We start from the raw sequence: 51,797 nt of genomic DNA, 5'->3' as shown, positions 1-51,797 counted from the left end.
GCACAGGAGAACATGAGCAGAGTGTAAAAATTACACATGTCCCCTTTTCTCCTCACCTCCCCACCTCCCCAGAACCATCAGAATATTTAATCAATCGATTCAGCATTTGTTTGATTAATAAAAACTATTAAATGAGACTAATTTGTTAGTAAAATTTGAAAAAGTAATATTTACAGATTAGTGCGATCGCACAAGCATAAACTCCTCATGGCTAAAGTGGTTTTGGTAAACCCCGAGATTCCCCCCAATACAGGCAATATTGCCCGAACTTGTGCCGCTACAGGCACAGAACTGCATTTAGTCGGGCCTTTGGGGTTTGAAATTAGCGATCGTTACCTGAAAAGAGCAGGTTTAGATTACTGGCCTTTTGTAAAATTACACAATCACCAGTCTTGGTCAGAATTTCTTGCTCTACATCAACAACTTGGTGGAAGATTAATTGGATTCAGTACTTCGGGAAAATGCAGCTATCTGAAACTTCAATTTCAAATTGATGACTGGCTATTGTTCGGTAGCGAAACCAAAGGACTACCACCAGACATACTGGCAATCTGTACAGAAACAGTTTACATTCCCATGTCTGAGCCTGGTGTTCGCAGCTTAAATCTCTCGGTAAGCGTAGCAGCTGGCTTATTTGAGGCTAGGCGACAACTTGGTTATTTAGACTAACTAAAACCATTCTCCGTTAATCACTAGAGCCGCATTCTCTCCTCACATCTCGGCTTACTAGATCCAAGTAAATATATACCTCTACAAGCTCTTTGTCAACTAACTCTAAATTTGCATATATACATCAAAATATCCAAAATTGTCTTCGGTAAATATCGAACATTCTGAACTATTGAAACAGATTAAAACTATATCTCGCCTGTTGTTCAGCATCATTGAGTATTTTTTATTTAATAAGATAAATTTAAAGAGTTAGCATAAGAAATTTCTATTGATTCAACCATTGCTAGTGAGAGATCCACTAATAGAGATTCTTCAATTTTTGCCAAACTACTATTCACAGAGGCAGAAGTTGTAGTACATTTCTAGCTTAACTGTTTTGCTTTTAGGCTGCGATTTAGTGATGGTCGATCGAATCAGCACCAAGTCTCAAACAGGCTAAATGCAATTTAGGTATTGAGTTTTGTTCTGATGGTGCTATAAATCTATGAAGTAAACAAAAAGCATCTACCACTTAAGCTTAATGATTTACATGAATTTGCAGAAGTGCGATTTAGCCCTGGATAATACCTGTAACTCTAGTTCAGGAAACCTCGCTTAATAGCCCATAAAAGCAATATTAATTATTCACCACTCAGGGTTTAATCAGCTAGCGCAAATTTATTAAGTCTTGTAAACTTGTCTAAATTGAAAAATCAAGGTACCCTTGCTTAAGCATCTTTACTGTCAGTGATCTGGATCAAAAGCAAATGTGATACCAATCACAGGTTTGGTAAAGTTTGACAAAGCATCCATCAGGGCAGTTAAACGCTAGTGAAAGTAGGAGGTCGTTTTTTGAAACGAGCATTGACGCAGAAGATTAATCCCATCCCAGCTTGTACAGCAGATTGCTCGATGGTGGGATCTTTCAAGCCAATTCCACCAGAGGTAAACCGAAGAGCCCGTACCTCTGCGGCTATGATTGGCTTAGCTATTTCAATGGGAGCGTCTAGTAGCGTCCTACTACCACGTCAGGGAGACAGTGCGGTAGCTACTGAACCAAAAGCTAATTGGGCAGTATCAACAGTTACCAATTCCCTGACCGAGACAATGGGTTCTCAAGAGGTTAAATCGGTCACAGAAGAAGCACTAGAACCAAAGCCGCTGGCACATCAAAACCAAGAATTATCTGCTAATGCTAGTTCAACAGAGGGGAACTCGGTAAATCAGATTTCATCCCTAAATCACAATAGTGATGGAACTGAAAGCCAAAGTGCCATCCTTGAACAACCAGCGATAGTGTCAGAAACACCCAGTGGTGAAACAGCTACAGCAAGTAGCGTTGACCAACTTTTAAAAGTTAAACAAGCGGTAGCACTCAATCGTCTGAAAGAGTCATCGAACCGCTTGAGAAATAGTCTGGCGGAGTGGAAGTCTGAGGAGTCTTCTATTAAGTCATCAGTGCCTGTCAGCGAACCTGTTGTACCAACAGTAGTTTCTAGACAATTGCACCCGATTATCGAATCATCCCCAGCTGTAGAACCAGTTTCTCCCCAATGGCAAGCTCAGGTGGCAACAGTCAAGCCAACAGAGATGGTACAGCCAAAAGCCAAGGCGGAGTTAGGGCAACAGCTACAGGTAGAAGAACCTACCATTTCAGTAGTTTATCAAGTTAGACCAGGAGATACGATCGAAGCGATCGCACGGAAATATGATGTTTCCGTAGCCACCCTAGCAAAAGCTAACCAACTGGATAACCCCAATCGCATCCGAGTTGCTCAGCAACTGAAAGTTCCCCAAAACACAGTTAGCGCCTTACCAATTAGTACCCAACAGTCGGGCACAAAGTACTCGGAATTCCACTCAGCTTCACCTAATTTGGCACCTGAAACGCTATCAAGTAACGCGGCACCAAACTTGCCAGTAGTTTCAGCCTTACTACCACAACCAATCAGTGAAAATGCACCAGCAGATGTAACCGCAACTGCATTTCCACTCACTCAACAAGGAACAGATGATGTACCAGGTTGGGATGTTTCCGCAAACGAACCAGTAGAAAGCATTTCGGCTTCTGCAACTGGAAACAAATTCCTTTCTGCTAGCAAGCCAACTAGCGAGACTCACAAAGACAATTTATCGGCTCAAACTCAAAATAATCAGTTTGTTCTAGCAGAAAACATTACCAATCAAGAACCTGAAAATAGAACAAAACAGTATTCTAATCCTTACGTAGAGCGACTAAGGGCGGAAATTCTCCAACTCAGGCAGCATGGGCGGCAGCAAGCAGGTGCTAATCCTCCAGCAAATAATGCTTGGTATGGCAGGACAGCAACACCACCTACTGCTAACACCAATAACTCAGCTGCTCAATTACGCGGCACAAACAATTACCCAGTCAATCCTGATTTCCGGCCTAACCAATATAACCAAGCTCTACAAGCGGAAATCCAAAGACGTGCGGAAGAAGCGCCAGCTAACTTACCACGTACTTATTACCAGATACCACCAACCCAAAACACAAGACAACAAAGGGTTGCCACAGCACCATTAGGTGTAGACCCATATCAGCCTTACAACCAAAACACACCAGGTCAAACAGTAAGTCCCGATTTACCACCAATCGAGAACCCTTACAACAACTATCCTGGTGCTAACCAACAGATGACTGGATATATGTGGCCTGCAAGAGGAACACTAACCTCTGGTTATGGTTGGCGCTGGGGCAGAATGCACAGAGGGATTGATATTGCGGCTCCCACTGGCACACCGATTTTTGCTTCGGCTCCAGGTGTTGTAGTTTATGCTCGTTGGAATTCCGGTGGTTATGGCAATTTAGTGCAGATTAGACATCCAGATGGTAGTCTGACTCGCTATGCCCATAACAGCCGCATTTTTGTCCAAGAAGGACAAATCGTTGAGCAAGGTCAAAATATTGCTGCGATGGGAACCACCGGGCGTAGCACTGGCCCTCACTGCCACTTTGAAGTGCATCCCGAAGGCCAGGGAGCAGTCAACCCAATCGCTTTCTTACCTCGTAGTAGTAGGTAAAGGGAAGCAAGGGGTAGGGGCGCACACGCGGGTGCGCCCAGAGCAGAGGAGACAAATTAAAACTCAAAACTCTGTACGGGCGGGTTTAGCACACAACTTCAGCACCTGACAAATAATTTTTGGATAAAACCCGCCTTTACAAACTCAAAACTCAAAAAACGAAGCTAAGAACTTTCCCTCTTTCCCGGTTGCCAATCACCAAAAAAAGCTTGCATTTTATGAAAATAGTGTGTTAAATTAACAAAGGTGATAAACAGCGAAAAGCAAGGCTCAGTAGCTCAGTTGGTTAGAGCACGGGACTCATAAGCCTGGGGTCGTTGGTTCAAATCCGACCTGAGCCATTTAAAAACATAGATAAATCAAGGGTTTTAGTCATCAACCTATCATACTAGTTACCCATTATTATCCAAGATTTACCTAAAGTTTCTACTAGTTAGGCAACATTTTTTCCGAAGAAATACTAGAGTGCCAGTCTAGTAGAACTACTTGACAAAATGAACTCAAAGTGTAGTTTATACAGATCCTGGCTGGGTGTTAGCGATCGCGCTACAGCTTTCGGGCAGAAAATCTTGGGTTTTGTACAATAAATTGTCACCTGTTCTGCGTTCGCGTTGGCGATAGCCTGCCGTTAGGCATAGCGATCCGTAGGAGCAGCAGTTGCCCGTTGCTGTATGCTTCACCCGTACATAACACATATTTTTGGATTTTTGTCAATCTCTTTTACTGGACTGATGCTTTAGTAAAACTAAGAGTATCAATTACCAGAAGCTTTTTTTGCTGCCCCAAAATAACATTAGTATCTAATATTTCCTTTCCAGTTTCCCAAACCTGAAGAAAGTTTTCTCAACTAAATTTTGTTTTAATATAATAAACAAAAAATATTAGCATTTAACGGAAATGTCGCTGAAGTTCATGTCCTTCTTACAGGGCGGAGTAGTTCGCGCCTTGATTACGATCCCGAAGTAGTGTTTTTTAAAAAAGGTTATTATTTATCTAAATAAAAGCAGCGATTAACTTAATGACAATCGTATATCAAGTGCTTTATGTTACATAATAACAGGGTCAAAATACAATAGGTTGTATCCACTACAAGGGTTCCACTACTACCATTTATGCTATTGCCCAATTATGTGCAACTTAAGGTTGATCCAGTAAAAATTCCACTACGTTGGTTACTGGTGATTTCGTTTGTGTTGCAAATGGTGGGAACAACGGCACTGGTAGGTTATCTTTCTTACCGTAGCGGACAGCAGGCAGTAGAGAATTTGGCGAATCAGTTGTTGCGGCAAACTTCAGAACGGGTGAGCGATCGCCTTGATAACTACTTACACACCCCACAACATATTGTTAGCGCCAATTATGTGTTGCCTGAGATTAGCTTGTTTCTTAACCAACTTCAGTTTTCTCCCACAGGACAGGTCTTCATCATTGAGAAATCCGGCGATCTGGTAGCAACATCGTTCAAAGCAGAAGCATCGGGAATGAGACTTTTAAATGGGAAACCTACCCGTCTGTCTGCCCTGAACAGTCAGGATCTGCGAACGCAGGAAGTTACTAAAAAGCTAATCCAAAAATTTGCTAATCTGAACAATCTCAGGGTTCCTCAACAATTAAGTTTAACGGCTGGGGGTGAACGGCAATTTATCCAAATCACACCCTACCAGGAAAAATACGGCTTGGATTGGCTGGTGGTGACAACTATTCCAGAGTCGGATTTTATGGGGGAAATCCAGAAAAATACGCGCACTACTGCTTTACTCTGTTTGCTAACTTTATCGATGGCGATCGCATCAGGACTAATTATCGCCAATAGATTTACTACCCTCATCACTCGGCTGAATCGAGTTAGTGGGCAACTCGCAGCCGGAGATTTAACCCAGAGATTGCCAATCGATAGCTCAATAATTGAAGTGCGAGAATTGGGGCAATCTTTCAACCTGATGGCAGATCGGTTAGAACAATCTTTCGATCGCCTTCAGAATACCTTAGAAAAGTCGGAAGAAAAGTTTACGACAATTTTTCGTGCCTGTCCTGATGCGATCGGCATCACTGACAGGTCAGGACGATTTATAGAAGTAAACAATCGGATGCTAGAACTTTATGGTTTTTCCCGTGAGGAAATGATCGGGCGAACTGCTTTAGAACTGGGTTTATGGGCAAATCTCAAGGAAAGAGAGCAGTTTAGACATTTGTTGGCAACACAAGGTTCTGCTCATAACATAGAAATTTCATCTCAAACCAAGACTGGTGAAATTAAGACTTTACTACTTGCCGCAGAAGAGTGCGACCTGCAAGGACAGAATGCCGTAATTGTTATTGTTCGGGATATTAGCGATCGGGCGCGGCTCGAAGCTGCCTTACGTCAGAGTGAAGCCAAATTCCAAGAACTTGCGGCTGCATCTCCAGCCATCATATTTAGCCTGAGAGTAGATGCCGAAGGGAGATTTCAATATGAATATTTCAATCGTGCTGCTGAGTTAATTCATGAAGTTCCGCTCTCCGAGCTACTTCGGGATGGCTCATTGGCTCCAAATCAAACCCATCCTGACGATCTCGCCCAGTTTCAACAAGCTGTTGCTTATAGTCTGAAAACTATGCAACCCTTTGAGAATGAACGGCGCATCATTACACCCAGCGGCAAAGTTAGATGGCTTAGTGTGAGTGCTCGTTGCCAACGACGAGAGACAGGAGAGGTAGTGTGGCATGGAATTGCGATCGACATCACCGATCGCAAACAAGCCGAAATCGCCCTGCTGCAATCGGAACTCAAGTTTGCCACGATGTTTCTGGATAGCCCTCAGCCAGCCTGGATTGCCACCCTAGCAGAAGGACGTTGCCTTGACGTGAACGACAGTTTCACGCTAGTTCTCGGCTATTCCCGAATTCAGGCGATTGGGAAAACCTGTGTTGAAATGCAGTTGTGGACTGATTTAGCAGATTTACAGCACTTTCGTGCATCTCTGCTTCAATACGGAAGAATCGATAATTTTGAAATCAGATTTCGCACCAAATCGGGAGAAATCAAAACGGTGTTGCTGTCTGCCAGAATCTCCCATCTGGATGAGCAAGATTGTGTAATTGGTGTGTTGAACGACATCAGCGATCGCAAAGCCGCCGAAATCGCCCTGGAGCGTTACGAACGAATAGTCTCTGCCACAACTGATGGCATTGCCTTGATCGATCGCAATTACTGTTACCAAATTGTCAACCAAACCTACCTCAACTGGCAGAACAAATCCCGATCGGAAATTATTGGACACACGATCGGCGAGATCATGGGGCAGCAAGTTTTTCAAACTGTGATTAAACCCCGCCTGGATCGCTGCTTTAACGGAGAAACGATTGAATTCACCGGATGGTTTACACTGGCTGGGATTGGGCAGCAATTTCTGAGTGCCTCCTATATTCCCTATCGAGAAGCAGATGGTTCGATTTCTAACGTACTTGCCAGCGTGCGAAATATCACCCCGCTCAAGGAAGCAGAATTCGCTTTACGTCAGAGCGAACAAAAGTTTCGGGGAGCATTCGACACCATTTCGGCAGGAATGGCTCTAGTTTCTCCCACAGGTGGCTTTTTGGAAGTTAACGCCGCCATCTGCCAAATGTTGAGCTACTCAGAAGAAGAACTACTACAATTGAGACTCGAAGACATCGAACATCCAGACGATCGTCAAGCCGATACCGATTGGATCGAGCGCATTTTCTCAGGTGAAATTTCTGCCTATCAAATCGAGAAGCGATTTGTCTCGAAACAGGGGCAGATTATTTGGGGCTTGATGAATTTGGCTCTAATGCGAGATGTTCAAGACCTTCCACTTTATTTGATTGTGCAAATCGCCAATATCAGCGATCGTCGTCAGCTTGAAGTCATGAAGGAGGAATTCGTTTCGATCGTTAGTCATGAACTGCGGACACCATTAACTTCACTTCGCGGTTCTCTGGGCATTTTGGAATCGGGTGTCCTGAAAAATAAACCGGAAAAAGCCCAACAGATGTTACAAGTTGCCGTGAAAAATACCGATCGTCTAGTGCGTTTAGTTAATGACATCCTGGATTTACAACGATTAGAGTCAGGTAAAGTGTCTCTGGTCAAGGAAGTCTGCTTGGTCAGTGATTTGATCGAGCAAGCAGTAGAATCTGTTAAAGCGATCGCCCACCAAGCCAATATCACTCTGGAATGGACTCATGTATCAGCCTCAGTTTCCGCATCTGGGGACGAAATTATCCAGACCCTAATTAATCTCTTAGGCAATGCGATTAAGTTTTCTCCACCACACAGTACCATTTGGCTGAAAGCCGAAGTAACCAACAATTTAGATCGACGAATTTGCCAACAATTCCCTGACTGCAAAGACAGCATTACCACTTCTTACATCCTCTTCTCAATTACAGATCGAGGACGCGGCATTCCAGCAGACAAACTCGAAACTATCTTCGGACGTTTCCAACAAGTAGATTCGTCTGATTCTCGCAGCAAAGGGGGAACAGGCTTAGGGCTAGCCATTTGCCAAAATATTGTCCAACGCCATCAAGGACAGATATGGGCGGAGAGTGTCATGGGAGAAGGAAGCACTTTTTATTTCACGCTACCAATGGGAGATTAGCGATCGCGGTTAAATAAATTACACTGCGACTGTAGCAATTTCATCAGGAGTGAGGTGAGAATGCAACACTTGACCGTCGCGGAACCAAACGATGCGCTTGGTTTGTTTGGCTACTTCTGGTTCGTGAGTTACCATAACAACTGTGATACCAGTTTCATTTAATTCTGTAAAAATATCCATTACTTCTTGGGTTGTTTTAGAATCTAATGCGCCTGTTGGTTCATCTGCTAATAATAATACTGGACGATTGACTATGGCGCGAGCGATCGCAACTCGTTGTTGTTGTCCCCCAGAAAGTTGATTAGGTCGATTATTCAATCTTTGGGCTAATCCTACTCTCGTCAATGCTTCGATCGCACGTTCTTTTCTTTCCCCCCCTGGAATACCTGCATAAACCATTGGTAACATGACATTTTCTAAAGCAGTTAATTGGGGTAAAAGGTGAAATTGTTGAAACACAAACCCCAATTTTTGATTGCGAATTTTCGCTAATTCGGTATCTGGTAATTGGGAAACATCTACTCGATCTAAATAATAGTTGCCTGACGAAGGGCGATCGAGACAACCGATAATATTCATTGCTGTAGATTTACCCGATCCAGAAGCGCCCATAATTGAGCAATATTCACCTTCTTCAACTACTAAATTAACTTCCTGTAGTGCTTTTACTTCTGTATCGCCACTACCGTAAACTTTGCTAATGTTTTCTAATCTAATAATTACTGGTTTGAGCATATTTTAACTATCCCTTGTTTCCTGAATTATTAATCCCAAAAGACCAAATCAATTTAGGACTTTGTAGGGGCGGGTTTAGTAGATAAATCTGTACTCACAACAGAAGAATTAACAACAAAACCCGCCCTTCCAGGATTTGCAGGGGGCGGGTTTTGTTGAGAGATAGTCTGTAAGTAACAAAGGTTATCTGCTAAACCCGCCCCTACATCAATTTCCCTTTGTCCCCAGTACCCATTCTAAGCACTTCTCAAAGCAACAATCGGATCTAATTTTGCGGCGCGTTGGGCGGGAACGACACCGAAGAATAAACCAATACCGCCGGAAATTCCCACAGCTAAGACGATCGCAGCTGGTGAAATACCCGCTTTTAAAGGAGTTAAAGCACCAACTAAAGTTACTCCACCAACACCAATTATAGTTCCGACAATACCACCAGCAGCAGAGAGAATTATGGCTTCAATCATGAATTGAATCAGGATATCTTGCTGAGTTGCACCGATCGCTTTTCTCAACCCAATTTCTTGGGTTCTTTCTGTCACCGAAACTAGCATAATATTCATTACACCAATTCCGCCGACGAACAGAGAAATTCCTGCGATCGCAGCTAACATTAAAGTCAAAGCGCCTGTAATTGTTCCCACAATTTGCAGAATATCTTTTTGAGTTCTGACGGTAAAATCATCTTCAGTGGTAATTTTATGGCGCAATCTTAACAAATTACTGATTTGAAATTGAGCCGCACCAATACTATTAGCATCTCTCGCAGAAAGCGCAATAAAATCCACTTCAGTTCCGTAAGGAGAAGTTCTTCCTCTGAGGCGATTAGCCATTGTAGTTAGAGGAATAAAAACTGTATCATCTTGGTTACTTCCTAAGAAAGAACCCTTTTGTTCCATCACCCCAATTACTAAAAAGCTGAGATTTCTAATCCTAATTTTTTCACCAACGGGGTTTTGACTACCAAACAGTTTACCAACCACATCAGAACCAAGGATTGCTACTTGGTTATTACTCTTCAAATCTTGCTCGCTGAAAAACCTACCTTTAGCTAAATCAAAACTGCGGACTGGTAAAAATTCTGGGGTAACGCCAATAATTTGGGTGTTAGTATTTTTATTACTATAAATCACTGGTTGACGGCTTTGAATTTGTGGGGCAACCTCTGTCACCGAAGGTACTTGACGTGCGATCGCTTTCGCATCTTCTAACACCAATGTTTTGGGAATATCCCGGTTTCTTTGGGCGTTTTGATTACCCGGAATGATAAACAAAACATTTGGGCCAAGGGATTCAAACTGTTCTGATGCTAACTTTTGCGCCCCTTGTCCAATTCCCACCATAGCAATTACTGAAGCATTACCAATGATAATGCCTAACATCGTTAAAGTGCTTCGTAATTTATTTGCAACTAATGTAGTAGTTGCCATTTTTACGCTTTCAACAATATCCATTTCACAAGTTAATTAGCGAACCTATTTCAGAAAACTATTTTTACGTGCTACGCACACGCTGCGCGACCACGAATCACGTAAGGACACGGCGGATGAAATACATCATTCTTATGCAAATATTCATGATGCCGTGTCCCTACTATGGTTTAATTTTTTTGCGGTCTTTTGGCAAATCAATATAAATTTGTTCCCCTTCTTTTAAACCCTCTAAAACTTGAGTTTGGTCTTGAATTGTGGAACCAATCGTTACAGGGCGAAAGACTGATTTATTATTTTCACCAGGTAGTAAGACACCAGTTTTTCCGCTTTCGGTAACGATCGCCACCGTAGGCACCATTAAAGCACCGCTAACCTGATTTCCCAGGAAAGTTAAATCCACATTCATTCCCGATCGCAACTCTTCTAAACCAGTGACTAATTCCACTCTCACTTGGAAAGAAGTAACATTTTGATCGACAATTGCTTCAGGTGCAATTAATCGCACTTTTCCCTTAAACACTCGATCGGGATAAGCATCCGCGACAATTTCTACATCTTGTCCTTGTTTAATATTCCCGATATCAACTTCAGGAACCTTAGCCAGAATTTCTAAACCGCGTGCGATCGCTACTACCGAAGTAGAAGTTGCCGCAGCACTACTAGAAGCCGAAGTTGTTGGCGTAACAAAAGCTCCTATAGTAGCGTATCTTTGGGTAACAATTCCTTCAAAAGGAGCTCGAATAATCGTATCATTTAATTGCACTTGGATTTGTTCTACTCGCGCTTGGGCTTCTTTCACTCCTGCTTCTGCTTGAGCAATATCTTCCGGGCGAGAACCTGCAATTAACAAATCTAAAGCTTGTTGTGCTTCTTTTACCGCTGCTTGTCTTTGAGCAATTACTTCCAAACGAGTACCTTTTAGCAACAGATCCAAAGCTTCTTGTGCTTCTTGAACAGCTGCTTGACGTTGAGAAATTTCCGCTGGAGAAGTACCATTTTTTAATTGTACTAATCGCCTTTTTGCTTCTTCCAAATTCGCCGTTGCGCTGCGATATTCCGAAGTAACTTCCTGCAATCGATCGGCAGAAATTGCCCCTTGACTTGCCAAACTTTGATTAGCTTTTAAACGCTGATTTGCTAAATCTAACCTAGCTTGGGCGGCTTGAACTTGGGCTTGAGTTTGGGCAATTTGTTCGGGATTACCCGTTTGTACCGCAGTTAGTTGGGCTTTTGCTTGTTCTAAACGAGACCTCGCTTGGGCGATTTCTTCCGGGCGACTCCCGGCTCTGGCTTCTGCTAACTGAGCTTGGGTTTGTGATAATCTGGCTCTAGCTTGGGAAATCTCTTCTGGGCGATTTCCAGCGCGAATTTCTGCTAACTGGGCTTGGGCTTTTGCTAAGGCTGCTTTTGCTTGGGCTAGTTGCGCTTGAATGTCCGCATTATCCATTCTGGCAATGATATCGCCTGCTTTTACTTTGTCGCCCTGTTCCACCATTAACTCAGCAATTCTTCCCGCAGTTTTGGGGCTGAGGTTAACGGTTTGGATCGGCACTACTGTACCACTGGCTGTAATTCGCAGGGTGATTGTCTTAGCTTCTACAGGAACGGTTACTTGGGCTACATCAGTTTTCGGCGCTACCCTGTTGAGCATGACATAAGTGCCTCCTGAAACACTTAATAGTCCAGCAGCGATTAATCCAGCAATCCAAGGGGTTCGTTGGTCAAGTTTTTTACGAATAAAAGGAATTTGCATGATTTGACATTCATTATGTAATCGGGGAATCATTGAGAAAATAAATATAATCTCAGGACGATCGCAAAAGCTTCCATGTCACTTTTGTCAATGCTTTGAGGTTTTATCTTTATTCTTAATTCTGAGCTGAGCTAGGCATATCTGTATTTTCGACTGAAAAATCGATACTGGCGATCGGTTTACTTTAATATTCTTAATATTAACGAGTTTCCGCAATCTAGCGGGATCGGTCGATCGGGTAATTTTTGGTGAGAGAAGGGAACAGGAAGCCGTGTATATAAATTAAAGACACCAGCCACTCAGTTCGGGTTCAAATTGAACTCTCTCGGAATCCAGATACCTGGCTTCTGAAGAAGTTGGGGATCTGGATGCGAGAACTTGTCCGTAAAAATGAATTAAAGTATCGTTAAACTAGACTGACGACATCTTCTGACTTCGAGGCTGTACTGTGCCAACCAAACGCAAACCTTGGTTTCATCTTTTGTTCATCTTCGGGATTTGGAGCGCGGCTGCACCAGCTTTTGGACAGGCGCTTGTACCCCATGCGCTGCAACTCAACACATCTCAGTTGGAGCAGCAAGGGTTGAGCCTAGCACAAGAAGCTGCTCAGTTGGCTCAATTCCAACAATATGAATTAGCATTAACCCGCGCCCAGCTAGCAACTCAGCTTTCTCCCAAAAGTTACCAAGCTTGGTTTCTCCTTGGTGGATTGTATGTGCAGAACAATCAATTAGACAAAGCAATTGTGGCGCTCAAACAAGCTCAGTCTCTAAAGCCTGACGAAGCTGCTATTTCCTTTGCTCTGGGTTCAGCATACTTTCAGCAAGAAAAGTATGATGCTGCTATAGCTGCTATAAAAGATGGCTTAAAACTTAAACCAAATTCCGCCGAAGCTTTATTTGATTTGGGAAATGCTTATTACAAGTTAAATCAATTTTCTCCAGCTTTAGACAGCTACCAAAAAGCTGTGAAAGCTGATGCTAAGTTTTGGCCTGCAATGAACAACATTGGACTGATTAAATATGAACAGGGTAATATCGATGCCGCTATTGGGCAATGGCAAAGAGCCCTGACTATTGAAAAAGATGGCGTAGAACCTAAGTTAGCGATCGCAGTTGCGCTCTACAGTAAAGGCGATCGGGAAAAAGCTTTGGCTTTAGGAGAAACTGCGATTAAGAGTGACGATCGTTATGCCGATCTGGACTTTTTAAAGCAAAATTTGTGGGGTTCTCGCCTAATCAGCGATACACAAAAATTTCTCGCTACTCCTAGAATGCAAGCAACGATCGCTCAAGGTTCCGATCCTCAGTCATCTCAACCTCAACAAGCGCCTCGCTGAAGAGGCCGGTGGGCTCCAGGGGCTCCAGGGGCAGGGGGGACAAAGGGACAAGGGGACAAGGGGACAAGGAGAAAATATAACCTTCTGCCTTTCTTCACTTCTGCCTTCTGCCTTCTGCCTTCAGCCTTTCTTCACTTCTGCCTTCTGCGTTCTGCCTTCTGCGTTCTGCCTTCTGCCTGCAAAAAGCTTAACTTTACATTATAATTTATTCGCTCAGTTTCAGTAAAGTTATTGCTGAAATGACATAAAAGTAGTACATAAGTACTATAAACCTAAATTAGAATTACACTCTTGTCACTAACCTCCGGCTAAAGCACGGAGGCTTGGAAGAGGAAGCCTGACCAACTTCTGAATTTGAGACTAAAACGGTGTCTAGCCTAAGTCTTCGAGACAGACTGAGCCATCAGGGAGTGGTATCCCAATAGATGTTAAGAATACCTCCCTCGTTCTTGACCGCTCTGATGTGCCAGTGGCGAAGGGAAATACAAACCTAGAAATAGGGCTTATCGCAATGTTCGTACCTGTTGTAAATAGTGAAAATAGACCGTTGATGCCAACAACTCCCAGTAGGGCAAGACGTTGGATTGAATCAGGTAAGGCTACCCCATTCTGGAAAAAAGGAGTGTTTTGTGTTCGATTAAACGTAGAACCATCCAATACAAACCACCAACCAATAGCAGTTGGCATTGACCCTGGTTCAAAGCGAGAAGCTTTTACGGTTAAGTCGCAATCTCATACTTACCTCAACATCCAAACCCATGCCGTTGATTGGGTAAAAGATCATATTGAAGTTAGGCGAAATATGCGACGGGCAAGGCGCTATCGCAATACCCCATGTCGCAAAAATCGAACCAATCGTTTAGCTAACAAAAAACATCTTCCTCCATCAACTAAAGCGAGATGGCAATGGAAATTGAGAATAGCTAAATGGCTGACTTTAATGTTTCCCGTATCTACTTTTGTAGTGGAGGATATTAAAGCTCGAACCTGGAAAAACGGACGTAAGTGGAATGTTTCGTTCAGTCCTTTGGAAGTGGGTAAGCATTGGTTTTATTCCGAACTGAAAAAGATTTCTCAAACAGAAACAAAGACGGGGCAGGATACTTACGAAATGCGACAATTGCTGGGACTTAAAAAGTTAAAGCAAAAGCTATCAAATAGATTTGAAGCTCATGCTGTTGATTCATGGGTGTTAGCTAATTGGTATGTGGGAGGGCATGATGCGCCCGACAATACCATGTTGATAGAGATAGTTCCACTTGAGTTTCACAGAAGACAATTGCACCGATTGGAACATTCCGCTGGTCACGTTCGGTCACGCTATGGTGGCACTTTAAGTGTTGGATTTAAGCGCGGCTCAATTGTTAAGCATCCTACTAAGTATGGATTTTGTTATGTGGGTGGTTGGCAGGAATCGCCGACAAAGAAAGATCCAAATCGTAAAACTATTAGTTTGCATTGCCTTAAAACAGGTAAACGGCTAACTCAAAATGCTTTTCCCACAGATTGTAAGTTCTTGTCTTACAATTCGTGGCGCTCTAATTAATGTAAAGCCGTCCTACAAGGACGGGGTTTCAGACCCAAGAGGTTTTGATGAATCAGACAGACAAAATAGTGCTAAGTTTTTCCAAATTTATATTGCATACTCAGACTCTATCCTGCTCCCCTGTAAAAGGAATAGCTCAGTTAGGCTAGTGTAAGAGTATCTTGCCGTATTTATTAAGTTATGTTTTGAGAGTCTTTAGGCAGTAGAGCCATAATTTGATCGACAAATTCTTGATGATCGACCACAGGTTTAGAAATATAACCATCGGCACCGCTTTGTTTGAGGAAGTTTTCCCGATCGCCCTCCATCGCATGAGCCGTTACCAAGATCACAGGCAAGTTGGCAGTTTGAGGATCGGCCTTCAACATTTGGGTAATTTTAATCCCATCCACAGATTTACCTTGGTAACTACTGTTTTGTAGAGAAACGTCCATCAAAATTAAGTCAGCCTTACCATTTTGGGCAATTTGCATTACTTCTTCTACATTTTCAGTCCCCTTAACTTCTAAACCACCCCGCTTAGTCAGAATCTTCGAGAAAACACGAAGGTTAATTGGATCGTCTTCAACTATTAAAACAGTTTTCATTTTGGTTTCCTTTTGCCTAAATTCAGAATAAGACAGTATTGACTATGCCGTTTGATACTACTGTGAAAATTGTTAATTTCGCACCCATCGATTTTTTTTCGTCATCATTTAAGGAACATTAACTCATGGCAAAACAGTTAAACATACTCTCTTCAGGACAGATTATCACTACTGCTCTGCATACGGAGATGCAAAGGTCTTATCTTGAATATGCCATGAGTGTGATTGTCGGGCGAGCGCTACCTGATGTTAGAGATGGGTTGAAACCCGTACATCGACGCATCTTGTATGCGATGCACGAATTGGGATTAACGCCCGATCGACCTTACCGGAAGTGTGCTCGTGTGGTTGGAGACGTTTTGGGTAAATATCACCCCCACGGCGACCAAGCAGTTTATGATGCTTTGGTGCGAATGGTACAGGATTTTTCCTGCCGTTATCCTTTGTTGGCAGGTCATGGCAATTTTGGTTCGGTAGATAATGACCCTCCAGCGGCGATGCGTTACACTGAAACACGCCTTGCACCAATTAGTCATGAGGCGATGTTGAGTGAAATTGGCGAAGCTACAGTAGATTTTATCCCTAATTTTGACAATTCCCAACAAGAACCTGTAGTCTTACCTGCCCAATTACCTATTCTATTACTTAACGGCTGTGCTGGAATTGCTGTGGGGATGGCGACTAATGTCCCACCACATAATTTGGGCGAGTTGGTAGATGGATTAATTGCCTTAATTGATGATGCTAATCTCTCTGATGATAAGTTATTGGATTTAATTCCGGGGCCTGATTTTCCCACTGGGGGCGAAATTGTCGGTAGTGAGGGAACTCGCGAGGCTTATAGTACAGGAAAAGGGACGATTACGGTGCGGGGAATAGCCAAGATTGAAGAAATTCAAATTGGCAAAGGTCGTCACCGCCTAAGAGGAACGACGCGAAGTGCGATCGTAGTAACAGAGTTACCTTTTCAGGTGAATAAAGCAGCTTGGATTGAAAAGATTGCTGAGTTAGTTAATCAAGGTAAAATTGAGGGGATTGCGGATATTCGGGATGAGAGCGATCGCGAAGGAATGCGGGTAGTAATTGAACTAAAACGCGATGCTAGTCCGCAAGAAGTTTTGGAAAATTTATACAGACAAACGGCGCTGGCGAGTAATTTTGGGGCGATTTTGTTAGCGTTGGTAGATGGACAACCGAGACAGCTAACATTGCGGGAAATTTTACAAGAGTTTCTCAGTTTCCGGGAACAAACTCTGACTCGACAATATAGGCATGAGTTAGAACAAACGGAAAGACGTTTGCATTTAGTTGAAGGGTTAATTGCGGCTTTAGAAAATTTAGATGCGATTATTGAAATTCTGCGAAATGCGCCTGATGGATCGACGGCAAAAGTTACTTTTCAAAGTCGATTTAATTTTAGCGATCGCCAATCTGATGCTATTTTAGCAATGCCTTTGCGTCGGTTAACTGGTTTAGAACGTCAGCAATTACAACAGGAATTAACCGAACTTACGGAACGGATTGAAAATTTACAGAGATTGTTGAGCGATCGACATGAATTACTCAAAGCTTTGAAAAAAGATTTGCGTTCTTTAAAAAAGAAATACTCCGATCCTCGACGCACGCGCATTTACAATCCCAAAGTCACCGCCGCCACAACCAAGAAAACCCCAGAAAAGGAACCTAAAACTACTAGAGAACGCCGCCGAGATAAACCAAAAACGGAGGAAGTGGAAGGACAACTTTCCTTATTCACTCCCCTAACTTCTAGCACTCCTGAAGAAGCAAATTTAGAAATTACTCAGAAAGGTTATATCAGAAGATTGGCGAAAAATGGCAGTAAGTCTAATTTGAAATCTTCTGATGATCTGGTTGTGAAAACTTTCTCGACAACTACGGAAGCAGATTTAATAGTAGTAACTGGTAGTGGTAAAGCTTTCCCGGTCAAAGTTGGCGAAATTCCGCCTACTTCTGGACAAGCAAAAGGTACACCATTAGTTAGTTTATTACCGCAAGCTAAGGAAGTTCCTGAGACTTTGGTAGGATATTTTATTGCGCCGTCAGCAGAAGATTCTAGTAGCGTGGTTGTGGTGAGTCAACAAGGACGAATTAAGCGGTTAGTCAGTTCGGAATTCGCTAATTTAACTCGTCGTGGTTTAACAGTTTTAAAACTGAAAGAAGATGAGCAATTAGTATTTGCTCTACCGACAAACGAACGCGAAGAAATAGCTTTAGCTACCACTGGCGGACGTATTTTACGCTTCTTACTCAACGAACAACAATTACCTGTAATGAGTCGTGGTGCTGGAGGTTTACAAGCATTAAGATTAGGTCGTAACGAAAAATTAATTGGTGCTGTTAGCCTCAATCAAGATGATAATTTGTTGTTGGTTACTCATTTAGGTTATGCTAAACGTTTACCAATTAGTGCGATTCGTTTAGCGAATTTAGGTGATATTGGTACGCAAGCTTTACAATATACTAGCAAATCAGATACTTTAATTGGCATGATTGAAGTAATTCCCGAAACTAAAGTATTGCTGTTAACTGATACGCCAAGAATGGTGAATTTACCTGTGGAACGGATTCCTTTTTGGGGTAAGGATGGGACTGGCGATCGCATTAACAAGCTCAAAGAAGAAGAAAAAGTTGTCAATTTAGTAATCGTTGATGGATGATTGACAATAAGTAATTTCTTAATTAAGTATGCGGATTCTTGCTATTGGTGATATTCATGGTTGTGCGATCGCTTTCGATCATCTTCTTTCTGTAATACAACCACAGCCAGAAGATCAAATTGTTACTTTGGGTGATTATGTCGATCGTGGCTTAGATTCTAAAGGAGCGATCGATCGATTAATTACTCTTTTGGTGAACCTCGTAAATTTTCAATTAATAAATGCTTTAATCCAAAGTAATTTTAAAATTAGGATCTAGGAATAAATTATGGCACAAGTGGTTTTAGAAAATGTCTATAAAAGCTTTTCCGATCGCAAAGTAATTGAACAACCGGAAGCAGAAAAAGGAAATGATTCTCTCTCATCTACTCCTGTCTTACGCCGGATTAATTTGACGGTAGAAGATGGAGAATTTATGGTATTAGTAGGCCCTTCTGGTTGTGGTAAAAGTACATTACTGCGGTTAATTGCAGGATTGGAAGAATTAACCGGGGGTAATATTTGGGTGGGAGAACGTTTGGTGAATGATTTACCACCAAAAGAACGCGACATCGCAATGGTATTTCAAAATTACGCGCTCTATCCCCACATGACAGTTTATGATAATATCGCTTTTGGTTTGCGCCGAATGAACCGTAGAACAGGCATCTTGCCTGTAAATCCAGGGGAGAAGTTTTCGCAATTTAAGGAAGATGTTTTAGTTAAAGTAACCAAGTCTTTTCCTAAAGGTTTGCGTTACCTGTCAGCACGAGAGAAAGCTGTTCAGAAGCAAGTAAAAAATGTGGCGCAATTATTACAAATTGAGTCACTTTTGTCACGGTTGCCAAAACAACTTTCTGGGGGACAAAAACAAAGGGTAGCATTAGGACGTGCGATCGCCAGAAATCCCCAAGTTTTCTTAATGGATGAACCTTTATCAAATTTGGATGCCAAATTAAGAGCAGAAACTCGCGCTCAAATTGTTAAGTTACAAAGACAGTTGGGAACTACTACTATTTATGTGACTCACGATCAAACTGAAGCGATGACGATGGGCGATCGCATTGCGGTAATGAATCAAGGTCAACTACAACAATTAGCTAAACCTTTAGAATTATACAACAGTCCTGCTAATATGTTTGTGGCACAATTTATTGGTTCGCCACCAATGAATTTTATCCCGGTACAATTCCAAGCGCCACTGTTAATTAATCATCCCCATTTTCGTTTAACTTTACCGGAGATTTGGGAATCTGCTTTGCGAAAGTACGATCGCCAATCCCTAATTTTAGGCATTCGTCCCGAACATTTCAATCTCAGCGTTCCTGCACCAGAAAACTTACAAGTAGAAGTAGATTTGGTGGAAGCGTTAGGAAATGAAACTTATTTATCAGTTCATTTACTGGGTGAAACTAATCAGAATTTTACTTTACAAGTGCGAGTTACACCGGAAAAACAAGTAAGTATTGGTAATAAAATATCCTTAGAGTTAGAAAGTAAAAAAATTCATTTGTTTGACCCTGAAACTAACTTAGCAATCTTTCCGCAACCTTAAGAAATTTTTAAATTTCTTATTTAAAAATTAAGAGATACTTTGATTACATAATTTTTCTTAATAATAATAGACAATTAGCTTGTGACGATCTACCTAAAAGCTGCTTACCATCAGCATCAGAGGGTTTTGTCTAATTGAAAAAATCAACTAAATTAGCTATCAACACTAATTGAAAATATTTCCCAAATACTGTACTTTATAATCAGAAACAATAAAAATATACCTAACTCAAACAATGACTTTATCAGAACTAAAGCCGGGAAGTTTAGCGATCGTAGAAAGCGTACAACTCAGCCGTCACGGACAAGCATTAGCTAAACGCTTAGAAGCAATGGGAATAGTTCCTAATAGACCAATTCGAGTTTTACGGCAAGCTTGGTTTGGTGGGCCTTTACATATTCGAGTCGGTTCTACCACTGAAATAGCCATTAGAAGAACCGAAGCTAAAATGGTATTAATTCAAACAAATGGAACTACAAATTAAGCTGATAATTATTAAATCTAGCTAGCAATAAACTACTAAATTTGTGCAGAGGGAATTATGAACTGTCACTCAGGTACTACTGCTATAAAAGCCACTAAAGCAGTAAAAAGAGTTGCGCTAATTGGAATGCCCAACACCGGAAAATCAACTTTGTTTAATCGGTTGACAGGTGCAACAGCTTTTGTGGGAAATTGGCCTGGAGTGACAGTAGATTTATTGCAAGCTCATATTAATATTAATCACGAAACAGTAGAGTTTGTAGATTTACCGGGAATTTACGACCTCAACGGTTTTTCTGAGGATGAAAAAGTAGTTCAGTACTTTTTAGAAAGCTTTGGTGTTGATTTAGTTATTGTCATTCTAAATGCTGCCCAAATAGATAGGCAAATTCGCATAGCTTTGCAAATTAAAGCTTTAGGGTTGCCAGCCATTATCCTTCTCAACATGGCAGATGAAGCCAAGTATTATGGGGTGGAAATTCAGGTAAATGAGTTATCTAAACGCTTAGAATTACCAGTCTTTCTGCTCAGTGCTAAATATGGCAGAGGATACGAAAGAGCATATCGAGAAATTTGTCAGAAACTAGCAGAAAGCGTTACTACTCATAAGATTACTAATCTAAAAAATTGCTTATCTGAAAAAGCGGATATTTCTGTTGAAGAGATGGAAAATATCCTCACTGGTGCGGTACAGATGCCTTCGCAGATAGCAGTTAATATTACTCAGCAGATCGATCGCATTTTACTGCACCCAATCTTAGGTTTACCTTTGTTCTTTGCGGGAATGTTTGCGGTGTTTTGGGTAGTCTGGAATGTGGGATTACCTTCCCAAGACATCATGGATAAAATCACAGGTTGGTTACAAACTAATGCCATTGAACCATTAGTTAGTCCATTACCTAAATTAGCGCAAGATTTTATTGTCAATGGGCTTTGGGGCGGGTTAGCAACAGTCGCTTCTTTTGTGCCATTACTGGTATTGTTTTTCATGATTATGGCAGTTTTAGAAGATAGCGGTTATTTATCTCGTTCTGCCTATTTAATGGATGCTTTCATGGCGAAATTAGGGCTAGATGGGCGCAGTTTTGTCATGCAAATGATGGGATTTGGCTGCAATGTTCCAGCTTTAATGGGAACCAGAGTCATGCGTTCTAAAGCACTACGACTATTAACAATGTTAGTTATTCCCTTTGCTTTGTGTGCAGCGAGATTGCAAGTTTTTGTATTTATTATTGCGGCGGTTGTTCCTAATGGAAACGGTGTTTTAGTATTATTTTCTTTGTATCTCCTCAGTTTTGTCGCTGCGATCGTCACCGCTGCACTTTTTCAAGGAGTATTTAAAAATGAAGAACCTTTCGTATTAGAATTACCTCCTTATCGAGTACCGACTTTAAAGCACGTCCTTCTTAGAGGTTGGGGAGAAGTCAAACAATTTTTGACTAGGGCTTCTGGTTTTATTACTTTAGGTTGTGTCGCCGTTTGGGTAGTGACAAATTTACCTCTAGGTGCAACAGGATTAAATACTATTGGTGGGCAAATTGGGCAATTTTTAAGTCCAATTATGGAACCAATTGGCATTAATCCATATTTAACTTTAGCTTTATTATTTGGCGTAATTGCTAAAGAAGTTGTGGTAGGTTCTTTAGCAGTAATTTACGGATTAGGTGCTGATGCAGTGACTAACCAAATTGCGGGAACAGTCACATTTATTCAAGCATATAGTTTCTGTATTTTCTGTTTACTGTACACTCCTTGCTTAACCACAACAGCAACATTATTTAACGAAGCTAAATCCTGGAAATTCACTTTATTTGCTTTAGCTTATTCCTTTGGTTTAGCTTGGGTTGCTAGTTTCATATTTTACCAAAGTGCTTTAGCTTTAGGTTTTAAGTAATTCTCTATTAGACTTGGGGAAAAATTTAAAATAATCAGTTATTTTAGCCATATAATTATATTGGCTAGTGTTACTAGAAAAATTCTGAAGCAGTGGTGAAAAAACGGACAAAAAATATGTTTTCTGCTGTCTCTCTATTTTCTGGGGCTGGTGGTATTCAACGCGGTTCAAAACAGCCAAAATAGGAGCAAAGCTAATGCTAACAACATCACATCAGGATCGCTTTGTTCGTGCCCGATGTTCCCTAGCGGGATTATCGGTGGGTGACGCTTTTGGAGTCTACACTGGTGTGGAAGGAATTCCAAAAGCGTGGATTCAACAGACAGAGCCATTACCCAAATGGCCGTTTTTAGAACGCGATACTTTCTCTTAGATGAGGTGAGGAAATGCGATCGCACAAGCCGAAGAAGATATTCGTAACAGTCCCTTGACAGCTTATCGCTTAGGAAAAAACCAAAAAGGTTGATAAGGCGCAATTTAGTTACCATTATCAACCTTTTTGTTATTAGTTAAGTAATAGATAGTGGTAATTTCCCATTACCAACTACCTACTACCCACTACCACCTTACTTAGTTTCGGAAAACTCAGCGTCAATTACATCATCGCCACCGCCGGAAGTTCCGGGAGCACCGTCACCACCAGGAGCAGCACCAGTACCGTCGCCACCAGGAGCAGCACCACCAGCTTGCTGATAGATATTGCTACCGATGCTGTACAAGGTTTGTTGTACTTCTGGCATCAATTTCTTGATTTGTTCGTCGTCTTCTTTAGCAACTGCATCCTTCAAGTCTTTAATTAAACCTTCGAGTTTAGACTTGTCAGCAGCGGGTACTTTATCGCCCAATTCTGCAAGTTGTTTTTCTGCTTGGTAAGCTAAAGAATCAGCTTGGTTTTTGCGATCGATCTTCTCACGACGTTCCTTATCGGCAGAAGCATTTTGTTCCGCTTGTTTCACCATCTTGTCTACTTCATCTTTCGGTAAAGTAGAAGCGCCAGTGATGCTGATAGATTGAGCTTTACCAGTACCTTTATCCTTCGCAGTTACGTTCAAGATACCGTTAGCATCAATGTCGAAAATTACTTCGATTTGGGGTACACCACGAGGCGCTGGAGGAATACCATCTAAGCGGAAAGTACCCAGACTCTTGTTGTCGTTGGACATTTCCCGTTCCCCTTGGAGAACGTGAATTTCTACGTTAGTTTGTCCGTCAACCGCAGTGGAGAATACTTCCGACTTCTTGGTAGGAATGGTAGTGTTGCGAGTGATAATCTTGGTCATGACACCGCCGAGAGTTTCCACTCCCAGAGACAGCGGAGTTACGTCTAACAACAAGATACCAGAAGCGCCAGCATCGCCAGAAAGTACACCAGCTTGGATAGCTGCACCAACTGCTACTACTTCATCCGGGTTAACGCTTTGGTTAGGTTCTTTACCCAATACCCGTCTTACCACTTCTTGCACAGCGGGGATACGAGTGGAACCACCAACTAGTACTACTTCATCGATCGCAGATTTGTCAATCTTCGCATCGCGGATCGCGTTTTCTACTGGAACGCGGCTGCGATCGATCAAATCAGAGCAAAGTTCCTCAAATTTCGCCCGTGTTAACGTCATTTCTAAGTGTTTCGGACCTTCTTGAGTCGCAGTGATGAAAGGCAAGTTGATTTCCGCTTGTGTCACGCTGGACAATTCAATTTTCGCCTTTTCTGCTGCTTCCGTCAGACGTTGCAAAGCTTGTTTGTCTTTGCGAAGATCGATACCTTCGTCTTTGCGGAAAGTTTCAGCTAAGTAATCAACGATTTTCTTGTCGAAGTCGTCGCCACCCAGGTGAGTATCACCAGAAGTCGCCAACACTTCAAACACACCATCACCAATTTCTAGGATGGAAACGTCGAAAGTACCACCACCTAAGTCAAATACTAGAATGGTTTCATTAGCTTTCTTATCCAAACCGTAAGCTAGGGATGCAGCTGTAGGTTCGTTGATGATCCGCAGAACTTCAATCCCAGCAATCTTACCAGCGTCTTTAGTCGCTTGACGTTGGGAGTCGTTAAAGTAAGCAGGTACAGTAATTACTGCTTGAGTAACTGTTTCACCCAGATATTTGCTTGCGTCATCTACCAGCTTGCGAAGAACTTGTGCGGAGATTTCTTCGGGTGCAAATTGTTTGCCTTGTGCAGGACAATCTAATTTAACGTTTCCGTTGCCATCGCGCAGGACTTTATAGGAAACTTCTGTAGCTTCGTGAGTAATTTCTTCAAATTTACGTCCAATAAAACGCTTAACGGAATAGAAAGTATTTTCTGGGTTCATTACCGCTTGGCGCTTGGCGATTTGTCCGACTAAGCGATCGCCATTTTTAGCATAAGCTACCACCGAAGGTGTAGTCCGAAAACCCTCTGCGTTGGCGATGACTGTGGGTTTACCACCTTCCATTACTGCCACACAGGAGTTAGTCGTACCTAAGTCAATTCCAACAACTTTTGCCATAAGAGTGTTCGGTTTCCCAATCTAACTACAAAATTTACTAGGCTCGATTGACCAGATAGAATCGAGAGCAAGACAGCACTGCTAACTGCACCAACCGAGCCCTTTCACCTACTCTGTTCAACTTGTATATTGTTCTGCACTACACAGAACTCTTTTCTATACTGAGCGGGGATAGGGGCGATCATGAAGGCGAGGTTTCCGAACCTTGGAAGGACGGTTGCCTTTCGGGAGGTTTTTTCGTAGCTGCTTGGTGCTGCCACTAATCAATACTTTAAGCAATTCCACCCATTCCGGGATTGGTGCGAACCGTAATTAAATAGTTGTATTTGCCGTCTTTTGAGAAAGGCAGAAGGCAGAAGGCAGAAGGCAGAAGGTTTTTTGAAGGTTGAAGGGAAGAAAGGTAGAAGTTTTATTTCAAATTTTCATCAAGGTTAGTTCTATGTTTTACCCACTCTGACATATCAATTAACTCTTCATCTGCTCAAGCTTTTCTTGTAACTGTTGAAATACTACTTCACCATCAACAACTTTTCCTTGACGAATTTGCTCTTCTCCTTGAGCAATTTTTTTTATTAATTCAACTAACTGAGTTGCTGCGAGTTCGTTGTTAATCAGTTTTAAAGCTAAAGCGTTCACTTTTTCGATCGCTTCTTGTTCAGTTAAACCATACACCAAAACACCCGGTATTTCTAAAATTTCTGCAATCGAGTTCTTCTAATTTTTCTAAAATAATTGGCTGGATCATTGTTTCTTCTCTTTGGCAGTACTCCCGCTCGTAACTCTTAACCTATTCTTAATTTTATTATGATATCTAAATACGCTCGCCTCCCATCACCATCACACCTAGCATCATCATTAATTTACCCGATCGAACAACTCATTAATTATCTCTAAGATTTTGCCCCTCCATCGAAAAATCATGCAATCCTAATAATAGAATTATCGAGAAGGCAGTGTTATGCTGACTTTAGTTGCAACTCCCACCAACCTGAACAATTCTGATTTATCAGACCCTCTTCATCTACTCACAGCACTGCAAAATTTACGCCAGAGTGTTTACCAAGAAGGACAGGAAATTTTTCAACGCTGGCAACCTTCAATTCATAGAAGATCTTTTTTGTTAAGTGCTTTGAATTTAGCTTATTATTTAGCACTACGACATCACGATTTACGACCATTACAAACCGCACTTGTACCTTGGGGATTATCTTCTTTAGGTCGCAGTGAATCGAGAGTTTTACCGAATTTAGATGCCGTAATTACTACTTTAGGCGAACTGGTTAATGCTGACCCTAGTAGTTTACCAGGTCGTCGTCCTTTGCGGGCTTTTTTCCGAGGCGATCGCCTTTTGCAAAAAGAAGTAGAAGCAGTTTTCGGCAAAACTTTTGCCCACCGTCAAAGCAGAATCATGGTGACATTACCCAATCAAGCAGCAGAAGATTTTTCCCTAGTTTTACAACTAGTAGAATGCGGTTCTGATTGCTTCCAAATTAACTGTGCCCACGATAATTTAGAAATTTGGAAATCAATCGTTAAAAATATCAGACTTGCCTCCGAAAAAACGGGGAAAAATTGTAAAATATTTATGGATTTAGCAGGGCCGAAACCTCGTACATTAGAGGTAGTTTCGCCTGATGCAAAAAGTCGGATGTTCGTTGGCGATCGCTTACTTTTAACTCCTAACTCTCCCCAAACAACAGACCCCACAATTCCCTTCCGCGCCAGTTCCAGTTTCCCCGAAATCTTAAACCAACTCCAAAAAAATGATCCGGTTTGGATTGATGATGGTCATATTGGAACAAAAGTAATTTCTCTCACTTCTGAAGGCGCAATTTTAGAAGTAACACACACCCGTCCTAAAGGAGAAAAACTTCGCCCAGAAAAAGGTTTGAATTTTCCAGAAACAGTAATTCAACTTTGTCCATTAACCGAAAAAGATTTCCGCGATTTAGATTTTGTCGCCCTTCATGCTGACATAATTGGTTATTCTTTTGTCCAAACAGCAGCAGATGTGGCATTGTTACAAACCGAAATTCAAAAACGTTTACAAAATTCCCCCAAAAAAATCGCCATTGTCGCCAAAATTGAAACCAAAGAAGCAATTCGTAACCTCCCAGAAATCATGGTACAAGCAGCAGGAAAACAACCTTTAGCCGTGATGATTGCTAGAGGAGATTTAGCAGTAGAAATTGGTTATCAAAGATTAGCTGAAATGCAAGAAGAAATACTTTGGTTATGTCAATCCGCTCACATTCCCGTAATTTGGGCAACCCAAGTATTAGAAAATCTCGCCAAAACTGGTATCCCTTCCCGCGCCGAAATTACTGATGCTGCAATGGGAGAAAGAGCAGAATGTGTGATGTTAAATAAAGGGCCATTTATTAACGAAACAGTGACAATTTTAGATGATGTTTTGCGCCGCATGGAAGCTCATCAATTGAAAAAAACTCCCCAATTAAGAGCTTTACATTCTTGGTAGCAAATAGTATGGTGCGTTAGTACAACGTAACGCACCATTACTACTAAATCGAAGAATTAACCCACATGAATCATGTCAAAGTTAGCTTTAAAGTAATTGTAAGAAAGAGTTAAGAACCCAGTTGATTCACCTGGTAGAGAATTAAGTCCCCAAGGATTGTACAGCGTAATTGTTCCAGCACTGGTGTTAGTATCCACAATGCTATATTCGTGACCTAATCCCGGATTACCTGCTGAAAGCGCCCAAACGTCTCAATGATGTGCAATAGTTGGTATTTTGTAAATCTTGGGATGGAATTTCTTGTAAAGAAATTGCTGAGCAGGCTGTTTATGATGCAGAGTATATTAAACTGGTCGGTTTTCAATTATGGAATTTACTTAGTAAAGCATTGGGAGAAAAAGTTACTAAGAGTAATATCCACTCAGTACTAGCACACAATTCCTTTAATTGCGAAAATTAAATATTAATAATCCCTGTAAAGCTAATTATTTATATCCCATTGATAATGATTCAGTGACTAATAATTGCTGTCAAGATTGGGGAGAGCTGTATTTAAGAAAAGTGCAACATGACGCACCTTGACCGTATATAATGTCTTATTTTTGCAGAATGTAAAAACTTGGCGAGAAAATAGAGCAAAAGATCGATCGTCAAAAGCAAAACCAGAAGCAGGTCTGAGATTTCCTAGTTTGTACAACTCTTTAACACACTAGTCATACTAAATAAGTATATCATTAAGGAGTATATTTACTTACGCCTTAATTCGCAATACTAAGATAACAATTATAACACAAACAAGTACAAAACTGCGGAAGGTGAGTGATAAATTCATCAAAAATTATCTAGAGTCTACAGCATTTTGATTAACTGCAAACGAGACATTATCAAACTTTTATCAAAGATTCTGTTTAAGCTTTTAGTGTAAAATTTTGATGAACTTAAAAGCAAACAATTGACTACCTTGCCAAAACCTCTGTATATTTCCTTACGTAGGGTTTCAGTATTGTTTTTTCCCATGAGTGCATCAGATTTTCAACCCATTATTTATCGCAATGCTCTTGAGCCAATAGTAATTCAAGAAGTAGAACAACAACTTCAAAAGCTATCGCCAAATATCCTTCAATATATTAATTCTGCACAAATCGTAGCCTACGCACTTAATCGTCTCCCTGCTTTATATGCTACCAGCAAAGAAGGATGGAATGCTCAACAATTACGTGCTAAGAAGCAAATGAAAGAGCAAATTGTTACTGCTGTGCGTCAAGGTTTGGCAGCTGTGCAAAGAGATCCTTTAAAAATTTCCACTCCTTTGCTAGTAGAAGAAGTTAAAGAAGAGGAAAAAGTAGAAATTAAAGCAGAAGACGAAGCGCAAACTCAAGAGAAAATTACAGCAGCAGCAGCAACTAGAACATTTTACCAAACAGAGAAGCGTAGCTTTTTTATTGATGGATGGGATGCTGGTTAACCCAATTTTTTCTGCTATTTGAAGAACTGCAAGACTATTTTTGCATAACGGTTTTAAATAGTCAATTTTTTCTTTGGATAATTTTTTTAATTTCTCAGGGCTTATGTAGCCATCCTGAATGTAGAGATAAATCATGAATTGTCTCTACATTCAGGATAGATAGAGTTTTTTCCCAATGGCTGCGTAAGTCCAAGTAAAACTACTGACTTTGCCCAAAATAAGTTTTTTTAATCAAGTCAACGAATATATACAGTATCTTTACTGGGAAAGAAAGCCCATTTTTTGTTTCTATTGCTTTAAATATTGATAATTACGTAATCTTTACCAAATTCCGCTCTGACCCCATCAATTTTGTAATTTATCTACATATTCACCCGTAAATCTAAGCAAAATTTATCCGTAAAATCTTCTATTAATTTGTAAAAATACAGTAATTACACTCAAAAATATTCTTGTTTTTATTCTATAAAAAATCAAAATTTTATTCCTTTCATTTAACCAATAACTTATCCATACGTCAAGTAAACAAAAGAAAATTTCATACAATATTTAAAGTTTTTGGTTGCGACAACAATGGCTAAAACCCTTTATTTACAATAATTTTATTGAAAAGTGTTTACTAGGATAAAGAGCAATACATAACCTAAAAAATATTGTTTCGATGAAGATTAGCTAAAAATAGTGACGCTGCTAATTGGGTTATGACATTCTGTTTTTAGTGTGAGATTCAGATGAGTACGAAACTACCGCAACGTAAGTTTTAAAAATATTGCTGGGGTAGTTTTTATCAAAAGATTTTCTACAAATCGATGTGAAGATTTGAAATATTTAGAGGTAAGCAAGATGAAACTGTTACAAAAAGCCGCCTCCGCGATTGCTACTACAGCCGCCCTCAGCATAGCTGGTGTCCCAGCAATGGCTTTTACAGTAAATCAAGACAATAATGGTTCTAACTTGCTAAACGCTTTGTTAGGCACTACAAATGGTTTAAGTAATTTTTCTGTAACCACTACAGGTAATGCTGCCGCCTTTGGTCTTTTCAGCGGCGATCCGTTTGGTTTGGATTCTGGTATCGTCCTGAGTAGTGGGAAAGTAGCAGATATACCGGGAGTGAACAGTGCTGGCACGGATTTAAGCACAAGTTTTGGAACCCTTGGTGATACACCGGGCAGCTATGACTTAGCTAAGCTGGATATCAGCTTTGATGCCGACAGCACAGCAGACAAGGTGTTCTTCCAATATGTCTTTGGGTCAGAAGAATTTGTAGAATGGGCAGGTAGCAGTTACAATGACTCTTTTGAGTTGCTGCTGAATGGTGTGAACTTGGCTAAGTTGAGCGACGGCAAGACAGTCACGATTAACAACCTTGCCACTAGTCCTTCTGGGCCTTTTCACGCAGACTACATTAACAATCCAGCTGGCCCTGGTACGGTCACTAAATTGGATGGCTACACGAAAGGTTTGACCTTTGAAGGACTGCTGAACAAGAATGCTAAAAATACTTTGAGCATCAAGATTAAAGATGTGGCAGATGGTGGTTGGGATTCTGCGGTGTTCCTCAAAGGCGGCACTCTGGGAACAGTGAATCCTGAAGCAGTTCCCGAACCAGGTACAGTGCTTGGCTTGCTTGCTGTTGGTGGTATGGCTTTCCTCAAAGGTCGGAAGCAGCAACGTGAAATTAAAGGGTAGGAAATCTTTGGAGTTTTCTATCGTTTGATAGAATAATCAATAATATTTTATATACTAGCCACTGTGTCTTATTTGGGGACACAGATATTTTTTTTGAGAGGTTTTGAAGGCATTATTATGAATGCGGATTTACTAAAAATAGTACTAAATTATATTATCTTCACTCCCAACTCCCCTAAATACGGAAACCTACTTGAATTTCACATAATCTAAATATATTTTTTGCTTTTTAAGTAGTTTTAAGTAGTTACTAAGAACTCTGGGAGCCTTGCACTGAAGGATTTTCCTGGTTTTAAAGCTTAACTTTACAAATCTGAACATATCATTTTAATGAAAACTACGTAAAGGTACTTGCCACTTATATAAAGTTTATGCCAAGCTTGAGTTAACAATAACCCTCTGAGCAGTGCCAGATTAACTGAATTGGTAATCTTAGCAAAGATTGCCAGCTTGTATGGATTGGGTGCAAGAGCGATCGCGCTATTTATAAGGGCTTACTGATCAGCACAAATAGTTAAAACTTTCACAATCTGTATTTACCATGATCCAGACGAGTTCTTGACCATGATTTTAACCACGTTAATTATGTCATATCCATACAAGAAAAAAGGACAGTTATTGATTTGATGCAGATGTTGGAGCGCAGAAGATTATTGCGATCGGCCTACGGCATTGCAAAACAGTAAATACTTTTGATTCTTTCCACAATCAACTTTTAGTTTGGAGAAGCAAGTTCCCATGTCTATCAATACGTTTCTTTCCAAATTGCAACTTTGGCACAAAACTACTGCCGCAGCTATTGCGACAAGTGCGGCCCTCAGCGTAGTTGGTACTCCAGTAATGGCCTTTACTGTAACTCAAAACAACAATAGTTCTGATTTGCTAAACGCTTTGTTAGGCACTACAAGTGGTTTGAGTAATTTTTCCGTAACCACCACAGGTAATGCCGCCGCTTTTGGTACTTTCAGCGACGATCCGTTTGGTTTGACAAAGGGTATCGTCCTGAGTACTGGGAAAGTAGTAGATATACCGGGAGTGAACAGTCCAGGCACAGATTTAAGCACAGATTTTGGATCTCCGGGCGCTACTGATGATTTAGCTCAGCTGGATATCAACTTTGATGCGGACAGCACAGCAGACAAGGTGTTTTTCCAATACGTCTTTGGGTCGGAAGAATTTAAAGAGTATGGGGGTAGCGTATACAATGACTCTTTTGAATTACTGCTCAATGGGGTGAACTTGGCTAAGTTGAGTGACGGTCAGACAGTCGCAGTTAACAACCTTGCCACTAGCCCTACTGGGCCTTTTCACCCAGACTACATCGACAATCCGGCTGGCCCAGGCACACTCACCAAATTGGATGGCTACACGAAAACTTTAACCTTTGAAGGATTGTTGAACAAGAATGCCAAAAACACTTTGAGCATCAAGATTAAGGATGTGAGTGATGGGATTTTGGATTCTGCGGTACTCCTTAAAGGTGGTACTCTGGGAACGGTTAAACCAGTTCCCGAACCAGCTTCTACTTTGGGCTTGTTAGCCCTTGGTGCAATGGGGGCAGGTTCGATGCTGAAGCGTAAACAGCAACAAAAAGGAATTGAAAAAGCTTAACTTAATAACCTAAGACCGATTTACTAATAGAAGGCTTAGGCTAACACTTGTAACAAATCTGTCAAACTAGATTAAAGCACAATCCGTGTTTTCCCCAGTGGAAAGCGCGGCTATTTTTTGCAGATTAGCGTAATCCAGAGGTCAATGTCTGACCAGAAAGAATAGTTTTTGGTGATGATATGACCGTTCAATTAGCTTTATTTATTAATTATATTATGAAAATACTTTGATAAACAGTAAAATTGGCTACTATTTTCATGTTTAGCCAGAATTAGCAGTAATCTTGAGCATAATTAAGTAGATAGGATTTACGCACTCAGCCAGCATAAAAGTCAGTTTCGTAAAGGTAGATAAGTGGAAGGTTCTTTGTTTCTTCTTCAGATGACTTTATACCTATTTAATACTAACAGAGCAAACTCTAAATTTAACGTAATCAATAATTTTTTATAAAGATTATATGAAGAATAGCGGAAACTCATGACAGTGATCTTTGGGATATGGTAGCTTAGATCTCTAAAACGAAATTCAAATACTCGCAAAACTACTTAGTTCAAGTTATTTGAAAAATTTTTAAAGATCTTCAGGGTTAGTTTCTACCAATACAAAAGTTATCGGGGATTGCCCTTTTAGGGTATCAGCACTACCAACTTTAACTTGTTTGGAGAAATTGGAAAAATGGCTATTTTAACTACGATGAGTACAAAAATTTTGAATAAATTAGTGTTAGGTGTCGCTGTAGGTGCTATTTCTCTATTAGCAATGAAAGCAAATCCAGCTAATGCTGCTTCTGTAAAATTCGCAACAAAATGGGATATCTATCCTTGGGGAAGTGGTAGTTTTACAGGTCTTGATAATAATTTAGATAACCTTCTGACATTGGATGAACTTACTTCTTTTATCTTCTCTTCACCACCAACAATAGCCGATCAATATATTACTTTAAATGATTTAAAAGATTTTGGTAGTTTTAACTTAAATACAGGGGTATGGAATGCAGACGCAGCTGGCTGGGGAAATCCTACGGGTTCTTACTTCAGTACGGGAAATGGGTTTTCTGCTCATACTCCATATACTATTGTCATGGTTGATTATGCCCCACCAGCATCAGCGACTGTCCCCGAACCAGCTTCTATTTTGGGCTTTCTGGGGTTAGGTACTCTAGGTATAGGTTCGATGCTGAAGCGAAAATAGGAGCAAAAAGCGTATTTTAACTAGCTTTAACCGATTTACTAATATCGGGTTAACTAGTAGAGGGGACTGATTTTTTTTGGCAAGGATCGATCGCGTTCAGTAGTAAACTAAAGAGTGGCATTGCTAAATGTTAAGACGATTTCCCTTATTGAGATAGGCGCAAGCATGGTAGCCACCACAGAAAAGACAAATATCGGGCGGATTACCCAAATTATTGGTCCCGTTGTAGACGTTGAGTTCTCCGGCGGCAAAATGCCGCGAATTTACAACGCCTTGATTGTCCAAGGCAAGAATGAAGCTGGACAAGATGTATCCGTAACTTGCGAAGTACAACAATTGTTGGGCGACAACCAAGTACGCGCTGTTTCCATGAGTACCACTGATGGATTAATTCGCGGTATGGAAGCAATCGATACTGGCGCTCCCATCAGTGTACCTGTTGGGGCTGGTACGCTGGGTCGGATTTTTAACGTATTGGGCGAAACTATAGACAACTTAGGCCCCGTAAATTCTACAGAAACCTCTCCTATTCACCGGGAAGCACCCAAGCTGGTTGACTTAGAAACCTCTCCTTCAGTGTTTGAAACTGGCATCAAAGTTGTAGACCTGTTAGCACCTTATCGTCGGGGTGGCAAAATTGGTCTGTTCGGTGGTGCGGGTGTAGGCAAAACCGTAATTATTCAAGAACTGATTAACAACATCGCTAAAGCTCATGGTGGTGTGTCAGTGTTTGGTGGTGTGGGCGAACGCACCCGTGAAGGTAATGACCTTTACAATGAATTCAAAGAATCCGGTGTTATTAACGAAAAAAATATCGCCGATTCTAAAGTAGCACTGGTGTACGGTCAGATGAACGAGCCACCAGGAGCTAGAATGCGTGTGGGCTTGAGTGCTCTGACAATGGCGGAATACTTCCGGGATGTGAACAAGCAAGACGTGCTGCTGTTCATTGATAATATCTTCCGGTTTGTACAAGCTGGTTCAGAAGTGTCGGCGCTGTTAGGTCGGATGCCTTCTGCGGTAGGATATCAGCCAACTCTGGCAACAGAAATGGGTGAGTTGCAAGAACGGATCACTTCTACTAAGGAAGGTTCGATTACTTCGATTCAAGCAGTTTACGTACCAGCAGACGACTTGACTGACCCCGCACCTGCTACTACTTTTGCTCACTTGGATGCAACAACTGTGTTGTCTCGTGGTTTGGCATCTAAGGGAATTTATCCAGCGGTAGATCCTCTGGATTCTACTTCTACTATGTTGCAACCTGATGTTGTGGGCGAAGAGCATTACAGAACTGCTCGCGCTGTACAGTCTACCTTGCAACGTTACAAGGAACTGCAAGATATTATTGCGATTCTCGGTTTGGATGAGTTGTCGGAAGATGACCGTTTGACTGTGGCGCGGGCTCGGAAGATTGAGCGTTTCTTGTCTCAACCTTTCTTTGTGGCAGAAGTGTTTACTGGTTCTCCTGGTAAGTATGTGAAGTTGGAAGATACGATTAAAGGTTTCCAACGCATTCTTTCTGGTGAGTTGGATGAGTTACCAGAACAAGCTTTTTACATGGTGGGTACCATTGAAGAAGCGATCGCAAAAGGCGAAAAACTCAAAGCTAAGTAATTAGGATGTAGGGCAGGGAAAAATCATCTCTGCCCCTCTAGGCAAAATCGGAAATCTAAAATCTAAAATCGCAAATCGAAATGACTTTAACAGTTCGTGTGATTGCACCAGATAAAACTGTCTGGGATTCTACTGCGGAAGAAATAATTCTGCCCAGCACTACTGGACAATTAGGTATTTTAAGTGGTCACGCTCCACTTTTGACGGCTTTGGATACTGGAGTAATGCGTGTTCGCCCGGATAAAAACTGGGTGGCGATCGCTCTGATGGGCGGTTTTGCGGAAGTGGAAAATAATGAGGTGACGATTTTGGTTAATGGTGCAGAACGTAGCGATTCGATCGATCTCGAAAAAGCTCGTGCTGCTTACAGTAAAGCTCAAGAGCGTTTTAACCAAGTACAAAACAGCGAAAATCGTCAGGAAAAAATTCAGGCTACTCAAGCTTTGAAAAGAGCTCGCGCTCGTTTTCAAGCTGCTGGTGGTATGGTTCAAGTTTAGTTTTTGCGGTGGGCGCAAAGCCCACCCTATTATTTATTTAAGTTTTATTAGCATTTTTGTTAGTTCTTTATTTAAAATTTCATATCCTCTATCATTGAGGTGTAAACTGTCTCGGTAATAATTATTTTTCTGCTTTTGTTCTAGAAGCGAATAGCTATCCAAAATAATCACATTCGGCGCTTGCAAAGAAGATATGTAAGAGTTTATCTCTACAACAGCGCGATCGATATCTGATGACCAAAATGGTTTTCTCTCTAGTGGGATCTCTCCAGCCGGAATTATAGTTGTTAGGATAACTGTAGCACCGAGAGAGCGCGATCGCTTGACAATTTCCTGAATGTTGGCTTTACAATTGGCGATGATGGTGGTTTGGCGATCGGGAAACAGCGGTATTGCTTTTAAATCGTTAATTCCAACTTGAACAATGATAATTTGCGGACGCAACGGTAAAACCTGCTTTTCAAAACGTCCCAAAACTTGAGTTGAAGTTTGACCAGAAACTCCACGATTTACAGGAGAAAAACCTTTTATTTCACTAGGAAAAGTCCAGTTTTCCGCTCGTGAATCACCAAAAAACACTACTTTTTTTGTTGCCTCATTAGTGAGATTAGCTGGTTGGGAATTGCCTGTATAATAATCCCAACCAAGCGGATCTAAGGTAGTTTTATTGAGTAATAAGTAGTAGTGTCTGGCGGCGATGAACAAAAGTACATTGAGCGCCACAGAGGTGAGCAATGCAGTTAAAGATAATATCAAGACTAAACGAAAAATTTTTGGTGATTTTTGCATCATCTGTAGTAACTTCAAGGAAGATTAAGCACCTGTTTTTTCGATGTAGTATTCATTTCATTATAATGATAATAATTGCTCGTCTGGCAGACTTCTGGATCTCATCAAAGGGGAAAAATCGATGGAAAGTAAAGCACCACCAAACGCACCAGTACAACGGCGAACTCTGTTCAATATTTCTGATGAAATCAGTGAGTTAACTAGCTTACTGGATGATATTGAAGATGACGATCTTGAAAGCGAACAGTTAATTACTAGTTGGCTGGAAAATTTGGGGGAGGAACGCGATCGCAAACTAGACAACTACGCTGCTTTAATTGCGGAATTGGAAGCTAAAGCAGAAGTGAGGAAAAAAGAAGCTCAAAGGTTAGCAAAGTTAGCCGCTAGTGATGAAAAAAAAGCGGCTATGCTCAAAGAAAGATTGAAATGGTTTTTTGAAGTCAATAAATTAAAAACGGTAGAAACTGCACGTTATAAATTATCTTTAACTAAAAGCGGTGGTAAACAACCTTTAATTTTAGATGATGCTATTTCTCCCACTGATTTACCAAAAAAATTTCAAAAAATTCAAGTTGAACCAGATAAAACAGCAATTAGAGCGGCATTAGACGCTGGAGAAGAATTAAATTTTGCTCATTTAGGCGATCGTACTTCTAGTATCAGAATCCGATAACTTACCAAAGCTTTTTCATCTCTCCTTGTCTACCAAAAAACTGACTATCCTGCATATAAGCCAACGTTGGATTAACTTCCCCATCTTTTAAAGGAGTGGAAACTTTTAGAGGATCGCTTTGTACTGCAACTAATGCTTGACGCACAGCTGTAGTAATTTGCTCTTTCAGTTTCGTCTTCGCTCGTAGTTGTTGCCAATGCCATCCCTCTTCACTAGTAGCGTATAATGCTGGCAAGCGATTCAGGGCATAAGCTACAACTTGTATTGGATCAATATATTTGAGCATCTTTGGTGGTAACTGTTGTAACTGATGCTCAACTTCCTGTACTACCATTGGTTCAATGGCATTACGATAAACCAAGCTCTTACTTGTGATTGTTTTCATTGGAGAACACTTAAATTAGGAAATGTTCAACAGAGTAATGTAAGAATTTGATATGCAATCAAATTTTACACAACTAGCACCCTGACATCCTGACACCCTAACACCCCTAATCTAAAAAATTTATCGGGGTTTGATAACTGTGCTGCACTAGCCACAATTTTGTATCGATAATACTACCTATTTTCCCGATACCAGTCAATTATCTATCAACAAATTTTATATTAATTATTATGTAGCTAGACTGTAGTCATAGTATCCTTAAGATTAAAAAAAACGCAATTTCATTAAATTTTAAACAACTATTGTTGCCAAAATTAGTTTTCCATCTTCTGCGGCTAAAAATATTTTTTTTGCTGAGTGCGATGATTACCTTCTACATTATATGAAGCAATCTCCAAGTTGCCACGCATTTTTAAGGGAGTTGTCACTTTCAAAGGATCTTTTTGCACAGCAGCCAATCCCTGACGTACTGCCATGACAATCTGGTTTTTGAGTTCTGTTTTTGCTTTTAGCTGCTGCCTACGCCATCCCTCTTCGCTGGTAGCATACAGTGAAGGCAGACGATTTAGTGCATAAGCAATCACTTGCTCTGGATTTATGTATTTAGCGAGATGGGGTGACAGTTTTGCTATTTGTCGTTCCACCTCTTCTATAACTATTATTTCCAAAACATTAATGTAATTTAATGATTGATTCCGTGACATTGACGAGGCTGTTCTCCTCCCGAACAGATTTTCAGGCTGAGGAGATACCGATCTGTCATCTTTTGGATTGAGCGCAGCCATACAATAGCTATTCTCCAATTACTCAATAGCAGTATTTTTACTCAAAGTAATACTTAAGTATTACTTTAAGATCTTAGCTTATTGATTTTATTTGTACCTGTACTTAAGATAGGTAGTTTTTGCTCTATCCTGAGCAAATTTTTATGTTACTATCAAGCAAAAAAATGCCTTGATCCTGAATAGTATCATTCTTTTTCAAGTTAAAAAGATACAAAAAATCAAATTGTTTCCTTGCTCAACAACTCATAAAATTGAGATAGCAATACTTCTATCGGCTAACAGATTTCCCTTGCAGGACATTTTGGTAAGGGAAGGGAACAGAAAACAAATATTTATCTTACACTTGCCCCGGCTTGGGTTGGTAGCCGTTCCTAGTCCCCAACCTCACCATTGTCCCCGCAACCAGATTTTCCACCACAAGTAGAAGAAAGTCGTTAGGGTGTGATGGGGGTCTTATTGGGGAAGACCGATAAATGTTATTTTATAGCCAATTGGCAAGAGGTTAGAAGCTAATGGCTCAATTGGAAAACCAAAGGCAAACTCAGGGTGAAGGCAACCCGCAGACCGCAGAAGAATCACTGAAGCTTTTGACAGAACAACTGCAAAACATTCAACAAAGTTTGGTAGAGCAGTTGCGGCGAGATGTCAACCAGCTAGAAAGTGAGAAATCTCGCTTAAATACTGAAATTGAACAGATGCGATCGCACTATCAGCAGCTACAATCTCAACAGCAGACAACAGAACAAAGAGTCTGGACGCAACAGCTGGCTCAGATATTAGCTACTCAGCTGCAAGAAGAGTTAAGGCAACAACAACTTAATTATTTAGCAGCAAACGCTTCTCACTCAAGTGACAACCAAGACGAAAACTCCTACGAGTTACTTGCAGCCCTGAATTCTACGCTGAATTCTACCTTAAGGGCTCTGCAACAAGACATCAACAGTTATCAAAGTAACTTCTCCCAACAGTTAGGTCGGATGCAAAGCCTAGAACAGCAGGGAGAAGCTATTTTAGAAGCCTTAGTAACTCGCATTAGACTGCAACTTCAGGAAACCTACCGACCAGAAAGAATTTCTTCTAGACCCAAAATAACACCGGGTAATCGTCCGGCAGCATTGCCCGGTCGTAGTAGTCAGCAACCACCTGCTGTTAGCCCAGCACCAACAACCCCAGCTACTCCTACAACACCATCTCCCCAAACGGCAAATTTTAAATTAGGAGTGGTTTTAGTTTTAATTTCTTCATTGATGTTTTCCTTACAAAACATCGTTGTCAGGGTACTATTAAGGGAGCAAAATATCTTTGGCTTATTTAAAGTTGGCGGGTTTATTACTCCAAGCCCTGGTAACTCGTTATTCATTTTGTTGTTGCGAATGATCGTAGTCGCGCCCATAATGGCTTTTGTAATTGCACCATTGTTTTATAACAATACATGGCGAGATATCAAACATCTGGGGCAGAAAAGTCAGTTTGGTAGATTGTTAAGTGTGATTGGAAGTGGGTTTTTTCTGTTCCTATCCCAATTTTTTATCTATATTGCTTTAGGAAATATCCCCACAGGGGTAGCAACGACTATTTTCTTTGTTTATCCGACAATTACCATTTTGTTGTCTTGGTTAATCTTCCGCGACAAACCAACATTTTTACTGGTTTTGGCAACAATTTCTATTTACATTGGTGGCTTCCTCACTATTCCCAGCTTCACTAAAGGGGTGATGGCTAATGTTACTTTAGGAGTGGCATCAGCTATTTTATCCGGTCTGGCTTTTGCAGTTTATGTGGTGTTGATTAAAGTCAGTCGGATGCACCCTATTCCCTTTAGTGTGGTTAACTTTACCACAATTTTGTTTTTGTCTGCGAGCGTCCTGCCATTTTTCGGATATCAAGTTAAGCCGACAATGTGGACTAGCTTATTAATTGGTACTTTAGTGTTAGCTACTACCACCCTTTCTGGTTATCTATTCACCAACATGGGTGTCCCATTAATCGGGCCAGCTTTAGCTTCCGTCGTTAGTGCCAGTGGCCCTGCTTTAACCACCATCTTAGCTTTTTTGATTATCCAAGAAAATTTACAACTTTACCAAATTCTTGGTGTGGTACTAGTAACAGTATGGGTAATTGGAATTAGCGCCCAAAATTTGAAGCCAAAAAATCCACCAAGTCAGCCTGCTGCAAGTAAGTAAGATTCCCAAAAAGTCAACTTTTATGATTAAGGACTGAGTGTTAATTCACTCAGTCCTTAACCATTTTTAAACTGGAAGGCGGGAAAAAAACTGATACTAAATCTGGGTTAAAAACGTCTTTTATAATGAACCGCAGAGGCACAGAGGACGCAGAGGAAAGAGGGAGATTGGGGGTAACTAATACCAATTCTCCGTAAAATTGCGCTTAATCATTGCCCCTCCCCGTAGACGGGGAGGGGTTTGGGGTGGGGTTTGGTGCAGCGCATCTTCATAGAGAATTGGTATAACCCTGATTTGGTATGATTGGTTATGGATGAATTGAACCATCTGGCATAATTGCACCTTGAAGATGAACACCAGTGAGAATTGCTTTATCAAGGTTAGCACCTCTTAAATTTGCGCCTCGCAAATTAGCACCAGTGAAGTTGACTTTGCTCAAATTAGTCCATCTTAAATCAACCTTACTCAGTTCACAAAAGCTCATATTTGCGCGAAAAAGGTAAGCACCAATTAAGTGCGCTTGGCTTAAGTTTGCTTCCTGAAAATCAGCTTTGTAGAGGTAAGCATCAATTAATTCTGCTTCATAAAGATTAGCTTTACTGAAGTCAGCACTAATTAAATTAGCACTTCTTAAATTTGCGTCTCTGAGATTAGCTCTCATCAGTTTTGCACCACTTAAATCAGATGCTTTTAAATTTGCTTCACTTAAATCAACACCAATTAAGTTAGCATTACTTAAATCAGCACCTTTGAGATTAGCTTTGCTCAAGTTAGCACCGATTAAATTAGCATGAATTAAATCGGCTTCTTTGAGGTTAGCGGCACTGAGATTGGCTAAACTGAGGTTTGCATTACTCAAATTTGCTTTAACTAGTAAAGCTGAGTGAAGATTAGCACTGCTCAAATTAGCGTTACTGAGATTAACTGCTGGTAGTAAACTATTACTTAAGTCTGCTTTATTCAGATTAACTGCTTGTAAATCAGCATCCAATAAGTTCAATCCTGAAAGCAAAGCTTCGCTGAGGTCTGGTTCGATTTTTGGGTTATTTTTTCGCCATTCAATCCACTTTAGTTTGTTGACTTTAATTAAATTGAGATGTTCTATATTTGCCATGCTTAAATTCTCCTTTACTCCTTCCGCGCACTGGGATTTTCTCGACCCATAACACTAGAAATTGCTGTTAATGCTCCATCAGCTGCTGCTAAAATGTCTTGTTCTGCTCCACCTAAATATAAACGTCCAAAACTGCCGACTGCATTGATTTCTAAAATATTAATTGCGGCGGATTTTTCAGCTTCATTTGCTGCTAATGCTGCATAAGCAGCGGGTTCAACTTCTAATACATAAAGGGTTTGTCCTGCTAATAGTAATTGTCCGCGTCTGGTGCGGTTAATTAATTGGGTTTGGTGTGCGTCAATGTTGCGGATAATTTGACTGGAAACTACTCGCGGTTTAATACATTCTTCGCGTCGTACTCCTAAAGTGTCTAAGATTGCTCTTCCCGCTGCTTTGGTTTCCCCTTGTTTGCTAGAGTGAATTTCTAAAAGTCCATAAAGCCGTTCTACTACTTGTACTCCTGGACGTACTGAAGCGGATTTTAAGGCTACATCAGTAATGCGATTAATTTCAATTCCAGGTGAAATTTCAATCCACAGTGATGCGTCTCCTGGTAATGGTAAAAATCCCAGTGCTACTGTTCCTATGTAAGCGGCGTGCTGAGGTTGCAATCGATCTAAATAAACGTAACTGCGTAGTTCTATACCCAAAGTTTTCTTTTTACCCCCAAATAATCAACTGATGTGTGGCTTTACCAACCAGGAATAGAGTTAACCAGATCTAAGTTTGCCAGAAAATTTAATTGATTAATCGGATTTGGGAAATTTTTCAAGTGGCAATAAAATAGGGAGAGTAAAAGCGATCGCCAATCATTACACTATGTCAACATTAAAAGGTAAAGTAGCTGTAGTCACGGGAGCTAGTCGCGGTGGAGGTCGTGGTATTGCTTTAGCACTCGGAGCAGCAGGCGCAACAGTTTATGTTACCGGACGCAGTACCAAAAACCAAGCTACAACTGATAATTTACCGGGAACAATTGACGAAACAGCAGAGTCGGTGACACTGCGCGGTGGTGTCGGTATTCCTGTATGTTGCGATCACACAATAGATGCGGAAGTAGAGGCGTTATTTACTAAAGTTAAAACTGAACAAGGACACTTGGATTTATTAGTTAATAATGCTTGGGGTGGTTATGAAAATTACTATGGTACTAATTTCGAGGATGGTGTTGCTTTTGATGCTCCTTTCTGGGAACATTCTCTACAACGTTGGCAGACAATGTTTAATGCAGGTGTGCGATCGCATTTGGTAACGAGTCGTTTCGCCATCCCTTTAATTCTACCACAAAATCAGGGTTTAATTGTTTGTACTACCGCTTGGGATCGAGATAAATTTTTGGGTAATTTGTATTACGATTTAGCTAAAAATGCTGTCAATCACATGGCTTTCGGTATGGCGCGAGAATTGCAAAAATATAACATTGCGGTTGTGGCACTTGCACCTGGTTTTATGCGGACTGAAAGAGTTATGGCAGCTTATAATTTGCAACCTTTTGATTTGAGTAATTCCGAGTCTCCTGAATATATCGGCAGAGCAATTGTTGCTTTAGCATCTGACCCAAATTTAATGTCAAAATCAGGTCAGGTTTTAGCGGTGGGAGATTTAGCTTCAAAGTATGGTTTTACCGATATTGATGGCAATCAACCGCAAGCTTTTAGGATTGAATAGCCTTTGTTAACCATCTAAAAGTAACAGCATTAGCTAATAAAATTAATTATGAAATATACGATTTTTCAACTCAATCAAATGGATCAAGAAGCTTTTACCGAAGCTTTAGCAACAATTTTTGAACATTCTCCTTGGGTAGCCAAAAACGCTTGGCAAAAACGCCCGTTTGCTGACTTATTTACCTTACATCAAAATATGATAGAAGTCGTCCAAACAGCTAGTAAAGAACAACAATTAAACTTAATTTGCGCCCATCCAGACTTAGGAACTAAAGCAAAAATGGCTGAAGCTTCCGTCAAAGAACAAACTGGTGTAGGTTTGGATAGATTAACACTGGAAGAATATCAAAGATTTCATTCCCTAAACCAAACTTATAAAGAGCAATTTGGTTTTCCCTTTATTATTGCCGTGAAAAATCATACTAAAGATAGCATTTTAACTGCTTTTGAACAAAGGATTAAAAATTCGCCAGAAGTAGAAATCGCGCAAGCATTAACCGAAATAGCCCAAATTGCGAAATTTCGTTTAGAAGCAATGGTAATAGGTAGTAGGTAGTAGGAACCCCACTACCCACTACCTACTACCTACCTCTATCTTATAACTAGAAACTTGAGTTACTTAATCACAGCAGAATGTCCCTGAATATTAGTTGCAGGTTCAAACCTACCTCCTAAATATTTGGCGAGAAACTCTTCAGCAACAGCGTAAAAATGCAAGCGATTTTCGGGACGGGCAAAACCGTGACCTTCGTCGGTGTAAAGGACATATTCCACAGGTAAACCTGCTTTTTTCATTGCTGCAACAATTTGGTCACTTTCTGATTGTTTTACTCTGGGATCGTTGGCACCTTGACCAATTAGTAAAGGTTTCTGAATGCGATCGATAAAAAACAAAGGCGATCGCGCTTTCAAAAACTCCGGTTCCGTTTCCATATTGCCAATCCGATGATACATTTGCACCTTCATTGGTTCCCAATATGGAGGAATTGTTTGCAACAAAGTAATCAAATTACTAGGGCCAACAATATCCACACCACAAGCAAATACTTCCGGCGTAAACGTTAAACCAACTAACGTGGCATAACCACCATAAGAACCGCCCATAATGGCAACTTTTTCTCGGTCAGAAATGCCCTGTTCCACCAACCAATTTACAGCATCAATTAAATCATCGTGCATTTTGCCAGCCCACTCTCGATTAGCAGCATTCAAGAAATCTTTGCCGTAACCAGTAGAACCGCGAAAATTCACTTGTAAAACTGCGTAACCTCGGTTAGCCAACCATTGCGCTTCCGAGTCATAACCCCACATATCTCTTGCCCAAGGGCCACCATGAACTAATAAAATAGTCGGCAAATTTTCAGTGGCAATTCCAACCGGAGTAGTTAAGTAACCGTGAATAGTTAAACCATCCCTTGCTTGATAAGAAATAGGCTGCATTCCTGCTAACTGCAAACCTTCTAACTTCGGCTGATTGCTAAATAGAAAAGTGCTACTTTTTGTTTCCCGATTATAGGCGTAATAGTAAACCGGGCCATCATCAGTCATGTAAGCAACTAACCAATTTTTATCAGCTAAATCCCGACTGCTGATAAAAAACTCTCCTGGACGAACTTTGGCAATTTCGACGAAATCTGCGGCGATGCTTTCGTCTAAAATTTGCCATTCCTGCTTATCTTTGTAAAAAGAAACTGCCTCAATAACTCGCGTGATTGGTTGCATCATTACGCCGCCAACATCATATTGTGGGTCTTGGGCAATTACAGTTTCTTGACGATTAGCTAGGTCAAAAGCAATTAAACGTTGGGCATTAGCATCATGATTTCCTTCAATATAAAGGGTTTTTCCATCAACAGAAAAACCTACAGCGCCGCCATCTTCATCAGGACTCCAACGGCGCAAAGTTTCCCAAGATTTATCAGTGGTTTCCCGAAATAATAATTCCGAACCGCCATCAGGTGTGCTGGCAGTGGCAGCGCGAATTTGGAAGTCAGCATCAGCTGTCCAACTAACAATATTACCGGGATTTTTTGTGTTGAACTCCACCGCACCATTTTCTAAGTTGATGCGGAAAACGTCAAAAGTTTGGGGGTCGTTCAAGTTCATTCCCACTAATACTAAATTGGGGAATTTGGGGTCAAGGTCGATCGCTTCTGCTTTGACTCCTTGAAATGGCGTTAAATCTCGAACAATTTTTGACTTAATGTTCACCAAGTAAAGGTGAAAATTCTCATCGCCGTCCGAGTCCTGCATATACATTAGCTGGTCGGGATTGTAAGTCCAGAAGAAAATCCGAATCCCCCGCTTTTTGTCAGCGGTGATGATTTGGTCATCTTCCTCTCCCACTGTTCGCAGCCAAACTTGCAAGATGTTGTTCTCGTCAGGGGCGATATACGCCAAATATTTGCCATCAGGTGAAAGTCTGGGACTGGTTTTTTCTGGGTTCCCAAACAAAATTTCACGGGGAATTAGTGGTGGCAGATTTGCCTGGGATTTTTCTACTGTTGCTGATTGCATTGCTATTTTGTAGGTTTAGTTACTTTATCTTTATTCTGCACATAAGATTGGTAACTCATCCAATGGGGAAAACTGTTGCACGTCCAATTGCTTGACTAATTACAAGGAATATGTTAAAAGGCAATTCAGTGCCGTAAGAAATTATCGTTCCAGTGCAAGCTGACAACTTCCTCATCTTAAACTGGAACTATTGCTAATTGTCGAGGAGTCAGCGTCAGGCTTATGAAAGTTAATAGCAGCGTGAACAAGAGATTAAATCAGCCTCTATTTTGGATGGCTTTTAGCATTTTAGCTGGTTGGGGAGCATCAGCTTTGATATTAGCTCAGCCTAGCTTTGGGCAAGCAGAGAGTTTGCAACTTCAACCAGGTGCATCACCAAGGCGAATTCAACCAGATGCGTCAGCAAGCCCTGGTGATTATGAAGTCAAGGAAGATAAGTTACAAAAATGTGTTGTCAACGCTACTGATAACAAGAAAAAATGTACAGATGTTGTATCTGGTTATGGGCAAATAGTTAGTTACGGAACTGACCTTTATAGTCAGGGAAAGATGGCTGATGCAGAAGCAATTTTTAGACAATTAATTACTGCTTTTCCCAAGGAGGCAACTCCTTATTTAAGATTAGGAGTAATTTTAGAGCGGCAAGGTAGAGCAGAAGAGGCGATCGCAGAATATCGTAAAGCAATAGAAATTAATCCTAAACACGCTGTTGCGCGAAATTCTCTGGGTGTTGCTTTAGCTAAACAAGGTCAATTACCTGAAGCAATTGAACAGTGGAAAGAAGCTTTAACAATTAATGCTGAATACGCCGACGCTTTAACTAATTTAGGACTAGCTTTTTTGCAACAAGGTAATAAAGATGAGGGCGTTGCTAATTTAAAAAAAGCCAAAGAATTATTTATTAAACGCAAGGAATTTGCCAAAGCTAAACAAGTCGATCAAATCCTACAAGAAGTTGATTCCCGCGCCACGTAAAAAGGCAGGGGAGCAGAGGAGACAAGGGGACAAGGGGACAAGGAGACAAGGGGACAAGGAGACAAGGGGACAAGGGGACAAGGGGACAAGGGGAATTTTTACTTTCTGTCCCCCTGCCCCCCTTGTTACATTTATTTATAATTATTAAGTAGCTGCTGTTTCGGTAAATTTAAACTCATGCTCCTCCGACCTAATCAACGCACAAAGTTAGATGACACAGATGATTTACTGTTTTACTCTTTTCCTCGCTTTGTAACTCATGTAGATGATGGGTTTATTCAGCAATTAACTGATTTGTATCGGGAACGCTTAAAACCTAATACTCGCATTTTCGATATGATGAGTAGTTGGGTTTCTCACCTGCCAGATGACATAGAATTTTCTCATGTGGAAGGTCATGGCATGAACGAAGAGGAATTAGCACGCAATTCTCGCTTAAATCATTACTTTGTGCAAAATCTCAATCAAAATCCTAAATTACCTTTACCAGACCAAGATTTTGATGCCGTTCTTAACTGTGTTTCTGTGCAGTATTTGCAATACCCAGACGCTATTTTTTCGGAAATTCATCGCATTCTAAAACCTGGTGGAATAGCAATTATTAGCTTTTCTAACCGAATGTTTTATCAAAAAGCTATTACTGCATGGCGCGATAATTCTGAAATTGGTCGAGTAGAATTAGTCAAACGCTATTTTACTTTAGTTCCCGGTTTTAGTGAACCAGAAGTAATTATTCATGCGTCCACTGTTCCAAAAATTTTACAGTTATTGGGTGCTGGTGGTGGCGATCCTTTTTATGCGGTGATTGCAACGCGAAACTAAATAATTTTAGGGTGCGATATGCTGACACTTTTCTGAAATGCCACAGGCTATACGCACCCTACAGGTAAGCATTTTTAACTTTCTATTTGTTCGAGAATTTCTTTTATTTGATTACATAATTCTTCGTGACAGTAACCGTTGCTAGCAATTAAGCAACCCCATTGATTCACATCTCCGCGATTGTAATTTAAAGGAGAGCCATCTAAATAAGTAAATTTTCCTCCGGCTTCGGTGAGAATTAATTCTGGTGCTGCAATGTCCCAATCTTTAGGCGCAGATTTACTGGAAAGGGAAATGTAAACGTCGGCTCTTTGTTCGATGATAGTGGCAATTTTGCAACCAACACTGCCGACATATTGTTTATTTTTGCATGGTAAATGTTGCAATAAATAGTTAAACCGTTCATCCCGATGGGTGCGACTGACTACTAATGATAAATCTTCAATATTTTGGCGTTGGGAAACTGTTACTGGAGTGGTATTTCCCTGGCGTGTTTCGACAAAAGTACCGCCACCTTTAAGAGCATAATATAATTTTTCGGCTTCCGGCCAAACTACTACCGAGGCTACAGGACGATGTTGATAAACTAAAGCAATTTGTACTGCATATTCGCCTGTTTGTTCAATAAAGTCTCTGGTGCCATCTAAGGGATCTATAATCCAAATCCATTCTTGCGATAATGGGGGAGACATGACTCCTTTTGACTGGAATTTATATGTTTCTTCAGTGAGATAACCAAAGTCTTGGATGCCAAATCTGGCTTGTAATTCATTGAGAATATATTGGTTTGTTGCTATATCTGCTGCGGTGACAGGCCCTTCTTTTTTTTCTTGGATATTTAATTCGCTGCGATCGGGTTCGCCACGATAATAAGAGCGCAAGATATCGGCTGCACCCCAACCTACCGATTTAGCGATCGCTATCACTTCTTCTAACCCTTCAAATTGGTCTTTACCTAAAGATTTCAACACTACTAAAGTTCCTTATAATTTTGATAGTTGTCTATTGACGCTAGCCCTTGGTTTCAGCAACTTGACGCAAGATGATCTAGAAATTGTTTCGTTAACCAAGATTTTACTGTATTGCTGACAAAACAGTGATTTGTTTAATTTATATTTTGACTGGGATATTTATTCTTTGATAGTTACATATCGACTACTACAGTAACAAACTTTCCTGAGACATCCACTGTCTTGTGCCAAAATATTGACAAGATTTGGCAGCAACTTTCGCTGCATCTTGGAGAGCAGGGAGAAAATCTTGGTTTAAGATATAGTGACAGAAGGCTCCATGAAAGATATCGCCTGCACCCAAAGTATCTACTGGTTTAATGACGGGAACTTCTATGGTTCCAGCTATGCCTTTTGATAGATACTGGATTGGTTTTTCTCCTTGAGTAATGGCAATGTTAGGGATACATAATGCCGAGAGGTAAGCGATTACCTGATTTGTTGTTTCACAGCTTGGAGGAAAAAAATTAGCCGAACAGATCGCATAATTTACTAAGGGTAACAACTCTTCAAATCCGGGCTTCCAACTACCACCATCTACTACTATAGGAATATTTTTAGCTTGAGCTAGTTTGGCAATTTTTTTGCCGATCGCCATTTGATGACCATCGATTAAAATGATGTCTATATCTTGTAAGATGTGACTAAAAATATTTTCTTCAGCTACTTGAGATTTAGTGGCATTGAGCGAAATTACAGTGCGATCGCCAGTACCATTGCTAACAAGAATCGAAGATACTGGTGGGGCTTCTAATCGAGTCGGGTCTAAATCCTGAATCTTTACCCGATAATCTGCTAAATCCGAGCGAATTAAATGAGTTATTGGATGCTGTCCAACTACCCCTAAAATTTGTGCTATATTTTCCCAATAACTAAAGGTAACAGCCGCATTTGTTGCAGGCCCACCTGCGGTTACACTATAATCCAAGGCCACAATTTTTTGATTAATACCGGGCGGACTAGGCGTTAAATAAACTAAGTCTAACGTCACTAATCCTACAAAAAGTCCCTGTTTTCCCATTACTTCATTTATAACTCAACTATTAAAATTTAACATTAATTGAGAGAATATTATTCAATATTTAATCAAAACCAAGCTCTGAAGAAAATACTTACTTAATGGTGTGGATTAAGTTATATTGACAAAGTTTACATTTCAATTTTTTAGATAAAGTATTCATAATTTTTTTTTGTAAAATCAGTAAAAGAAGAAAATTTTACAGTAGCTTTAAACAGAGAAATTGTTTATGCAAGAAATATTCAAGACTTTGTTGTTGTCAGAAAATTTTGTTCCTCACGGACACTGTTACCTGTGGAATCCTGGTTTAGTTTGGTTGCACGTACTATCAGATGGGTTAACTGGACTAGCTTACTATTCAATTCCGTTAATGCTGATCTACTTAGCCAACAAGCGGTATGACCTACCTTTTAAAAGGATTTTTTTCTTGTTTGGCGCTTTTATTGTTACTTGTGGCACAACTCACCTGTTGGAAGTTTGGACGTTGTGGCACCCTACTTATTTGCTTTCTGGGGGTGTAAAAGCTCTGACGGCTTTGGTTTCAATATATACAGCATTAGAATTGTACCCTTTAATTCCCCAAATTTTAGCAGTTCCTAGTGCAGCACAATTAGAAGCTGCCAACCAAAAATTAGCAGCAGAAATTGTCGAAAAACAACAAGCAGAAGCGACTCTGAAACAGAGGGAAGCGCATTTTCGCTCACTTTTTGAAGGGATTAGTCTGGGAATTGAAATTATTGATTTGGCAGGACGAACGATCGCGATTAATCCAGCATTACAAAAAATGTTAGGTTACGGCGAAAAAGAATTAACCACCTTCGATTTTACGGAAAATATTGCTTCAATAAACTTGCCTAATGAAGCAGAAAACAGCGAAAGCATCCCTCCAGAAAAGCGATACTTACTAAGAAATAGACAAACATTAATTGACAGCGAGAGCTATCAAAAAGAAAAGCGTTACCTTTGTAAAAATGGGCAGATGATTTGGTGTCAAGTTCATGCTTATTTAGTACGCGACGATCAAGGTAGACCTCAATTCTATATTCGCATGGTTGAAGATATTACCGAGCGCAAACAAGCGGTGATGGAATTACAGCAATATCAGTCACGCTTAGAAGATTTAATTGGAGAACGTACAGCTTTACTGACTCAAGTCAATCAACAATTGTCTTGGGAAGCTAGTCATGATGCGCTTACAGAATTAATTAATCGTCAGGAATTTAGAAAACGCTTAGAAGAAGGTTTAGCAACAACAAAAACCCAAAATCAACAACACGCAATGTGTTATTTAGACTTAGATAAATTTAAGATTGTCAATGATACTTGTGGTCATGCAGCGGGTGATGAACTGTTGCGCCAAGTGACTAATTTATTGCAAAAACAAGTGCGCCAAAGTGATGTTCTGGCAAGACTTGGTGGTGATGAATTTGGATTACTGCTTCATAATTGTTCTATTAAGCAAGGACAAGCTGTTGCTCAATCACTTTTAGATAGTATCCGGGAATTTCGTTTTATTTGGAATAATCAACCTTTTATTATTGGCGTGAGTATTGGTTTGGTGACAATTAATGCCGAAACTAAAAGTATAGAAAGTGTGATGAATATGGCTGATGCTGCTTGTTACCAAGCCAAAAATAATGGGCGTAATTGCATTTATACTTACGAACCTAATAAAGTGGAAACAGCACAAACAACTTTGGCTGAACAATGGTTAAACAAGATTAATCAAGCAATTTCTGCTAAGAAAACAGACAAGTTAGCTAACAATCAATTCCGCTTATATAGTCAACAAATTTTTCCCTTAAATTCCCAGCAACCTCAAAGAGAATTTAGGGAAATTCTGCTGCGATTGGTGGATGAAAATGGGGAAATAATTCCGCCTATGGCTTTTTTACCTGCGGCGGAACGTTATGATTTAATTACGACGATCGATCGCTGGGTAATTGATACTGTTTTTGGGATATTGCATCAGCAGAGTCAGGAGGAGCAAAGCCGTTATTTATACGCAATTAACTTGTCAGCTTCTAGTGTGAAAGATGAGAGATTAATTGATTTTCTAAAAGCACAACTGGATACCTATCAAATTCTCCCGGAATCTATCTGTTTTGAAATCTCTGAAACCGTTGTAATTTCCCAGCTCAATTTCGCAACTAACCTGATAGAATCCTTGAAATATTGGGGCTTTAAGGTAGCCTTAGATGACTTTGGTATTGGCGTTTCTTCCTTAAATTGCTTGAAACAAATACCTGTGGATTATTGGAAAATTAATGGTAATTTAGTGCAACAAGTAAAAGATGATTTGGTAGCTTGCGAAATGATCAACATGATTAACAGAATTGCACATATTTTAGATATTAAAACTATTGCCAAGTTTGTGACAGATAATAGTATCCTATTAAAAGTGAAAGAAATGGGAGTAGATGAAGCTCAAGGTTATGGAATAGCAGCACCCCGCCCGTTAGTAGTTAATTCTCAATTAATATATGAAATTATCGGGATGGAGGAGTGAGGGGACAAGGGGACAAGGGGACAAGTG

Annotated in this window: 41 protein-coding genes and 1 tRNA gene; 26 read left to right on the top strand and 16 right to left on the bottom strand. The window is 40.6% G+C overall.

What is annotated here, in order from left to right:
* The first annotated feature begins 207 nt into the window (after window positions 1-207).
* The 3 genes from IQ264_RS13415 to IQ264_RS13405 all read left to right on the top strand — a co-directional run bounded on the left by IQ264_RS13415 (window position 208) and on the right by IQ264_RS13405 (window position 4,037).
* The gene (locus IQ264_RS13415) at window positions 208-669 is read left to right on the top strand and encodes a tRNA (cytidine(34)-2'-O)-methyltransferase (protein ID WP_193981286.1); all 462 of its coding nucleotides are present in this window, start codon (window positions 208-210) and stop codon (window positions 667-669) included.
* A gap of 834 nt (window positions 670-1,503) precedes the next feature.
* Window positions 1,504-3,696, top strand: coding sequence for a peptidoglycan DD-metalloendopeptidase family protein (locus tag IQ264_RS13410; protein ID WP_193981285.1), 2,193 nt, complete (start codon window positions 1,504-1,506; stop codon window positions 3,694-3,696).
* A 267-nt stretch (window positions 3,697-3,963) separates the two neighbouring features.
* A tRNA-Met gene (locus IQ264_RS13405) sits at window positions 3,964-4,037 on the top strand.
* Between the two features lie 171 nt (window positions 4,038-4,208).
* On the opposite strand, the gene IQ264_RS13400 is transcribed toward IQ264_RS13405, so the two are convergent.
* Window positions 4,209-4,391, bottom strand: a complete 183-nt coding sequence (locus tag IQ264_RS13400) for a hypothetical protein (protein ID WP_193981284.1) — start codon at window positions 4,389-4,391, stop codon at window positions 4,209-4,211.
* A 417-nt stretch (window positions 4,392-4,808) separates the two neighbouring features.
* Between IQ264_RS13400 and IQ264_RS13395 the strand changes: the two genes are divergently transcribed.
* A complete protein-coding gene (locus IQ264_RS13395) occupies window positions 4,809-8,300 on the top strand; it encodes a PAS domain S-box protein (RefSeq protein WP_193981283.1) in 3,492 nt (1,163 codons plus the stop codon).
* A gap of 18 nt (window positions 8,301-8,318) precedes the next feature.
* Here IQ264_RS13395 and IQ264_RS13390 read toward each other — a convergent pair whose 3' ends face one another.
* The 3 genes from IQ264_RS13390 to IQ264_RS13380 all read right to left on the bottom strand — a co-directional run bounded on the left by IQ264_RS13390 (window position 8,319) and on the right by IQ264_RS13380 (window position 12,218).
* Entirely contained in the window at window positions 8,319-9,035 is a 717-nt protein-coding gene (locus IQ264_RS13390) for an ABC transporter ATP-binding protein (protein ID WP_193981282.1), read from the bottom strand.
* Between the two features lie 236 nt (window positions 9,036-9,271).
* Entirely contained in the window at window positions 9,272-10,486 is a 1,215-nt protein-coding gene (locus tag IQ264_RS13385; protein WP_193981281.1) for an ABC transporter permease, read from the bottom strand.
* Window positions 10,487-10,625: 139 nt separating this feature from the next.
* Window positions 10,626-12,218, bottom strand: a complete 1,593-nt coding sequence (locus IQ264_RS13380) for an efflux RND transporter periplasmic adaptor subunit (RefSeq protein ID WP_193981280.1) — start codon at window positions 12,216-12,218, stop codon at window positions 10,626-10,628.
* 448 nt (window positions 12,219-12,666) lie between these two features.
* Between IQ264_RS13380 and IQ264_RS13375 the strand changes: the two genes are divergently transcribed.
* Window positions 12,667-13,557, top strand: coding sequence for a tetratricopeptide repeat protein (locus IQ264_RS13375; RefSeq protein ID WP_193981279.1), 891 nt, complete (start codon window positions 12,667-12,669; stop codon window positions 13,555-13,557).
* A gap of 511 nt (window positions 13,558-14,068) precedes the next feature.
* The gene (locus tag IQ264_RS13370) at window positions 14,069-15,103 is read left to right on the top strand and encodes an RRXRR domain-containing protein (RefSeq protein ID WP_193981278.1); all 1,035 of its coding nucleotides are present in this window, start codon (window positions 14,069-14,071) and stop codon (window positions 15,101-15,103) included.
* A 173-nt stretch (window positions 15,104-15,276) separates the two neighbouring features.
* Here the strand turns inward: IQ264_RS13370 and IQ264_RS13365 are convergent, their stop codons facing one another.
* Window positions 15,277-15,690: a response regulator gene (locus IQ264_RS13365; protein ID WP_193981277.1), complete on the bottom strand. Its 414-nt coding sequence runs from the start codon at window positions 15,688-15,690 to the stop codon at window positions 15,277-15,279.
* A 125-nt stretch (window positions 15,691-15,815) separates the two neighbouring features.
* On the opposite strand from IQ264_RS13365, the gene IQ264_RS13360 reads away from it, so the two are divergent.
* From IQ264_RS13360 to IQ264_RS13335, 6 genes are all read left to right on the top strand, one after another.
* Window positions 15,816-18,368, top strand: a complete 2,553-nt coding sequence (locus IQ264_RS13360) for a DNA gyrase/topoisomerase IV subunit A (RefSeq protein ID WP_193981276.1) — start codon at window positions 15,816-15,818, stop codon at window positions 18,366-18,368.
* Between the two features lie 28 nt (window positions 18,369-18,396).
* Complete coding sequence (locus tag IQ264_RS13355; protein WP_193981275.1) at window positions 18,397-18,627, top strand: metallophosphoesterase; 231 nt, start codon at window positions 18,397-18,399, stop codon at window positions 18,625-18,627.
* 9 nt (window positions 18,628-18,636) lie between these two features.
* Window positions 18,637-19,902, top strand: coding sequence for an ABC transporter ATP-binding protein (locus IQ264_RS13350; RefSeq protein WP_193981274.1), 1,266 nt, complete (start codon window positions 18,637-18,639; stop codon window positions 19,900-19,902).
* Window positions 19,903-20,137: 235 nt separating this feature from the next.
* The gene (locus IQ264_RS13345; protein WP_193981273.1) at window positions 20,138-20,386 is read left to right on the top strand and encodes a FeoA family protein; all 249 of its coding nucleotides are present in this window, start codon (window positions 20,138-20,140) and stop codon (window positions 20,384-20,386) included.
* Between the two features lie 57 nt (window positions 20,387-20,443).
* Window positions 20,444-22,279 carry a ferrous iron transport protein B gene (gene feoB / locus IQ264_RS13340; RefSeq protein ID WP_193981272.1) on the top strand — a complete coding sequence of 612 codons (1,836 nt, stop codon included), beginning with the start codon at window positions 20,444-20,446 and terminating at the stop codon, window positions 22,277-22,279.
* A 196-nt stretch (window positions 22,280-22,475) separates the two neighbouring features.
* Complete coding sequence (locus IQ264_RS13335; RefSeq protein WP_193981271.1) at window positions 22,476-22,652, top strand: hypothetical protein; 177 nt, start codon at window positions 22,476-22,478, stop codon at window positions 22,650-22,652.
* A 193-nt stretch (window positions 22,653-22,845) separates the two neighbouring features.
* On the opposite strand, the gene dnaK is transcribed toward IQ264_RS13335, so the two are convergent.
* Entirely contained in the window at window positions 22,846-24,771 is a 1,926-nt protein-coding gene (dnaK, locus tag IQ264_RS13330) for a molecular chaperone DnaK (protein WP_193981270.1), read from the bottom strand.
* Between the two features lie 465 nt (window positions 24,772-25,236).
* The gene (locus tag IQ264_RS32970) at window positions 25,237-25,443 is read right to left on the bottom strand and encodes a type II toxin-antitoxin system ParD family antitoxin (protein WP_228061515.1); all 207 of its coding nucleotides are present in this window, start codon (window positions 25,441-25,443) and stop codon (window positions 25,237-25,239) included.
* Between the two features lie 286 nt (window positions 25,444-25,729).
* Here IQ264_RS32970 and IQ264_RS13320 point away from each other — a divergent pair, with 286 nt between their 5' ends.
* Entirely contained in the window at window positions 25,730-27,250 is a 1,521-nt protein-coding gene (locus IQ264_RS13320) for a pyruvate kinase (protein ID WP_193981269.1), read from the top strand.
* Window positions 27,251-27,306: 56 nt separating this feature from the next.
* On the opposite strand, the gene IQ264_RS13315 is transcribed toward IQ264_RS13320, so the two are convergent.
* Window positions 27,307-27,447, bottom strand: a complete 141-nt coding sequence (locus tag IQ264_RS13315) for a hypothetical protein (protein ID WP_193981268.1) — start codon at window positions 27,445-27,447, stop codon at window positions 27,307-27,309.
* Window positions 27,448-28,265: 818 nt separating this feature from the next.
* Here IQ264_RS13315 and IQ264_RS13310 point away from each other — a divergent pair.
* The 6 genes from IQ264_RS13310 (at window position 28,266) to atpC (ending at window position 35,320) form a co-directional block, all read left to right on the top strand.
* The gene (locus IQ264_RS13310; RefSeq protein ID WP_193981267.1) at window positions 28,266-28,715 is read left to right on the top strand and encodes a late competence development ComFB family protein; all 450 of its coding nucleotides are present in this window, start codon (window positions 28,266-28,268) and stop codon (window positions 28,713-28,715) included.
* A gap of 843 nt (window positions 28,716-29,558) precedes the next feature.
* The gene (locus tag IQ264_RS13305) at window positions 29,559-30,404 is read left to right on the top strand and encodes a choice-of-anchor L family PEP-CTERM protein (RefSeq protein ID WP_193981266.1); all 846 of its coding nucleotides are present in this window, start codon (window positions 29,559-29,561) and stop codon (window positions 30,402-30,404) included.
* A gap of 738 nt (window positions 30,405-31,142) precedes the next feature.
* Complete coding sequence (locus IQ264_RS13300) at window positions 31,143-32,015, top strand: choice-of-anchor L family PEP-CTERM protein (RefSeq protein ID WP_228061514.1); 873 nt, start codon at window positions 31,143-31,145, stop codon at window positions 32,013-32,015.
* Between the two features lie 675 nt (window positions 32,016-32,690).
* The gene (locus IQ264_RS13295) at window positions 32,691-33,206 is read left to right on the top strand and encodes a PEP-CTERM sorting domain-containing protein (protein ID WP_193981265.1); all 516 of its coding nucleotides are present in this window, start codon (window positions 32,691-32,693) and stop codon (window positions 33,204-33,206) included.
* Window positions 33,207-33,371: 165 nt separating this feature from the next.
* Window positions 33,372-34,823 (top strand): F0F1 ATP synthase subunit beta, encoded by a 1,452-nt coding sequence (gene atpD / locus IQ264_RS13290; protein WP_193981264.1) that lies wholly within the window; start codon window positions 33,372-33,374, stop codon window positions 34,821-34,823.
* A gap of 80 nt (window positions 34,824-34,903) precedes the next feature.
* Window positions 34,904-35,320: an ATP synthase F1 subunit epsilon gene (atpC, locus tag IQ264_RS13285; protein ID WP_193981263.1), complete on the top strand. Its 417-nt coding sequence runs from the start codon at window positions 34,904-34,906 to the stop codon at window positions 35,318-35,320.
* A gap of 33 nt (window positions 35,321-35,353) precedes the next feature.
* On the opposite strand, the gene IQ264_RS13280 is transcribed toward atpC, so the two are convergent.
* On the bottom strand, window positions 35,354-36,112 hold the full coding sequence (locus tag IQ264_RS13280; RefSeq protein ID WP_228061513.1) for an SGNH/GDSL hydrolase family protein: 759 nt from the start codon (window positions 36,110-36,112) through the stop codon (window positions 35,354-35,356).
* 118 nt (window positions 36,113-36,230) lie between these two features.
* Between IQ264_RS13280 and IQ264_RS13275 the strand changes: the two genes are divergently transcribed.
* Window positions 36,231-36,782 carry a siphovirus Gp157 family protein gene (locus IQ264_RS13275; RefSeq protein ID WP_193981262.1) on the top strand — a complete coding sequence of 184 codons (552 nt, stop codon included), beginning with the start codon at window positions 36,231-36,233 and terminating at the stop codon, window positions 36,780-36,782.
* 1 nt (window position 36,783) lies between these two features.
* Here the strand turns inward: IQ264_RS13275 and IQ264_RS13270 are convergent, their stop codons facing one another.
* Both IQ264_RS13270 and IQ264_RS13265 read right to left on the bottom strand, forming a co-directional pair.
* Window positions 36,784-37,167 (bottom strand): late competence development ComFB family protein, encoded by a 384-nt coding sequence (locus tag IQ264_RS13270; protein ID WP_193981261.1) that lies wholly within the window; start codon window positions 37,165-37,167, stop codon window positions 36,784-36,786.
* A 335-nt stretch (window positions 37,168-37,502) separates the two neighbouring features.
* On the bottom strand, window positions 37,503-37,871 hold the full coding sequence (locus tag IQ264_RS13265) for a late competence development ComFB family protein (RefSeq protein WP_193981260.1): 369 nt from the start codon (window positions 37,869-37,871) through the stop codon (window positions 37,503-37,505).
* A 593-nt stretch (window positions 37,872-38,464) separates the two neighbouring features.
* Between IQ264_RS13265 and IQ264_RS13260 the strand changes: the two genes are divergently transcribed.
* A complete protein-coding gene (locus tag IQ264_RS13260; protein ID WP_193981259.1) occupies window positions 38,465-40,135 on the top strand; it encodes a DMT family transporter in 1,671 nt (556 codons plus the stop codon).
* A 307-nt stretch (window positions 40,136-40,442) separates the two neighbouring features.
* Here IQ264_RS13260 and IQ264_RS13255 read toward each other — a convergent pair whose 3' ends face one another.
* Together IQ264_RS13255 and IQ264_RS13250 are read right to left on the bottom strand one after the other, a co-directional pair.
* On the bottom strand, window positions 40,443-41,249 hold the full coding sequence (locus IQ264_RS13255) for a pentapeptide repeat-containing protein (RefSeq protein WP_193981258.1): 807 nt from the start codon (window positions 41,247-41,249) through the stop codon (window positions 40,443-40,445).
* 14 nt (window positions 41,250-41,263) lie between these two features.
* Window positions 41,264-41,902: a hypothetical protein gene (locus IQ264_RS13250; protein ID WP_193981257.1), complete on the bottom strand. Its 639-nt coding sequence runs from the start codon at window positions 41,900-41,902 to the stop codon at window positions 41,264-41,266.
* Between the two features lie 169 nt (window positions 41,903-42,071).
* Here IQ264_RS13250 and IQ264_RS13245 point away from each other — a divergent pair, with 169 nt between their 5' ends.
* Complete coding sequence (locus IQ264_RS13245) at window positions 42,072-42,920, top strand: SDR family NAD(P)-dependent oxidoreductase (protein ID WP_193981256.1); 849 nt, start codon at window positions 42,072-42,074, stop codon at window positions 42,918-42,920.
* A 48-nt stretch (window positions 42,921-42,968) separates the two neighbouring features.
* Window positions 42,969-43,475 carry a 2-oxo-4-hydroxy-4-carboxy-5-ureidoimidazoline decarboxylase gene (gene uraD / locus IQ264_RS13240; protein ID WP_193981255.1) on the top strand — a complete coding sequence of 169 codons (507 nt, stop codon included), beginning with the start codon at window positions 42,969-42,971 and terminating at the stop codon, window positions 43,473-43,475.
* A gap of 59 nt (window positions 43,476-43,534) precedes the next feature.
* On the opposite strand, the gene IQ264_RS13235 is transcribed toward uraD, so the two are convergent.
* On the bottom strand, window positions 43,535-45,436 hold the full coding sequence (locus IQ264_RS13235) for an alpha/beta hydrolase family protein (protein WP_193981254.1): 1,902 nt from the start codon (window positions 45,434-45,436) through the stop codon (window positions 43,535-43,537).
* A gap of 222 nt (window positions 45,437-45,658) precedes the next feature.
* Here IQ264_RS13235 and IQ264_RS13230 point away from each other — a divergent pair, with 222 nt between their 5' ends.
* Window positions 45,659-46,411, top strand: coding sequence for a tetratricopeptide repeat protein (locus IQ264_RS13230; protein WP_193981253.1), 753 nt, complete (start codon window positions 45,659-45,661; stop codon window positions 46,409-46,411).
* Between the two features lie 177 nt (window positions 46,412-46,588).
* Window positions 46,589-47,233, top strand: a complete 645-nt coding sequence (locus tag IQ264_RS13225) for a class I SAM-dependent methyltransferase (protein ID WP_193981252.1) — start codon at window positions 46,589-46,591, stop codon at window positions 47,231-47,233.
* Between the two features lie 74 nt (window positions 47,234-47,307).
* On the opposite strand, the gene IQ264_RS13220 is transcribed toward IQ264_RS13225, so the two are convergent.
* On the bottom strand, window positions 47,308-48,204 hold the full coding sequence (locus IQ264_RS13220) for a 3'(2'),5'-bisphosphate nucleotidase CysQ (protein ID WP_322744682.1): 897 nt from the start codon (window positions 48,202-48,204) through the stop codon (window positions 47,308-47,310).
* Between the two features lie 187 nt (window positions 48,205-48,391).
* Window positions 48,392-49,264 (bottom strand): sugar kinase, encoded by an 873-nt coding sequence (locus IQ264_RS13215; protein ID WP_193981251.1) that lies wholly within the window; start codon window positions 49,262-49,264, stop codon window positions 48,392-48,394.
* A gap of 226 nt (window positions 49,265-49,490) precedes the next feature.
* Between IQ264_RS13215 and IQ264_RS13210 the strand changes: the two genes are divergently transcribed.
* Window positions 49,491-51,770, top strand: a complete 2,280-nt coding sequence (locus tag IQ264_RS13210; RefSeq protein WP_193981250.1) for a bifunctional diguanylate cyclase/phosphodiesterase — start codon at window positions 49,491-49,493, stop codon at window positions 51,768-51,770.
* Window positions 51,771-51,797 lie beyond the last annotated feature (27 nt).

It is taken from the genome of [Phormidium] sp. LEGE 05292 (assembly GCF_015207735.1).
GTDB lineage: Bacteria > Cyanobacteriota > Cyanobacteriia > Cyanobacteriales > Aerosakkonemataceae > Floridanema.
Note: the sequence above shows the minus strand (reverse complement) of the source record. Positions and strands in the feature narration are given on the sequence as shown.

Excerpts from the sequence above, each read along its gene's own strand:
- IQ264_RS13395 (WP_193981283.1), top strand. The coding sequence starts at position 4,809 with ATGCTATTGCCCAATTATGTGCAACTTAAGGTTGATCCAGTAAAAATT.
- IQ264_RS13230 (WP_193981253.1), top strand. The coding sequence starts at position 45,659 with ATGAAAGTTAATAGCAGCGTGAACAAGAGATTAAATCAGCCTCTATTT.
- uraD (WP_193981255.1), top strand. The coding sequence starts at position 42,969 with ATGAAATATACGATTTTTCAACTCAATCAAATGGATCAAGAAGCTTTT.
- IQ264_RS13360 (WP_193981276.1), top strand. The coding sequence starts at position 15,816 with ATGGCAAAACAGTTAAACATACTCTCTTCAGGACAGATTATCACTACT.
- IQ264_RS13320 (WP_193981269.1), top strand. The coding sequence starts at position 25,730 with ATGCTGACTTTAGTTGCAACTCCCACCAACCTGAACAATTCTGATTTA.
- IQ264_RS13295 (WP_193981265.1), top strand. The coding sequence starts at position 32,691 with ATGGCTATTTTAACTACGATGAGTACAAAAATTTTGAATAAATTAGTG.
- IQ264_RS13380 (WP_193981280.1), bottom strand. The coding sequence starts at position 12,218 with ATGCAAATTCCTTTTATTCGTAAAAAACTTGACCAACGAACCCCTTGG.
- IQ264_RS13400 (WP_193981284.1), bottom strand. The coding sequence starts at position 4,391 with ATGTGTTATGTACGGGTGAAGCATACAGCAACGGGCAACTGCTGCTCC.
- IQ264_RS13270 (WP_193981261.1), bottom strand. The coding sequence starts at position 37,167 with ATGAAAACAATCACAAGTAAGAGCTTGGTTTATCGTAATGCCATTGAA.
- IQ264_RS13260 (WP_193981259.1), top strand. The coding sequence starts at position 38,465 with ATGGCTCAATTGGAAAACCAAAGGCAAACTCAGGGTGAAGGCAACCCG.
- IQ264_RS13355 (WP_193981275.1), top strand. The coding sequence starts at position 18,397 with ATGCGGATTCTTGCTATTGGTGATATTCATGGTTGTGCGATCGCTTTC.
- feoB (WP_193981272.1), top strand. The coding sequence starts at position 20,444 with ATGAACTGTCACTCAGGTACTACTGCTATAAAAGCCACTAAAGCAGTA.
- IQ264_RS13215 (WP_193981251.1), bottom strand. The coding sequence starts at position 49,264 with ATGGGAAAACAGGGACTTTTTGTAGGATTAGTGACGTTAGACTTAGTT.
- IQ264_RS13210 (WP_193981250.1), top strand. The coding sequence starts at position 49,491 with ATGCAAGAAATATTCAAGACTTTGTTGTTGTCAGAAAATTTTGTTCCT.
- IQ264_RS13335 (WP_193981271.1), top strand. The coding sequence starts at position 22,476 with ATGCTAACAACATCACATCAGGATCGCTTTGTTCGTGCCCGATGTTCC.
- IQ264_RS13415 (WP_193981286.1), top strand. The coding sequence starts at position 208 with ATGGCTAAAGTGGTTTTGGTAAACCCCGAGATTCCCCCCAATACAGGC.
- IQ264_RS13365 (WP_193981277.1), bottom strand. The coding sequence starts at position 15,690 with ATGAAAACTGTTTTAATAGTTGAAGACGATCCAATTAACCTTCGTGTT.
- IQ264_RS13255 (WP_193981258.1), bottom strand. The coding sequence starts at position 41,249 with ATGGCAAATATAGAACATCTCAATTTAATTAAAGTCAACAAACTAAAG.
- IQ264_RS13370 (WP_193981278.1), top strand. The coding sequence starts at position 14,069 with ATGTTCGTACCTGTTGTAAATAGTGAAAATAGACCGTTGATGCCAACA.
- IQ264_RS13350 (WP_193981274.1), top strand. The coding sequence starts at position 18,637 with ATGGCACAAGTGGTTTTAGAAAATGTCTATAAAAGCTTTTCCGATCGC.
- dnaK (WP_193981270.1), bottom strand. The coding sequence starts at position 24,771 with ATGGCAAAAGTTGTTGGAATTGACTTAGGTACGACTAACTCCTGTGTG.
- atpC (WP_193981263.1), top strand. The coding sequence starts at position 34,904 with ATGACTTTAACAGTTCGTGTGATTGCACCAGATAAAACTGTCTGGGAT.
- IQ264_RS13345 (WP_193981273.1), top strand. The coding sequence starts at position 20,138 with ATGACTTTATCAGAACTAAAGCCGGGAAGTTTAGCGATCGTAGAAAGC.
- IQ264_RS13275 (WP_193981262.1), top strand. The coding sequence starts at position 36,231 with ATGGAAAGTAAAGCACCACCAAACGCACCAGTACAACGGCGAACTCTG.
- IQ264_RS13390 (WP_193981282.1), bottom strand. The coding sequence starts at position 9,035 with ATGCTCAAACCAGTAATTATTAGATTAGAAAACATTAGCAAAGTTTAC.
- atpD (WP_193981264.1), top strand. The coding sequence starts at position 33,372 with ATGGTAGCCACCACAGAAAAGACAAATATCGGGCGGATTACCCAAATT.
- IQ264_RS13225 (WP_193981252.1), top strand. The coding sequence starts at position 46,589 with ATGCTCCTCCGACCTAATCAACGCACAAAGTTAGATGACACAGATGAT.
- IQ264_RS13280 (WP_228061513.1), bottom strand. The coding sequence starts at position 36,112 with ATGATGCAAAAATCACCAAAAATTTTTCGTTTAGTCTTGATATTATCT.
- IQ264_RS13245 (WP_193981256.1), top strand. The coding sequence starts at position 42,072 with ATGTCAACATTAAAAGGTAAAGTAGCTGTAGTCACGGGAGCTAGTCGC.
- IQ264_RS13300 (WP_228061514.1), top strand. The coding sequence starts at position 31,143 with ATGTCTATCAATACGTTTCTTTCCAAATTGCAACTTTGGCACAAAACT.
- IQ264_RS13310 (WP_193981267.1), top strand. The coding sequence starts at position 28,266 with ATGAGTGCATCAGATTTTCAACCCATTATTTATCGCAATGCTCTTGAG.
- IQ264_RS13385 (WP_193981281.1), bottom strand. The coding sequence starts at position 10,486 with ATGGATATTGTTGAAAGCGTAAAAATGGCAACTACTACATTAGTTGCA.
- IQ264_RS13235 (WP_193981254.1), bottom strand. The coding sequence starts at position 45,436 with ATGCAATCAGCAACAGTAGAAAAATCCCAGGCAAATCTGCCACCACTA.
- IQ264_RS13265 (WP_193981260.1), bottom strand. The coding sequence starts at position 37,871 with ATGTCACGGAATCAATCATTAAATTACATTAATGTTTTGGAAATAATA.
- IQ264_RS13305 (WP_193981266.1), top strand. The coding sequence starts at position 29,559 with ATGAAACTGTTACAAAAAGCCGCCTCCGCGATTGCTACTACAGCCGCC.